The sequence below is a fragment of the Occultella gossypii genome, from assembly GCF_019947135.1.
In the GTDB taxonomy this organism is placed as follows: domain Bacteria; phylum Actinomycetota; class Actinomycetes; order Actinomycetales; family Beutenbergiaceae; genus Occultella; species Occultella gossypii.
In genome coordinates this window covers 1-57671 of record NZ_JAGSHT010000007.1, presented here as the reverse complement: position 1 = coordinate 57671, position 57671 = coordinate 1, and the positions used below count along the sequence as shown (strand labels likewise).

At 71.1% G+C, this 57671-nt stretch carries 47 protein-coding genes (1 of these 47 running past the window's edge); 25 read left to right on the top strand and 22 right to left on the bottom strand.

Going from position 1 to position 57671, the window contains the following annotated elements:
• From KCQ71_RS06930 to KCQ71_RS06920, 3 genes are all read left to right on the top strand, one after another.
• Positions 1-727: the 3' end of an arylsulfatase gene (locus KCQ71_RS06930; RefSeq protein WP_223404238.1), read on the top strand. It extends 1598 nt beyond the left edge of the window; only the last 727 of its 2325 coding nucleotides appear in the window; its start codon lies beyond the left edge, outside the window; the stop codon is at positions 725-727.
• Between the two features lie 119 nt (positions 728-846).
• The gene (locus tag KCQ71_RS06925) at positions 847-1887 is read left to right on the top strand and encodes a TIGR00341 family protein (RefSeq protein WP_223404236.1); all 1041 of its coding nucleotides are present in this window, start codon (positions 847-849) and stop codon (positions 1885-1887) included.
• The gene (locus KCQ71_RS06920; RefSeq protein WP_223404234.1) at positions 1884-9344 is read left to right on the top strand and encodes a DUF5979 domain-containing protein; all 7461 of its coding nucleotides are present in this window, start codon (positions 1884-1886) and stop codon (positions 9342-9344) included. Before KCQ71_RS06925 ends, KCQ71_RS06920 begins: the two co-directional genes overlap by 4 nt.
• Before the next feature lie 90 nt (positions 9345-9434).
• On the opposite strand, the gene KCQ71_RS27550 is transcribed toward KCQ71_RS06920, so the two are convergent.
• Complete coding sequence (locus KCQ71_RS27550) at positions 9435-12038, bottom strand: winged helix-turn-helix domain-containing protein (RefSeq protein WP_223404232.1); 2604 nt, start codon at positions 12036-12038, stop codon at positions 9435-9437.
• A gap of 188 nt (positions 12039-12226) precedes the next feature.
• On the opposite strand from KCQ71_RS27550, the gene KCQ71_RS06910 reads away from it, so the two are divergent.
• Complete coding sequence (locus tag KCQ71_RS06910; protein ID WP_223404230.1) at positions 12227-12427, top strand: DUF8691 family protein; 201 nt, start codon at positions 12227-12229, stop codon at positions 12425-12427.
• Positions 12428-12542: 115 nt separating this feature from the next.
• Here the strand turns inward: KCQ71_RS06910 and KCQ71_RS06905 are convergent, their stop codons facing one another.
• Complete coding sequence (locus KCQ71_RS06905; RefSeq protein WP_223404228.1) at positions 12543-13319, bottom strand: CYTH domain-containing protein; 777 nt, start codon at positions 13317-13319, stop codon at positions 12543-12545.
• A 234-nt stretch (positions 13320-13553) separates the two neighbouring features.
• On the opposite strand from KCQ71_RS06905, the gene KCQ71_RS06900 reads away from it, so the two are divergent.
• Positions 13554-14849, top strand: a complete 1296-nt coding sequence (locus tag KCQ71_RS06900; protein WP_223404226.1) for a cation:proton antiporter — start codon at positions 13554-13556, stop codon at positions 14847-14849.
• A 21-nt stretch (positions 14850-14870) separates the two neighbouring features.
• Here the strand turns inward: KCQ71_RS06900 and KCQ71_RS06895 are convergent, their stop codons facing one another.
• From KCQ71_RS06895 to KCQ71_RS06880, 4 genes are all read right to left on the bottom strand, one after another.
• On the bottom strand, positions 14871-15074 hold the full coding sequence (locus KCQ71_RS06895; protein ID WP_223404224.1) for a DUF8691 family protein: 204 nt from the start codon (positions 15072-15074) through the stop codon (positions 14871-14873).
• 117 nt (positions 15075-15191) lie between these two features.
• A complete protein-coding gene (locus KCQ71_RS06890; protein WP_223404222.1) occupies positions 15192-16550 on the bottom strand; it encodes a chloride channel protein in 1359 nt (452 codons plus the stop codon).
• A 73-nt stretch (positions 16551-16623) separates the two neighbouring features.
• Positions 16624-17904: a DUF2254 family protein gene (locus tag KCQ71_RS06885; RefSeq protein WP_223404220.1), complete on the bottom strand. Its 1281-nt coding sequence runs from the start codon at positions 17902-17904 to the stop codon at positions 16624-16626.
• A gap of 89 nt (positions 17905-17993) precedes the next feature.
• The gene (locus tag KCQ71_RS06880; RefSeq protein ID WP_223404218.1) at positions 17994-18386 is read right to left on the bottom strand and encodes a VOC family protein; all 393 of its coding nucleotides are present in this window, start codon (positions 18384-18386) and stop codon (positions 17994-17996) included.
• Between the two features lie 89 nt (positions 18387-18475).
• Between KCQ71_RS06880 and KCQ71_RS06875 the strand changes: the two genes are divergently transcribed.
• The 6 genes from KCQ71_RS06875 (at position 18476) to KCQ71_RS06850 (ending at position 22520) form a co-directional block, all read left to right on the top strand.
• Positions 18476-19243 (top strand): TetR/AcrR family transcriptional regulator C-terminal domain-containing protein, encoded by a 768-nt coding sequence (locus tag KCQ71_RS06875; protein WP_223404216.1) that lies wholly within the window; start codon positions 18476-18478, stop codon positions 19241-19243.
• 163 nt (positions 19244-19406) lie between these two features.
• Positions 19407-19850, top strand: a complete 444-nt coding sequence (locus KCQ71_RS06870) for a DUF6325 family protein (RefSeq protein WP_223404214.1) — start codon at positions 19407-19409, stop codon at positions 19848-19850.
• Positions 19851-19898: 48 nt separating this feature from the next.
• A complete protein-coding gene (locus KCQ71_RS06865) occupies positions 19899-20198 on the top strand; it encodes an SHOCT domain-containing protein (RefSeq protein ID WP_223404212.1) in 300 nt (99 codons plus the stop codon).
• An 81-nt stretch (positions 20199-20279) separates the two neighbouring features.
• Positions 20280-21011, top strand: a complete 732-nt coding sequence (locus tag KCQ71_RS06860; protein WP_223404210.1) for a LamB/YcsF family protein — start codon at positions 20280-20282, stop codon at positions 21009-21011.
• A 10-nt stretch (positions 21012-21021) separates the two neighbouring features.
• A complete protein-coding gene (pxpB, locus tag KCQ71_RS06855) occupies positions 21022-21633 on the top strand; it encodes a 5-oxoprolinase subunit PxpB (RefSeq protein WP_223404208.1) in 612 nt (203 codons plus the stop codon).
• Complete coding sequence (locus tag KCQ71_RS06850) at positions 21630-22520, top strand: 5-oxoprolinase subunit C family protein (RefSeq protein WP_223404206.1); 891 nt, start codon at positions 21630-21632, stop codon at positions 22518-22520. The genes pxpB and KCQ71_RS06850 overlap by 4 nt, the downstream gene beginning before the upstream one ends.
• A gap of 40 nt (positions 22521-22560) precedes the next feature.
• On the opposite strand, the gene KCQ71_RS06845 is transcribed toward KCQ71_RS06850, so the two are convergent.
• The 5 genes from KCQ71_RS06845 to KCQ71_RS06825 all read right to left on the bottom strand — a co-directional run bounded on the left by KCQ71_RS06845 (position 22561) and on the right by KCQ71_RS06825 (position 26656).
• Entirely contained in the window at positions 22561-23409 is an 849-nt protein-coding gene (locus tag KCQ71_RS06845) for a mechanosensitive ion channel family protein (protein WP_223404204.1), read from the bottom strand.
• Entirely contained in the window at positions 23406-25139 is a 1734-nt protein-coding gene (locus KCQ71_RS06840; RefSeq protein WP_223404202.1) for a SulP family inorganic anion transporter, read from the bottom strand. Before KCQ71_RS06840 ends, KCQ71_RS06845 begins: the two co-directional genes overlap by 4 nt.
• Positions 25140-25141: 2 nt before the next feature.
• Complete coding sequence (locus KCQ71_RS06835; RefSeq protein ID WP_223404200.1) at positions 25142-25858, bottom strand: hypothetical protein; 717 nt, start codon at positions 25856-25858, stop codon at positions 25142-25144.
• Positions 25855-26253, bottom strand: a complete 399-nt coding sequence (locus KCQ71_RS06830; RefSeq protein ID WP_223404198.1) for a DUF7144 family membrane protein — start codon at positions 26251-26253, stop codon at positions 25855-25857. The genes KCQ71_RS06835 and KCQ71_RS06830 overlap by 4 nt, the downstream gene beginning before the upstream one ends.
• A gap of 106 nt (positions 26254-26359) precedes the next feature.
• Positions 26360-26656: a hypothetical protein gene (locus KCQ71_RS06825; RefSeq protein WP_223404196.1), complete on the bottom strand. Its 297-nt coding sequence runs from the start codon at positions 26654-26656 to the stop codon at positions 26360-26362.
• A gap of 123 nt (positions 26657-26779) precedes the next feature.
• Between KCQ71_RS06825 and KCQ71_RS06820 the strand changes: the two genes are divergently transcribed.
• From KCQ71_RS06820 to KCQ71_RS06805, 4 genes are all read left to right on the top strand, one after another.
• Entirely contained in the window at positions 26780-27454 is a 675-nt protein-coding gene (locus KCQ71_RS06820; RefSeq protein ID WP_223404194.1) for a GAP family protein, read from the top strand.
• A gap of 144 nt (positions 27455-27598) precedes the next feature.
• On the top strand, positions 27599-30346 hold the full coding sequence (locus tag KCQ71_RS06815; RefSeq protein ID WP_223404192.1) for a LuxR C-terminal-related transcriptional regulator: 2748 nt from the start codon (positions 27599-27601) through the stop codon (positions 30344-30346).
• Positions 30347-30412: 66 nt separating this feature from the next.
• Positions 30413-31513, top strand: coding sequence for an AI-2E family transporter (locus KCQ71_RS06810; protein ID WP_223404190.1), 1101 nt, complete (start codon positions 30413-30415; stop codon positions 31511-31513).
• Positions 31510-33261, top strand: a complete 1752-nt coding sequence (locus tag KCQ71_RS06805; RefSeq protein ID WP_223404188.1) for a SulP family inorganic anion transporter — start codon at positions 31510-31512, stop codon at positions 33259-33261. Before KCQ71_RS06810 ends, KCQ71_RS06805 begins: the two co-directional genes overlap by 4 nt.
• A 5-nt stretch (positions 33262-33266) precedes the next feature.
• Here the strand turns inward: KCQ71_RS06805 and KCQ71_RS06800 are convergent, their stop codons facing one another.
• Positions 33267-33473 carry a DUF8691 family protein gene (locus KCQ71_RS06800; protein ID WP_223404186.1) on the bottom strand — a complete coding sequence of 69 codons (207 nt, stop codon included), beginning with the start codon at positions 33471-33473 and terminating at the stop codon, positions 33267-33269.
• A 206-nt stretch (positions 33474-33679) separates the two neighbouring features.
• On the opposite strand from KCQ71_RS06800, the gene KCQ71_RS06795 reads away from it, so the two are divergent.
• The 5 genes from KCQ71_RS06795 (at position 33680) to KCQ71_RS06775 (ending at position 39278) form a co-directional block, all read left to right on the top strand.
• The gene (locus KCQ71_RS06795; RefSeq protein ID WP_223404184.1) at positions 33680-34177 is read left to right on the top strand and encodes a DUF1269 domain-containing protein; all 498 of its coding nucleotides are present in this window, start codon (positions 33680-33682) and stop codon (positions 34175-34177) included.
• Between the two features lie 6 nt (positions 34178-34183).
• On the top strand, positions 34184-34648 hold the full coding sequence (locus KCQ71_RS06790) for a hypothetical protein (protein WP_223404182.1): 465 nt from the start codon (positions 34184-34186) through the stop codon (positions 34646-34648).
• Positions 34649-34726: 78 nt separating this feature from the next.
• On the top strand, positions 34727-36028 hold the full coding sequence (locus tag KCQ71_RS06785) for an MFS transporter (RefSeq protein ID WP_223404180.1): 1302 nt from the start codon (positions 34727-34729) through the stop codon (positions 36026-36028).
• Positions 36025-38811: a DUF2804 family protein gene (locus KCQ71_RS06780; RefSeq protein WP_223404178.1), complete on the top strand. Its 2787-nt coding sequence runs from the start codon at positions 36025-36027 to the stop codon at positions 38809-38811. The genes KCQ71_RS06785 and KCQ71_RS06780 overlap by 4 nt, the downstream gene beginning before the upstream one ends.
• Positions 38812-38897: 86 nt before the next feature.
• Positions 38898-39278: a VOC family protein gene (locus tag KCQ71_RS06775; protein ID WP_223404176.1), complete on the top strand. Its 381-nt coding sequence runs from the start codon at positions 38898-38900 to the stop codon at positions 39276-39278.
• Between the two features lie 34 nt (positions 39279-39312).
• On the opposite strand, the gene KCQ71_RS06770 is transcribed toward KCQ71_RS06775, so the two are convergent.
• The 6 genes from KCQ71_RS06770 to KCQ71_RS06745 form a co-directional block, all read right to left on the bottom strand.
• Positions 39313-41013 (bottom strand): alpha-galactosidase, encoded by a 1701-nt coding sequence (locus tag KCQ71_RS06770; protein ID WP_223404174.1) that lies wholly within the window; start codon positions 41011-41013, stop codon positions 39313-39315.
• A gap of 382 nt (positions 41014-41395) precedes the next feature.
• The gene (locus KCQ71_RS06765; protein ID WP_223404173.1) at positions 41396-42289 is read right to left on the bottom strand and encodes a carbohydrate ABC transporter permease; all 894 of its coding nucleotides are present in this window, start codon (positions 42287-42289) and stop codon (positions 41396-41398) included.
• A gap of 1 nt (position 42290) precedes the next feature.
• A complete protein-coding gene (locus tag KCQ71_RS06760) occupies positions 42291-43244 on the bottom strand; it encodes a carbohydrate ABC transporter permease (RefSeq protein ID WP_223404171.1) in 954 nt (317 codons plus the stop codon).
• The gene (locus tag KCQ71_RS06755; protein ID WP_223404170.1) at positions 43241-44557 is read right to left on the bottom strand and encodes an ABC transporter substrate-binding protein; all 1317 of its coding nucleotides are present in this window, start codon (positions 44555-44557) and stop codon (positions 43241-43243) included. Before KCQ71_RS06755 ends, KCQ71_RS06760 begins: the two co-directional genes overlap by 4 nt.
• 133 nt (positions 44558-44690) lie before the next feature.
• On the bottom strand, positions 44691-45974 hold the full coding sequence (locus KCQ71_RS06750; RefSeq protein ID WP_223404168.1) for a cellulase-like family protein: 1284 nt from the start codon (positions 45972-45974) through the stop codon (positions 44691-44693).
• On the bottom strand, positions 45971-49447 hold the full coding sequence (locus KCQ71_RS06745) for a DUF5107 domain-containing protein (RefSeq protein WP_223404166.1): 3477 nt from the start codon (positions 49445-49447) through the stop codon (positions 45971-45973). The genes KCQ71_RS06750 and KCQ71_RS06745 overlap by 4 nt, the downstream gene beginning before the upstream one ends.
• Before the next feature lie 84 nt (positions 49448-49531).
• Between KCQ71_RS06745 and KCQ71_RS06740 the strand changes: the two genes are divergently transcribed.
• Complete coding sequence (locus KCQ71_RS06740) at positions 49532-50419, top strand: AraC family transcriptional regulator (protein ID WP_223404164.1); 888 nt, start codon at positions 49532-49534, stop codon at positions 50417-50419.
• A gap of 13 nt (positions 50420-50432) precedes the next feature.
• Here the strand turns inward: KCQ71_RS06740 and KCQ71_RS06735 are convergent, their stop codons facing one another.
• Both KCQ71_RS06735 and KCQ71_RS06730 read right to left on the bottom strand, forming a co-directional pair.
• Positions 50433-50798: a VOC family protein gene (locus KCQ71_RS06735; protein WP_223404162.1), complete on the bottom strand. Its 366-nt coding sequence runs from the start codon at positions 50796-50798 to the stop codon at positions 50433-50435.
• Between the two features lie 83 nt (positions 50799-50881).
• Complete coding sequence (locus KCQ71_RS06730; RefSeq protein WP_223404160.1) at positions 50882-51313, bottom strand: hypothetical protein; 432 nt, start codon at positions 51311-51313, stop codon at positions 50882-50884.
• Positions 51314-51377: 64 nt separating this feature from the next.
• Here KCQ71_RS06730 and KCQ71_RS06725 point away from each other — a divergent pair, with 64 nt between their 5' ends.
• On the top strand, positions 51378-51836 hold the full coding sequence (locus KCQ71_RS06725; RefSeq protein WP_223404158.1) for a MarR family winged helix-turn-helix transcriptional regulator: 459 nt from the start codon (positions 51378-51380) through the stop codon (positions 51834-51836).
• A gap of 31 nt (positions 51837-51867) precedes the next feature.
• Here KCQ71_RS06725 and KCQ71_RS06720 read toward each other — a convergent pair whose 3' ends face one another.
• Together KCQ71_RS06720 and KCQ71_RS27545 are read right to left on the bottom strand one after the other, a co-directional pair.
• Positions 51868-53049 (bottom strand): DUF1444 domain-containing protein, encoded by a 1182-nt coding sequence (locus KCQ71_RS06720; RefSeq protein ID WP_223404156.1) that lies wholly within the window; start codon positions 53047-53049, stop codon positions 51868-51870.
• Between the two features lie 10 nt (positions 53050-53059).
• Positions 53060-54082 (bottom strand): DinB family protein, encoded by a 1023-nt coding sequence (locus tag KCQ71_RS27545; protein WP_308116616.1) that lies wholly within the window; start codon positions 54080-54082, stop codon positions 53060-53062.
• 200 nt (positions 54083-54282) lie between these two features.
• Here KCQ71_RS27545 and gatC point away from each other — a divergent pair, with 200 nt between their 5' ends.
• From gatC to gatB, 3 genes are read left to right on the top strand one after another with little or no spacing between them, the layout of a single operon-like run.
• On the top strand, positions 54283-54582 hold the full coding sequence (gene gatC, locus KCQ71_RS06710; protein WP_223404155.1) for an Asp-tRNA(Asn)/Glu-tRNA(Gln) amidotransferase subunit GatC: 300 nt from the start codon (positions 54283-54285) through the stop codon (positions 54580-54582).
• On the top strand, positions 54579-56093 hold the full coding sequence (gatA, locus tag KCQ71_RS06705; protein ID WP_223404153.1) for an Asp-tRNA(Asn)/Glu-tRNA(Gln) amidotransferase subunit GatA: 1515 nt from the start codon (positions 54579-54581) through the stop codon (positions 56091-56093). Before gatC ends, gatA begins: the two co-directional genes overlap by 4 nt.
• Complete coding sequence (gatB, locus tag KCQ71_RS06700; protein WP_223404151.1) at positions 56090-57592, top strand: Asp-tRNA(Asn)/Glu-tRNA(Gln) amidotransferase subunit GatB; 1503 nt, start codon at positions 56090-56092, stop codon at positions 57590-57592. The genes gatA and gatB overlap by 4 nt, the downstream gene beginning before the upstream one ends.
• Positions 57593-57671 lie beyond the last annotated feature (79 nt).

Here is a 57671-nt window from a genome sequence, read left to right as displayed (position 1 = left end):
CGAGGACCGGTCGGAGTCGACGAACCTGGCCCACGAGTATCCGGCGAAGGTCGAGGAGCTCGTCGCGTCCTGGTTCGCCGAGGCAGAGGCGAACAACGCGCTCCCGCTGGACGACCGCACCGCGATGGATCAACTTACTCTCGACCGCCCCACCTCCGAACCGCCGCGGACCAGGTTCGTCTACTACGCGGGCACCAGCGCGGTCCCGGAGGGCGTGGCCGTGAACGTGCGCGGTCGGTCCTACAAGATCATCGCGGACGTCGACATCAGTGCGGACGCCGAGGGCATCATGTTCGCGCACGGTTCCCGCTTCGGTGGGCACGCCCTGTTCATCACGGACCGGAAGTTGCACTACGTCTACAACTTCCTCGGGATCCCACCGGAGCAGACCTTCGTCTCGGACGTGCTCACTCCCGGACCACACGCGCTCGGGATGGAGTTCGTCCGCGAAGGAGCTGGACCGAACAAGGAGTCGGTCGGCAGCACGAGGCTCTACGTCGACGATCAGGTCGTCGCGGAGGGACCGATGCGGGCCCAGGTCGGAAAGTTCACGCTCTGCGGCGACGGGCTCTGCGTCGGCTTCGACAGTGCCGACTCCGTCAGCCGCTCGTACCAGGCTCCGTTCGCCTTCACGGGCGGCAAGATCCTCGGCGTTGCGATCGACGTCAGCGACGAGAGCTATCTCGACCTCGAGACCGAGGCCATGGCGGCGCTGGCCCGCGACTGACCTCGCCGAGCGCTCACCCAGGGCGGGTGATGTCGGCCCAGAACGTGGCTCCTACGTTGAAAATCTCACCGACAGAATCCGTGCGCCCGCGCGTGGACCGAGTCCGGAAGGGGCAGACGATGAAGGCACCGGTCGTCGACACGGGTGAGCGCCGCCCGCGCCGCCTCGTCGACGCGCTGGTGCCGCACTCGCAACGCCGCGACCCGGCGACCGTCGCCGACAGGCTCGACCTCGACGGCGGAGACACCCGTGCGAAGCGCTCCGCATTCTGGGTGATGCTGGTCCTGGCCGGTGTGATCGCGGTGTGCGGCGTGGTGACGGACTCCACCGCGACGGTGATCGGCGCGATGATCATCGCACCGCTGTCCACACCGATCCTCGGGATCGGGCTCGGCATCGTCGTGGGGGATCGCTCGGCGATCCTGCGGTCGGTCGGCTACGTCCTGGGTGGCATTGTCGTCGTGGTCGCGCTCGGCCTGCTGGTGACGCTGGTCCTGCCCGCAACGACCGGGGTTGCCGGCAACTCGCAGGTCACCGGGCGGACGGCGCCCGGCGTCGGTGACCTCGTCGCCGCGTTCGCCACCGGGTTCGCGGGGGCCATCGCGCTCACCCGGCGCGACCTCGGAGACATCCTGCCGGGCATCGCGATCGCGATCTCGCTCGTCCCACCGCTCGGCGTGGTCGGCGTCTGCCTCGGCGTCGGCCAGCCCGCTCTGGCCGCCGGCGCGCTGCTCCTCTTCGGATCGAACGCCGTCGCGCTCGTCGTCGCGGCCACGGTGGTCTTCTCCGCCGTCGGGTACGGCGCGCGGGCGCGTGCCGTGCGGGGCACGGCCGGAGCCCGACGGCGTCGCTCGACGACACTGGTCGCTCTCGTTGCGGTCCTGGTCGTCGCGGTCCCGATGGTGGCGAACTCTGTGCAGGCACTGCTCGCCGACCTGTGGCTGCGCCAGGCCGGGGCGGCCGCGCAGGAGTGGGTGGAGGGGGTCGACGACGCCGTCGTCGAGGACGTGTCCTGGCTCGGCCAGGACCTCGTCGTCGAGGTGCGCAGTCCCGGCGAGTTGCCCGACATCGCACCGCTTGTTGACCAGGTGGACAGTCTGGTTCCTTGGGAGCCGCGGGTCATCGTCGTCCACACCGTGGGGGAGAGGGTCGAGCCATGACCGACCGGACACTGCAATCACGACCGGGGACGGACCTGCGCCGGCGTCGGCTCACCTGGGCCGGGCTGGTCACAGCCCTTCTGGTGCTGCCGTTCTCGCTCGTGCCGGCGCTGCCGGCCTTCGCGGCGACCTGGGGCATCCAGAAGGTCGAGACGAGCACTGGGCCGTACGAGCCCGGTGACGAGGTGCTGTGGTTCGTCACGGTGTCCTGCTCCGACCCGAACGCCGAGCCGTGTACCCCGACCACGCTGACCGACCCGCTGCCCGACGGACTGGAGCTCGTCAGTGCCTCGATCCAGAGCCAGGCGGGCGCGACCAACGGTGAGCTGGTCGCGGACACCGATACGGACACGGTGACCTACACGGCTGACAGCGTCACGAACGGTGGCCAGGTGCAGATCCTCGTGACCGCGCAGGTCGACCCGGACCTGCCGTTCAGCGCGGACGGCGTGCCGATCACGAACACCGCGACGGTGGTCTCGGACAACGCGACCGAGCAGTCGGCCTCCGACGACATCGTGCCGGTGGTGCCGCTCGTCCTCGACTCCGAGACGACGAAGTCCATCGAGCCCGAGGGCGCCCTCGCCGAGCCTGGCACGGCCGCGACGATGAACCTGGGTGCCACGAACACCTCGAACGACCCGGTGGACACCCTCGTCATCCAGGACCCGGTCGACCCGACGGCCACGCCCAACCCGTTCACCTACCTCGAGTACACGGGCACCGGTGACATCGCCATGCCGCCGAACGCGGACACGGTCACGCAGGAGTACTGGGACGGGACCCAGTGGCTACCCATCGACGACACGGTCGACCCGGCGGACGTGCAGGGCGTGCGGTACACCTTCAGCGGTGACATCCAGCCCGGCGCGACGGCCACGATCCCGGTCGGGGTGCAGCAGAACGATGCCGTGACCGAACTCACCGAGGCGACGACGGTCACGAACGACACCTCCTCCTATGTCATCCACGGTGACGGCGAGTCGACACCGACGACCGCCTCCGACACCTACGTCATCACGCCACCGAACAACTCGGTCGAGGCGAGCAAGAGCTTCGACCCGGCCACGGTGAGCGCCGGCGACCCGACGACGGTGACCCTCGGCGCGACCAACACGGGCACCGCGGTGACGTCGATGACCATCACCGAGCCGGACCCGGGGACTGCGAGTCCGTTCGAGGGGGACGACCCGCTCACGTTCACCGGCTTCGGCCCCGCCGGTGACGGGACCGGGGTCACGTGGCCGACCGGTGCGACGGCGGCGACCGTCACGTTCACCTGCGCGGACGGGACCACGCCCAGCCAGGAGACCACCACCGTCAACACCCTGCCGAACCCGCCGCCCGACTGCGTCGTCGAGGGCTTCTCGGTCGAGTTCACCGGAGACCTCGTCAACGGTGCCTCCGCCACGATCCCGTTCACCGCCGACACCGACCCCGACCAGACACCCGACGACGTCACCCACCCCAACACCATCGCGGCCGACGTCCCGAACGCAGGCACCACCGCATCGGCCGACCTCGTCACCCTGGTCGACCGCCTGGCGACCGACACGACCAAGGTGATCTCGCCGTCGACCATCCCGGCTGTCCCAGGCCAGAGCGTCATCGTCCAGCTGCCGACGCAACTGCTGCCGTTCGGACCGGACGGGTCGACCACGAACGCCGACCAGGTCGTGATCTCCGACCCGACGGACCCGGCGAACCCGACCGACTTCTGGGACCACTTCCTCCCTACCTCCGTGCGCAGCACGGACGTGCCGGCTGGCGCGATCCTGACCATCAACTACTGGAACGGGACCGCGTGGGTCCCGGCGCCGACGCCGGAGTGTGGTCCGTTCACCGGGGCGGCCACCGTCAGTTGTGACCTGCCCCCTGACGCCCAGGGCGTGCAGTTCGTCTTCGACTCGACCGGCGACGGGTTCCCGCCCGGCACCCAGTTCCAACCGAACTTCGTCGCCGAGTTCACCGGCCCGACGACGCAGGACGACCCGCTCACGAACTGCGGCGCCTCAAGCGCCTCCTCCGGGACGGTCGATCCGACCGAGCCCGCGCAAGGGTGCGCGACCGTCGACCCGTTCCCCGTTGACGGTGAGGGCGACATCGACTCGATCGACAAGACGTTCCTCGGTGACGCGCCGGTGTCCGTGCTCGCCCGTTCGGACGACCGGGTGACCGCGCAGCTGACCTGGTCCACCAGCGGCTTCTCCGGCGTCGACCCGATGGTGCTGTCCGACATCGCCGACCCGGAGACCACCGCGATCGAGGACTCCTTCTACGACGCGTTCGACCTCGTCCGTGTCGAGGGGATCGATGCGTCGGTCGACCCGCTCATGCAGTACGACCGGGTCGTGGGAGTCGAGCTGTTCATCGACGGCGCCTGGGTCCCGGCGATCAACGATCCGTGCCCGTGTGACGGCTCGATGCCCGGCTTCGACCTCGAGCCCGAGGAGCAGGAGGATGCCACCTCGGTGCGGGTCACCTACACCGAGTCCGAGAACCGTGGCACCGACGACCCGCTCGCACCGCAGCCGGGTGACGGCGTGGCGCGCTCCACCCAGGCCGACGGGCGGCACCTGAACCTCACCTTCGAGGTGCGGGACTACCGGCGCGGCGCCCCGACGGAGCCGGTACTCGGATCCACGAACGGCACGATCTACAACACCGCCGACCCGGGTCTTGTCAACGACACGGCCCGTGCCACCGGCACCTTCGAGGGCAACGACTACACCGACACCGACGGCGACGACGTGCTGATCCTGGACCAGCCGCTGAACGTGACCGTCGCCAAGGACTGGACCGGTGGCCCGATCTCGGTGCCACCGCCGGATACCCCCGTCGAGGCCTACCCCTCGACCGTCGTCACGATCACCGGCACGAACGCGTCCGCGGCGAAGGTCGACCAGCTGCGCCTGGTGGAGCCCGGCGCGCCGGACTCCGGTGACGTCCAGACCGGCGAGGGCACGTCCCCGTTCGACGTGTTCACCCTCACCGGGCTCGATCTGACGCCGCCCGCCGGGGCGACGTCCACGACCGTCACGCTCACCGCCGTCGACGGCTCGACGGCGCAGTTCGACGAGGCCGGAGCCGAGGCGCTCACCGCGGCGGACCTGGTGGACGTGGTCGGCGTCGAGGCCTCCTACGACGGGCTCGTCATGCCGGCCGCAACGGGGAGCATGGATCTGACGCTGCAGCTGCGGGCCGCGGACCGCTACACCGAGGTCCCGATCTATGGCGACGCCGGCACGATCGTCGTCGATGAGAACCCGGTGCCGAACGGCGCGGTCGCGACGATCGACGACCCGGGCGGTACCCCCGAGGACGTGCGGCTTGCGTACGACGACGCGGCGATGCCGCTGCAGGTCGCCGGGATCGATGTCGTGGTCGGGAAGTCGTTCGACCCGGCGCAGATCGTCGAGCCGGGCACCGGCCCGGTGACGATGACCCTGACCGGTCAGCCCGTCGGGCCCTCGCGAGCCGTGGAGATGGTGCTCGAGGACAGCGATCCGCAGTTCTGGAACTCCTACGACTTCGTTGCCTTCGACGGCGCCACGCTGACTGCGCCCATCGAGCAGGTCCTGGTGGAGGCCTACACCGGGGGTACCTTCACCGAGGGTCCCGACGGCGTGGTCGTCGGCGGGGGCCAGTGGGTCGGCGGCGACGGTGAGCCGTCCGCGACCTTCGCCCTGCCCGACGGCGTCGCCCCCGAGGATGTCCAGGGCCTGCGCTTCACCTTCAGTCGTACCGACGGTTCGATCTGGGAGAACCCAGCCACGCCGGTCCAGTCGGTGCCGATCTCGGTGGAGCGCCGCGAGGACATGCGCACCGGTGGTCCGGTGCTCACCGACCTCGAGGGCAACGAGCCCGCACCCGGGGAGACCGCCCCCGGGGTGACGAGCAACACCGTGGACGGCGTCGTCACCGGGGCGGACCTGGTCGTCGACCCCGACACGGGTGACCTCGTGCCGGTCTCGGCCAACGCCGATGCGGCCGCACAGATCGTCTACGCGCACGCGACCAACGCCGTCGAGATCGTCAAGGACTTCGACGGCACGATCACCGGCGGCACTCAGCCGCCTGCCGCCGTCTTCCCGATGAACATCACGGTCACGAACACCGGTAGCCGGCCGATCTTCGATCTGGTGGTCACGGACCCGATGCCGACGGACGCCGGCGGGGGGCAGCTGGTGCTGGCCGACGTCGAGGAGCCCTTCTCGTACGCGCTCGCCGGCGACCCGCCGGACCCGGCCAGCGGCGACCCGCTGCCGACCGATCCGGCCGACGTGACGGTCGATCAGGTCGGTGATCTCGAGTCGCTCACGTTCTCGTTCCCCGACGGGACGGCGTTCGAGGTGGGGCAGACGTACACGATCACCGTCCAGGTCCAGTTCCGGCTCGGGCTCGAGGCCGGCGCCCTGGTCGAGAACACGGCCGGCGTCACGGGCGACCGGCCGTGGGATGCCTGCGTGAGCCGGCTCAACCCGGCCACCGGCGTCTGCGAGGCCGACTCCGACGTGACCACGGTGCCGGCCGCCGTGCTCGCTCAGTCCAAGTATGTGCGCGCCACCGCCGACGACGAGCTCGACGTCATGATCGACCCCGCCGCACCGGACCAGGACGTGGAGTGCATCCCGGACGCCGACGGGTTCTATGCCTACCCGTGCACGCCGGTGATCATCCCCGGTCACGACGAGACGTGGCGGATCGAGGTGGACAACGTCGGCAACCTGCCGATGAACAGGGTGGTCCTCTACGACCGGCTTCCCACCCCGGGCGACACCGGCTCGTTCGCGGACTCGCCTCGCGGTTCGCAGTGGGAGACGCTGCTCTCCTCGGCATCGGTGCCGACGCTCGCCGTCGGGCCGGCCGGGGCGGCGTTGAGCCTCTACTACACGACCGTCGACGACTACTGCATGGACGACCTGACCGACCCGATCAACCGGCCCTGCCCGGTGGACCCGACCACCGGCTGGGCCGAGCTGGGTGAGGACGTCGACCAGGCCACTCTGGATGCGATCACTGCCGTACAGATAGTCATCGACTTCCCAGAAGGGGCCCTCTTCGTCCCCGGCGAGTTCATCGCTCTGGACTTCGAGACGACCACGCCGCCCGAAGTCCAAGAGGCCGGTGGCCGTTCGATCGCCTGGAACTCCACCGCCGCCGCCGCCGTCGTGGTGACCGCGGACGGCACGGAACTCCCGCTGCTGCCCACCGAGGGCACGAAGGTCGGCGTCGCGACGGCCTCCGGCCCGCTCTCGGTGCTCAAATTCGTGATCGGGCCCGCCGCAGGGGACGCGCCGGAGACGCTGCTGCTGTTCGTCCAGTGCACCTCCGCGATCGGCACCCCCGTCGAGACAGTGCTCGACCCGATCCCCATCACGGTGACCGCGGGCGTTCCGGTGACCGTGCCGAATCTCCCGTACGGGGCCGAGTGCACCATCACCGAGGACGGTACGAACGGGCAGACCGAGCTCATCGTCGGCACCGTGACGATCGACAGTGAGGATCCGGACGACCCGACCACCATCGTGGCGGTCAACAGGTACGAGGTCGCCGGAATCGACGTCTCGAAGGATGTCGTCACCGACGCCGTGGACGCGGACGGCGAGCCGGTGCCGTTCGGGCCGTTCGAGGTCACCGTCGAGTGCACGTTCCTCGGCGACCCGGTCTACGCCGAGGGCTATGGTCCGGACGACCCGATGGTCCTCCCGATCGAGGACGACGAGACCGTCCATCTGGACGGGTTCCCCGTCGGCAGCGAGTGCACGGTGACGGAGACCGGGACCGGCAACGCATCCGCGGTCACCATCCTCGTCACGCAGGGTGACGCCGAGCCGGTCCCGACGGACGGTCCGTCGACCGAGATCACGCTCGTGACCGACGCCGACGACGGCACGACGGGCAACGACGTGGTTCTGACCAACATCTACGACGTCGGCCAGCTCGACCTCGTCAAGGTCGTCGCCGGCGACGGTGCGCAGGCCTACGGGACCGGACCGTTCGTGCTCGCGGTGCAGTGCACCTTCGACGATGACGGCGACGGCTCGGGCGAGCCCCGAGTCGTCTACGACGCCACGGTGGTGCTCGGCGCGGCCGGCCCGCTGGAGGCGCAGATCGCGAACCTGCCCACCGGAGCCGTGTGCGCGGTGACCGAGACCGACGACGGCGGAGCGACCTCCAGCGTGGTCGAGCCGAGTTCGGTGACGATCGGGTCCGCGGACACCGTCACCGTCACGGCCACGAACACCTTCGACGTGGGCTCGATCGTGCTGGACAAGGTCGTCGACGGCGACGGCGCCGACCTCTACGGCGACGGGCCATTCACGGTCACGCTCGAGTGCACCTACGAGGATGAGCCCGTTGCGATCCCGGGCGGCGCGGAACGGGAGATCACCCCGGGCGCGCCGGTGGGCGTCGACGGCCTGCCGGTGGGTGCCGAGTGCACGGTCACCGAGACCGACGACGGCGACGCGACCGGTACCTCGATGACCGTCACCGTGGCCGGCGAGGAGCCGGTGCAGACGGGCGGCACGAGCGCCGAGGTCATCGTGCCGCCGGTCGACCCCGGTGGCGAACCCACCGCCGTCGGCATCGTCGCGACGAACACATTCCAGCTGGGTTCGATCCAGGTCGACAAGCTCACCGAGGGGGACGGTGCCGATCTCTACGGCGCGGGTCCGTTCGGGGTCACGCTCGAGTGCAGCTTCGACGGCGAGTCCGTCGAGATCCCGGGCGGCGCGGAGCGGGAGATCATGCCGGGCACGCCAGTGCTCTACGAGGAACTCCCGGTCGGCGCCGAGTGCGCCGTCACCGAGACCGGGACCGCGGGGGCGACGAGCACGGTGATCGCACCCGAGGGCGGCGCGGTCACGGTCCCGGCACCGGCGGAGGGCGACGAGGAGCCCGCGGTCGCGACCGTAACCGTCACGAACGTCTTCGACCTCACCTCGCTCGAAGTCGTCAAGGAGATCGACGGCGACTGGGCCGCGAGCGGTTCGGACGGCCGGTTCGAAGTGACGCTGACCTGCACGTGGATGGTCGACGGCGTCGCGACGGACCTTGAGATCCCCGGCGGTCCGGCGCGGGTTCTGCAAGCCCCCGATGACGTGGTCGCCACCTACGCGGATCTGCCGGTCGGTGCGGACTGTGAACTCACTGAGACCGTGACCGGCGAGGCGGACGACACGTCGATCGTCGTAGAGATCGACGGCACCGAGCCGGTCACCACGACCGGCACCACCGTGGTGGTCCCGTTGACCGGCACGACGGCGCCGGGCCAGGCCCAGGTGACAGTGACGAACGCGTTCGACCCGGTACCGCCGCCGGCGCCCGGCCCTGCGGACCCGCAGATCCCGGCGACCGGTTCGGACGCCGGCTGGCTGGCCGGTGCAGCGCTCCTGCTGATCGGTGCGGGCGTGTTCCTGGTGATTGCGCGGCGTCGCCGGAGCACGGTCTGACGGACGCGGCCCGCACCGGGGCCTGACCCTGGTCCACCCGGACATCACCGGGCGAGGTCCGTGCCTCCGCGAGCAGCCCGCGGTCCCGGTTCAGAGCAGGCCGGACTGCCGGGCGGCGTCGACGGCCTCTCGCCTGGTCGCGACGCCGAACTTCCGGTACACGGCCCGTACGTGCGTCTTCACGGTGTTGATGCTCACCACGTGCGCGTCGGCGATCTCCCGCAGGGACAGCATCGAGGGCAGGTCACGCAGCACGGCTAGTTCCTTGCCCGTGAGGGCCAGCCCGGTGCCACCCTCGGGGTAGGGCCGGGTGCTCGCGAAGTTCAGGATCTCGGCGACGAAGCCCTCGTGCCGCCCGAACCGTCCGCGACCGCGCAGGAGGAGGTTCCGGACCGACGGGGCGGCGTCCAGCAGGCACCGCATCAGGTGGCCCTGTTCGGCGACCCGGAGCGCGTCGAGGAGCGCCTCGTGGCTGTGCGCCGGCCGGCCCGCCTCGTCAGCGAGGTGTGCCGTGATCGCCGAGGCGACCACCGCCGTCCGGGATGTCAGGAACGTCCGGTTCCCAACCCGATCGAGATCCTCACGAGCGGCGGCCCCGTGCCCGGAGTAGACGTGCCGCATCGCCTTGAACACCTCGACATCCGGAGCTTGGGGGATGACGTCCGCGGCGCGGCGGACGACCGAGCCGGCCAGATCCACCTCATGGCAACGCAGTGTCACCATCAACTCGAAGCATGCGAACGCCGCTACGGCGGCCGGCGGGAGCGACGTCCAGAGGGCGTTGAACGCTTGGATGTCAGCGATGGTGCCCAGGTCCAGGCCGGCCTCCGCCGCACCGACGGTCAGGTCGTAGATGCACGCGGCCGCCGCGGCGCTGAGCGGGTCCGCGTCCGGGTCGGCCATCTCGACCGCCATGCGAGCGTGGTGCGCAGCGCTCACGTCGTCGCCGCGCTGCCATTCGGCGAGGGCGAGTTCACCGTGCAACTGCGCCAGTCGAGGGGAGCGGTACCAACCCCGGCGGTCCGCGAGCTCGATCGCTTCGGACGCGTGGGCCCGGACGCTGCCCAGGTCGGAGCGGAACGTGGCGACCGCGCATTTCGCACCGAGCGTTCGGAACAGCAGGAAGTCCAGCCCACGGGCGCGACTGATCCGGGCGATGGAACTCGCCGTCGTCGCTGCGGCGTCCAGGTCGCCGAGCATCGCCAGCGCCATGCTGGCCAGAGATCGGCCCAGCAGGACCAGGTCCGGGTCCCGACCGGCTTCCGTCTCCAGGGCCGCGAGCGCGCCGGTCACCTCGTCCGGCCCGAGCGGCCGGTTCCGTGCCGAGGCGAGCAGGGCGATGGCTCGGTAGGCCGCTCGCCGGGTGGGTTCGTCCGTGGTCGTGTCCAGGACGGCGAGATCCAGTTCCGCTGCCGCGAGATTATCGTCGAGCACGGCCGTCAGAGCCGCGGCTCCGGCGACGGCAGGACGGGTCTGCAGCCAGGCGGGCAGGGACCGGAGGATCTCCCGCATGGCCTCAGGTCCGTCGGTGACGGCGATGCGCACGCACGACTCCGCGGTCAGCGACTCCGCTCGCGACCAGTCGGCGGCGGTGATGGCGTGACGGATGGCGCCCCGGATATCGCCCGCCGTCTCGAACCAGTCGATCGTCGCCACCTGGTGACGGCGGTGCCGGCTCTCGTCACGGCGTTGGGACTCGGCACGGAGATAACTGCGCAGCAGGGGATGGAGTTCGTACCAGTCCGGCTCGTCGCGCACCGTGCGGACCAGGGCGTTGCTCACCACCAGTTCCTCGAGCAGACCGCCGGCATCGCAGCGTCCGGTCAGGACCCGGGCGAGATCGAGGTTGATCCGTTCGGCCACTGACACGTCGAGCAGGAGTTCGATGCGGTCCTGCGGGAGGCTGGAGAGCACCTCGGTGACCAGGTAGTCGGCCACGGTCCGATCCGTGCCCGCGAAGTTCCGTACGAAGGTCGATCGATCGCGCCGGCTGCCCATGGCCAGCGCGGCGAGCCGCAGGCCTGCGACCCAGCCGTCGGTACGGGCCAGCAACGTGCCGAGATCGCCCTCGCCGAGGCCGATGCCATCGGCCACCATGAGCATGCGCGCCTCGTCGCGGTCGAATGCGAGGTCGGCGGACCGGTACTCGTGGGCAGAACCGTTCAGCAGCGAGGTCGAGAGGAGCCCGTGGGGGGTGTGCCGGGCGCCGATGGCGAAGCGCAGCAACGGCTGGGCGAGCGACAGGAGGCCGGCGAGGTGACGGCGGGCCCCGGCCCCGGACCACTCGTGAGCGTCGTCGACGCACACCCATACCGGCGTGGGCAGGTCCAGCTGGGTCGGACCGGGACTGCCCGACCCGTGCAACGCGTCTCCGAGCACGCTCGCCAGTTCGCTCGACATCCCGGTAGGGAGCGATGCCGCTTGGATCGCGGCGAGGAGGTTCGGCCAGAGGCCGCCGGCTCCGCACGTGTGGGGTGCGGGCAGGCTGAGCACGTTGTCGCCCTGCGCCCGTCGGGCATCGAGCAACTGGTCGAGCACCGTCGTCTTGCCCGACCCGGCGGGTGCGATCAGCGCGACGATGTTCGATGCGCCCGCCAGGTCGGCCGCGATGCGCGCGAGCAACCGGGTCCGTTCGACCCGAGTCGGAGCCGTGTGCGCAGTGGTGGTCGTCGATGTCGTGTTGATCGTGGTCACAGCGTTCCCCTCCGTGCGACATTGCGTTTCCCACGACACATCAAATCGGTGTGCGGGATGGGGTCGCCAGCGTTCTCGACCGCGCTCGGGCTCTTTCACCCCCGAGGGGTGAGGGAACGGTCGCGTCGGCGCGGCACCGTGGGAAGTCGACGGGCTCATGGGGAATCGGGCACTGATGGAGGTGGCACGTGAGATACGAGTTCATGGTCGCGGGCAGCGTCTCCGAGACGGTCGAGGCCGCCTTCCCGGAGCTGACCGTGACGAAGTCGGCGGCAGGAGGCACGTCGATGTACGGCCCGGTCGACGACGACGCCCGCGTCCGTGAGTTGCTGGAGCGTTTTGACGACCTCGGCATCTCCGTGGTGGAGATGCGGCGGCTACCTGACTGAGCCCGCGCGGCTCAGCTGAACGACGGCCGCGCGGTGGCACCGCCGGACCCATGCCTGCGCGCACGAGACCCGTACCGCGTGCTTGCGGCCGTTCAGCAGCCCGGCCGAACGCGGTTCATTCGGGGCCGGTGCCGAGCAGTTCGGCAGAGAAGAACTCCAGCGCCGTCTTGGTCTTGGTCTGCTGGGCGCCGCTGAGGGGAATGCCCTTGCTCTCCAGGAACTGCCGGGCCTCGAGCCCTACCATCACTCCTTCGCCCGGCAGGCACTTCGTCGAGAGCTCGAAGACGCGCGAGCCGTCCGGATACAGCCAGACCTCGACCACCAGACGGCGCGAGAACGCGTCCGGACGCACCTTGAGCTTGAGCACGAAGATCGGGCCGAGGACGGACAGGTCGTCGATCGCCAGACCATCCGGGGCGTGCGCGGCGAGGAAGGCCCGTTGCTCCTTGGAGAACAACTTGTGTAGCGGCAGTTCGCCCACCACGGCCTGCCGCACCCGGGGCGCCGTGAGCACGTGCTTCATCGAGGCGGAGCACACATAGCCGCCAGGCATCACGTCCACCTCGACGCCGAGGTTCTCGGACGTGCGCACGTCGTCGGGCAGTTCCGAGGGCACCACCGGACGGAGCTTGATCACGGAGTCGTCGCCGCGTCCCTGGACCCGCCGCGCCCGCGCGACCACCCCCGCCTGGTTCAGCCTGAGATCGGGGGTGTCGAAGAAGAAGACCTGGCGGATCTGTGCCTCGAGCGGATCCACACCGAGGGCAGCCGCCGACTGTCGGTACGACGAGCCCGGCACCGTCAGCTTCAACTCGATGCTGTCGGCATCCTTCACCAGATCGAGAACGTGGATCAGGTCCTCGCTCAGCAGCCGTGGGCTCTCGGTCTTCATCTCGTCAACCCTGACCTTCCGCGCGCCGACGGTCGGGCGTGGCAACCCATCACGTCTGGCGCGGGCGGCGTGACAATGTCATCCAACGCCGTCGGTGGCGGCTGGGCTTCACCCAGGCTGCATGATCTGGATCCGGGTGCGGCCGCCCTCACACGGACTGGGTGACGCACTCTCGTGACGGTGGGCCTACGGTGCGAGGATCCCGGACCAACACCGGGCGCGCACGGAGGAGTGATGGGCTCGAGTGACGAGGTCGCGGGCATCGCGGTCCCGCTCCTGATCGTGGCGTCGGTGCTGGCCTACGCGATCACGGCGCGGCGGCTCGAGCGAGTGGGCATCACGGCGGCGATGGTGTTCGTGGCGATCGGTGTGGTGCTCGGCGAGTCCGGCACCGCGATCGTGCCCGTGGACCCGGACGCGCCGTGGTTGCTCTCCGTCGCCGAGATCACCCTGGCGCTGCTGCTCTTCTCGGATGCGGCTCGGCTACGACTGCGGGAGGTCGGCGGTGATCCGCGACCGGTGGGCCGCCTGCTGTTCATCGGACTTCCGCTCACCGTCGTCGCCGGGACGCTGCTGGCGTTCGCGGTGTTCCCCTCGTCGGGCTGGGCCGTCGCGGCCCTGATCGCGGCGCTGCTGGCGCCCACCGATGCGGCACTGGGTGCCGCCGTCGTCAGCGATGTCCGGGTGCCGGCCCGGGTACGCCGCCTGCTGAACGTGGAGAGCGGGCTCAACGACGGCCTGGCGACGCCGGTGGTCACGGTCCTGATCGCGGTGGTCGCCGCTCAGGCCGGCCTGCTCGGGGACGAGAGCTGGGAGGTACGCGCGCTGTGGTCGCTGACGATCGGTGTCCTGGTCGGCGTGGTGGTCGGCGGTGGGGGAGGCGTGGTCCTGCGCTCGTGCCGGCGCCGCGGTTGGACGTCGCCGCTGTCCGAGCAGGTGGCAGCCCTCGCGCTGGCGTTGCTGAGCTATCTGGGGGCGACGGCGGTGGTTGCGAACGGCTTCGTCGCCGCCTTCGTCGGTGGGATGGTGATGGCCGCGGCGTTGGGATCCGAGGAGGCCGGCGCGGACCTGGAATACACGGAGACGTCTGGCCTGCTGGCCTCGTACGTGGTCTGGCTCGCGTTCGGTGCCGCGATGGTCGGTCCCGCACTGTCCAGGGCCACGATCGGCACCGTGCTCATCGCGGTGGGCGCGCTGACCGTGGTCCGGATGGTCCCGGTCGCGATCGCCATGGTGGGCCGCGGATGGTCGATCCCGACCATCGCGTTCGTCGGCTGGTTCGGTCCGCGCGGGCTCGCGACGGTCATCTTCGCCCTCATCGCCCTGGAGTCACTGGGGGCCTCGGCGCTCTCGGACCATCTGCTCGACATCGCGGCCGTCACGGTGCTGGCATCGATCCTCGTGCACGGGTTCAGTGCCGGGCCGCTCGCCGCTCGCTACGGGAGGTGGGCGGCTGGGCGGTCGGCCACCTCTCCCGAACTCGTCGAGGTGGCTCCGGCCCCGCGGCGGCGCCTGGACCTGCACTCCTGAGCCGCCGGCCCTGCACGACCCTCACGAGCCGGGATCGACCTTCCGCAACTCGCGGATCAGCAGGCCGGCCTGCGCCAGGGCACGAAGGAGTCCGGCGAGGGCGGCGACGTCAGGGACGCGGCACCGCAGGATCGTGTCCGCGCCCGATTCGACGGCGGTCACGTCACCGAGTCCGGCCACAACATCGGCCCGGATGCTCCCGCGCACCCGGATGTCGTAGAGCATGGCTCCTCCTCGGCGCTGATCGATGCTGCCCGCCCCAGGTTCCGCCGTCGGGGAGCCGACCACCTCATACGAATCGGACGATCGCGAGCCCTCCGGGGGTGGCCCATCCTCGACGTTTCACGAAGGCTGAACCTGCGTTCGCCCGACGGCGCCGGGTGCGGCGGGACCGGCCGCCGTCCCCGCCCGGGCCAGGTACGCCGTCAGGACGTGGGCCACGACGACGGCGACGATGACGAGCGGCATCAGGGCGAGACCCTGCGACAGCAGCAGAGTGGCCAGCAGGACCGAGACCAGTGGCATCCGCAGCATCACCACGCACATCGCGGCGATCCCCATCGCCGCACCGGCCACCGTGGGCAGGCCGGGCAGATGCGAGAGCGCCACCCCACCTGCCGCGCCGAGGAACATCCCGGGGAAGACCGGACCGCCCCGGAACGCACCCAGCGAGAGGGCGTACGCCAGGCCCTTGAACACCATGAGCAGGACCAGTGTCAGGACCGAGTAGTCCGCGGCCTGCAACAGGAGCGGACCGAGCGCCAGTTCGCCGGAGAACAGCACGGCGGTGGGAGCCTCACCGGTCAGCGCCGCGTACGCGATCGCCAGGCCCGCGATTGCCAGCCCTACCACCGAGGTACCGAGCACCGGCCGGGAACCCACCCGATCCCGCACCACCCGGGCCAGTCGTTGGATCGCCAGCCCGAGGAAGGGCGCCATCAACCCGATGCCGACGGCCCAACCGAACTGGACGACGTCCGGGCGGACGTACTCGGGCAGACCGGGGATGGCCAGTGAGGCGGTGCCGAGGCCGGTCAGGGAGCCGAGTCCGATGATCACCAGCGCCCCGATCCCGGCGGCGAGCAGGCCGGGCAGCATCATCAGGCCGAGCACGGTGCCACCCACCGCGGCCGCCTCCATCACCAGGAACGCGCCCAACAGCGGGGAACCGAGCAGCAGGCTGATCGCGGCGAAGCTCCCCGCGGCCCCCACCACGGCAACGGCCTGGACGTCGTGTCCACGCCGGAACGCCTCAGGCGCGCGCGCGGCCAGGCCCGCGCCCAGCGCGATCAGCGGCGCCTCCGGGCCCACCACCGCGCCGAGTCCGAGGCTCGCCACCGTGGCCAGGACGATTCCGGGAAGCTCCCGCAATGGGGGCGGGGGACCCGCATGGAAGCCATCCGCCGGCGAGTCTCCACCGCGGCCCGGCAGGTATCGCACGGTCAGGCCCACGAGCAGTCCGGCCAGCACCATCGGCGCCACGGGCCACCAGATCGGTGTCTGCCCGAACCCGACGGCGGCCGGTAGGTCCTCGTAGACCCAGTGCTGCAGCCGATGCACCAGTTGCATGTATCCCCAGGCCACAGCGGAGATCGGCACACCTACGGCCGCGGCCATCAGGAGGATCTCGAGGTAGCGGCGTGAATGGAGGGATGGAAGGGTCGGGGCGCTCGGCCCGTCCTGGGCGTTGGGTGCGTGCATCCGAACTCCCTTGGCCAGTCCCCAGGATCCCGACCGGTCGGCCCTGCGTCATCGTCCAGGCTGGGTGAGCAGTTCAGCGGTCGGCGTGCTCGGTGGTGGCGCCGAGTCCCTGACGGTCGCTGCGGCCTGCTCGGGCGCGGTCCGTGGGCGAGGGGAAGGACCTCTCGACGGCGGCCCTCAGTTCGGCTCGGTGGCTCTCCACGGCCGGCCGCCGTTCGGGCCCGACGGTGGTCTGCAAGTGGTCCAGCAGCGCGGCCAGGCGTCGGCAGACCTGCAGGTCGGTGGCTCCGTAATGCAGGATCTCAGCGAGGCCGAGGTCGAGATACTCCTCCCAGGGCCGTCCTGGGATGACGACACGGGCGACGCCGGCGTCGTCGGCCAGCACATGCCTGGCGGGCAGTTCCTGCTGCCCCGCCGCGATCAGGAACGACTCGATGTAGTCCATGACCTGGACGGCGGTCGTCGGATCGTTGAATGCCGAGGAGAGCGCCCGGGCCGCGATGTCCACGAGCACCCGCAGGGCGAACGCCGGGTCCTGTTCGATGGTCCGCTCCAGCCCGAGGACCACGCAGCGCTCCAGGTCCACGGCCCGTGGGACGCCAGGTCCGTACACCTCGAAGATCGTCGAGCCGGCCGGGACGAAGGTGCCCACCGCCGGAACGAGCATCACGGTGCATCCGGCTCGCCCTGCCAGCGCCAGCAGTCCGCGAGCATCGAGACCTTGGAGCACGCCATCCGCCGGGGTGCGCACGACCAGGACCGGATCCCCTTTCATGGTGGCGTCCAGGTGCGGCCGGGTCACTGGCAGGGCGGTGTCCGCCTCGCGTCTTCCGGCTGTCAGCACGAGGGCCGCCACCGCCACCGGGCGCAGGTGCTGCGTGAACCTGTCCAGGTACACCAGGAGCAGCACGAGACTGGTGAGGCAGAGGATCCCGGCCAAGGTGACGCCCAGATCGGGTACCGACCCGTCGTCAACCCGGCGCAGGTTGGTGAACGCGAACGTGAACGTCCCGGTGAACGTCCCCAGGACCACTTTCTGCAGCCGCTGCCGGTACCACAGCCGCATGAACCGCGGCGAGAGCACAGTGGTGGCTTGCTGCACCACGACCACGCCGATGGTGACCACCAGGCCGAGCAGGCCCACCATGGCCCCGGCGATGGTGGTGAGCACGGTCGTCGCGGTACCCGGGTCGTACTGCAGGCCGACGGGTGTCGTCACGATGGCGTCGATACGGGCCGTGCCCATCCCGAGGAGTGCACCCAGCAGCGCGCACGCCAGGGGCAGGACCCACAAACTGTCCTTCAGGTAGGACCTCGTGCGGAACCGGGCCCGCCAGGACCGGGGTGCAGCCATGATCCGACACGCTAGGGAGGTCCGGTTCCCGGGACCTCATCCCGGGCGGATGAGATTTCTGGGACCGTGTGCGCCGCAAGCGCCGGACCTCACTGCTGGTCAGGCGCCGCGACCCACTGCACGAGCTGGTAGATGACGCCGTTCGGGTCCCTCATCTGGAAGTACCGCTCTCCCCACGGTTCTGTCTCGATCTCGGTGACGATCTCGACGCCCTCGCCGCGCAGCCGCTCGTACTCGGCGTCGATCCCGTCCACCGTGAAGACGACGAGAAGGCCGTCGGCTGGCCCGGCGGCCGAGGCCGGTTTGAACGTCGGCAGCCCTACCCGCAGATAGATGAGGGTGATGCTCGCCTCGGGATGTGTCAACGCGACGAATCCGTCCGCCGCCATGACCTGTGCGAAGCCCAGGTGATCGCGGACCCAGGCGGCCGAGGCCTCGACGTCGGGCACGTTGAGCGACAGGGATGACTCGGTGATGCGCATGGGGTCTCCTTCTAACAAGTAATGGCGTACGGCGTACAAGGTAATTACACCGTACGCTGCACAACGATCGGGATGCAAGAATCATTCCCATGGGCGACGACGAATCCGAGGTGGGCAGTAGCGACCGGACCCTCGCCCTGCTCTGGCGCGGTCAGGGACCGCAGGTCCCGCGCCGTCGCGGACCTACGCCCGCACACACGCTCGACGAGGTGATCGCGGCCGCGATCGCGCTCGCGGACGCCGATGGACCGGCGGCGCTGAGCGTGCGAGCCGTGGCTGCCGCAGTCGGCATGGCACCGATGTCCCTGTACACCCATGTGCCCGGGATGTCGGAGCTGACCGACCTCATGGTCGATCAGCTGTATCTGGCGATGCCGCGCCCGGCGTGGGGGCGCCGGCGCTGGCGCGGCAGGGTCCGGGCCGTGGCCGAGGCGAACCGGGACCTGCTCCGGGCGCACCCATGGCTGGTGGAGGTCGTGGCGCTGTCCCGGCCGCCCCTCGGCCCCGGCCAGACGGCCAAGTACGAGCATGAGCTGGCCGCGTTCGACGGTACCGGTCTGTCCGACGTCGACGTCGATGCCGCCCTGACCTTCGTGCTCGGCTTCACCCAGCAGCAGGCACTCGCCGAACGCGCGGTCGAAACGGCGCGCCGCGACTCCGGTGCCACGGATGCACAGTGGTGGGCCGTGAACGGGCCCCTGCTCGCGAGCGTGCTCGACCCCGCCCGCTATCCGCGGGCCGTCCGGATCGGTGCGGCGGCCGGTGTTGCCCAGGGCGCCGCGTACCACCCGGACGCGGCGTTCGGGTTCGGCCTGGACCGGGTCCTGGCAGGTCTCGCGGACCTCATCGAGTCCTGAGTCGGCCACCGGTCAGGTGCTTTCATCCTGGTTGGGTGAGGCGCCCCCGCGGGCTCGGCGAGCATGCTGGTCCGTGGGCGGAGGGCCCCGGTGTCGCGCCACGCTGCTGTTGCCACAGATCGCGCGGCGGGCACCACCACCGATCGGATCCGGAGGATGCACCATGACCGAAACTCTCGACGAGATCGGCCCCATCGACTACCTCGTTCTGGAGTTCCCGGGCAACCAGTTCCGCGGTGATGTCTTTCCGCGACTGCTCGATCTCGTGGACGGCGGGCTGATCAGGATCATCGACCTGCTGTTCGTCCGCAAGGAAGTCGACGGTGAGGTCGTGATGCTGACCGTCTCTGACCTGGACGGCGATGGCGAGCTCGACCTCGGGGTCTTCGAAGGTGCCTCGACCGGGCTGATCGGGGAGGACGACCTCGACGATGTCGGCGGGGTCATCGAGCCGGGCAGTTCCGCCGCAGTGCTGATCTACGAGAACGTGTGGGCGGTTCCGTTCGCGGCAGCCGTCCGGGCCTCCGGCGGGCAGTTGGTCTCCACCGGCAGGATCCCGCTCGAGGAGTTCCTGGCGTCCCTCGACGAGACCGAAGCGGACGCCTGAGCCCGACCGATCCGACCATCCACCCGGACCCATTGGAAGGGACCCACCATGCCACGACTGCTTCGCACCATGGCTCGTACCGCCGCGATCGCCGGCACCGCCACCGCCGTCTCCGGCCGCGTCGCCCACCGCCAGGCCGGTAGATGGCAGGAACAACAGGCGGCGCAGGCACCTCCGCCGCAGCAACCCGCCTCCGCCGCGCCGCCCCCTGCGCCCGCCGCTCCGGCACCGAGCGCCAGCATGGATGAGAAGCTCGCGCAGCTGAAGGATCTCGGCGCGCTGAAGGAGCAGGGCATCCTCTCCGACGCCGAGTTCGAGGCCCAGAAGGCCCGCATCCTGGCCGGCTGAGGCGGCGCTGCCACACCGGGCGATCTGATCGTCCCGGGTGGGCGCGGCGCAGTCCCACCCCGTGCGTGGGATCATCGGTGCATGCTGGACCTGAACGCCGACCTCGGTGAAGGCATGGGCGACGACACGGCCATGCTTGCGGTGGTCACCAGCGCCAACGTGGCCTGCGGCGGACATGCAGGCGACCGGGCCACGATGCGCGCGGTGTGCGAGGCGGCCGCCGCGCGCGGCGTCCGGGTGGGGGCCCATGTCGCCTACCCGGACAGGGAGAATTTCGGCCGCAGGTTCGTGGACCTCACCGAGGCGGACCTACTCGCACACATCACCGAGCAGTTCGGCGAACTCACCGACATGGCGGCGGCAGCCGGCACCCGGGTGAGCTACGTGAAACCGCACGGTGCGCTCTACCACGCGGCCGGCTCCCACCCAACGCACGCACGAGCGGTGGTGACGCTCGCACGCGGGGCGGGACTCGCCGTCGTCGGTGCCCCCGGCAGCCTGGACCTGGACCTGGCCCGCGACGCCGGCCTGACCGCGATCGCGGAAGGCTTCGCGGACCGCGCCTACACCCCACTCGGGACCCTCGTGCCGCGCACCGAACCCGGAGCGGTGCTGCACGACGCGGCAGCCATCGCGGTCCGGGTGGCCGGCCTGATCCGCACCGGCGCGCTCACCGCCGTCGACGGCAGCCAGGTCCGCCTGGACGTGCGGACCATCTGCGTGCACGGCGACAACCCGGACGCCGTCGCGATCGCGACCCGGGTCCGCGCCGAGCTCGAGCGCGCCGGCATGACACCGGTGCCGTTCAGCTGAGGTGGGACCGATGCAGATCTGGCCCAGCGGCGAGCGCGCCGTCCTAGTCGAGGTGGCGACCCTCGCCCAGGTGCATGCGCTCGCCGCGGCCCTGGCCGCCGCGTCCGATCCCCGGATCGTGGATGTCGTTCCCGCGGCCCGTACCGTACTCGTGGTCGCGGACTCCGCCGCGCACCTGCCGGGCGTCGCCGCACGGGTACGGGACCTGGACAACGACGTGCCGACTGCCCGTCCGGTGGGAGGCCTGGTCCGGATCGCGGTGCATTACGACGGCGCGGATCTCACGGACGTGGCGGGCGCCACCGGTCTGACCGAGGCCGAGGTGGTCGCCCGGCACACCGCACCCGAGTACATCGTGGACTTCATCGGATTCGCCCCGGGCTTCGGCTACCTCTCCGGGCTCGACCCGGCGCTGAACCTGCCGCGGCTGATCACACCCAGGCTGAGGGTGCCCGCCGGTTCGGTCGCGATCGCCGCCGACCGCACCGCTGTCTACCCGCGCGCCTCCCCGGGCGGCTGGCGCCTGCTCGGGCGGACCGACGCGCCCCTGTTCGACGTGACCGCGGACCCGCCGGCGCTGCTGCGGGCAGGAATGCGGGTCCGGTTCGAGGTGGCCGGGTGAGCGACCGAATTCTGACCGTACTCGCGGTAGGTGGTGGGCTCACCCTGATCGAGGACCTCGGCCGTCCTGGGTTCGCCGCGCTCGGTGTGTCCCCCTCCGGCGCTGCCGACCGGGGCGCGCTGATCGCCGCGAACCGCCTGCTGGGCAACGACGACGGCGCGGCCGCCCTGGAGGTCACCATGGGTGGCCTGACGGTGCGGGCCGAGTCCGATCTGCTCCTCGCCCTGACGGGAGCGTCCGCCCCGGCCACCGTCGACGGCGCCGCGGTGCCATCCCACCAGGTGCTTGCGGTGGCGGCGGGATCCGTCGTGCGGCTCGGGATACCGCGGTGGGGCCTGCGCACCTACCTCGCGGTCGTCGGTGGGCTCGCCGTGCCAGAGGTCCTCGGATCCCGTTCGACAGATGTCCTGTCCGGGCTCGGTCCCGAGCCATTGCGCAGCGGCGACGTGCTGCCCGTCGGGTGGGCGCGCTCCGCCCTGGCGACGATCGACGCCGGCCAGGCCCCGCCGACGGGCCCCGCGTTCATGCTCGACGCCATGCCCGGGCCGCGCCGGGACTGGTTCACGCAGGACGCCTGGCGGACGCTGTTCGCCGGCCGGTATCGGGTCACGGACGTCGGCGACCGGGTCGGGGTGCGACTGCGCGGCGCCCCGCTGAGTCGCGCCCGCGACGACGAGCTTCCTTCGGAGCCGGTGGTGGCGGGCGCGGTGCAGGTGCCCCCCGACGGACAGCCGCTGATCTTCGGGCCGGACCATCCCGTGACCGGCGGATACCCGGTGATCGCGGTGCTCACCGAGTCCGCACGGGACGCCGCCGGTCAGCTCCGGCCCGGGCAGGACGTACGGTTCCGGCATCACGTCTCGCCGGTGGCCCGGACCGACGTCTGATCGCGCCGGGGCCGTGCGCCCACCCGCGTGGCGGATAGCGTCAGAGCGACGGCGCCGGACTCAGCGGCGGTGCCGGCGGAGGCGAGGTGAGGCTCACCGTGAGGCCGGCTTCGGCGAGGCCCTCGGAGACGACGCGAACCACGTTCGAGCCCACCTTGGTGTTCGCACCGGCCTCGTGCCAGACCCGGATCCGCCCGGTGGTCCGCTCCGGAGTGCTCGCCACCCAGACCAGGTCGGGGGCCGGCTCGGCGAGGACCCCGTCCACGGCGGCGGCCAGCGTGACGGCGGTCGTGGCGACCGCCGTCAGCCTGCTTACGTCCGTGGTCCGGACCTCGATCTCGGAACGTACGGACCCCTTGACGGGTTGGATCACCAGGGGGTCGGAGAGGAGCTGGGCGTTCGGGACGTGGATCACCTTCCCGTCGGAGGTCCGCAGCACGACGGATCGGGCGTTCATGTCGGTGACGGTGCCCCAGCGGTCGTCCGTCTCGACCCAGTCGCCGACGCGCAGGGGTTTACGCATCTGCAGGATCAGGCTCGCGCCGAAGTTGTCGGCCACGCCCCGCAGGGCGAAGTAGGCCACCACCGCAATGAGGATCACTGCGGCGAGCACCGGTTGGATCTGCGCGCCGAGGACCGACAGCGCGATCCCGACCCCGAGCAGGACGATGAAGTAGCCCACCGCGCGCGAGCAGGTGTAGGCCACTTCGTAGGGGACCGCATCGGTCTTGGTGAGCAGCCGCATCACCGTGCGCCGGCCCGTACGTGACCCGACCCAGGTGAGGATCACCACGATCACGACCACGAGGAGGTCCCAGCCGTTCAGGCTCGCGGAGTCCACCAGTTCGGTCAGCTGGTCCGTCGGGTTCTGTCCCTCGGCGCCGATCACGGCTCGGCCGGTCTCGGATCGTCCCAGCTGGCTTCCGAGCCGGAGCCTGCCCCGAGCACGCCGATCGCCTCGGCGACCGTGGCGAACGGTCGGGGACCGCCGGCGCGATCGGCGCGCAGGACATCCCGGACCTGACCGATGTTCCCTGCGATCGCGAACGCGACATGGTCCCGAGCCAGGTCGTCGGTCAGTTCCGCCAGCGCGGTCGCGCCGCTGACGTCGACGAACGGCGTGGTCTGGGCATCCAGGACCACCAGTCGGGTCTGTGGTGTGCGCCGACGGAGGATCTCGTCCTTGACATGGTCGGCGTTCGCGAAGAACAGTCCCGACTCCACCCGGACCACCAGCACCGCCGGGTCCACCGGATGGTCGGCATGCGCCTGTGCGTCCACCCAGTTGCCGTCCACGTCGGTGAGGCGGCGCACGCTCGGGCGCGATGCGCGGTACAGCAGGAGCAGGATCGAGGTCACGATGCCGATGATGAGACCGGGCAGGGTGTCGAAGACGAGGACCCCGAGCAGTGCGGCGACCGCCCCGATGAAGTCGGCGCGCGCGGCGGAGCCATAGGTGCCGCCCAGGCGCGGGGTCCAGACCCGGTAGAGCCGCACGATCGCCTTCGTGTCGACCATCTCGATGACCGCACAGATGACCACGGCAGCCAGCACCGCCTCCGGCAACTCCTCGAACAGCGCGGTCAGGAACAGCAGCGTGATCAGGCTCAGTGCGGCCACGACGAGGCCGCTCACCTGCGAGCGGGCACCGGCCGAGCCGTTCACCGCGGTCTTGGACAGGCTTCCGTTGACCACCATGCCGGAGGCCAGCCCGGAGCCGAGGTTCGCGGCGCCGAGGCCGATGAGTTCCCGGTTCGCGTCCACCTCGTAGCCGTTCCTCGCGGCGTACGTCTTCGCCGCTCCCAACCCCTCGGCGAACGCGATCAGCATGACGCCGACGGCGGGACCGGCCAGCTGGGCGTAGTCGTTCCAAGTCGTGGACGGCAGGCCAAGAGTCGGCAGGCCCGGGTCGATCTCGCCGACCACGTCGAGGCGATCGCTCAGACCGAATACGTGGACCGTGACGATCCCGACCAGCACCACGGCCAAGGACGCCGGCACCACCGGGAGCCATCGCTTCAAGGCCAGCACGATCACCAGGGACAGCACGCCGATGACGGTCGTCAGAACCGAGAGCTGGCCAAGCTCCCCGAGCACCTGGACGAATTTGCCGATCGCGCCCTCTCCGCCGCCCTCGACCCCGAACAGCTTCGGGAGCTGCCCGATGATGATCGTCAGCGCCAGGCCCACGATGAAGCCCTTGAGGACCGGCTCCGAGATGAACGTCGCCACGAAGCCGAGCCGGGCCAGTCCGGCCAGGATCGCGAGCACACCGGTGACGACCGCGAGCACGGTCGTCAGGACGATGAAGGCGTCGGAGTTCCCGGGTGCGAACTCGGCGATCGTCGCCGCGGAGAGGGCCGCCGTGGCGGACATCGGACCGACCACCAGGTGTCGCGAGGAGCCGAATGCGGCATACGCGATCAGTGCTGGTACTGCCGCGTAGAGGCCGACCACCGGCGGCACGCCGGCGATCGTCGCGTATGCGAACGCCTCCGGCACCATCACCGCCCAGACCGTGAGCCCGGCGACCAGGTCGCGGCGGAGCCACTGGCCCTGGTAGCCGCGCAGCGAGCCGAAGAGCACTGGCACGCGCCCGGCCCCGGATGCGGGGGACATGGTCAGGCGACCTCCAACTGACCGGTGGCCCGCCGGAACAAGATGACGGCAGAGGCTGCGGCTACCCACACCGGGACCACGAGGACGACGGCGCGCACGGACGTCAGCGACAGCAGCAGCACCGCGACTGCCAGGTAGCTCAGGGCCGCGAACCAGAGCGGGAACAGTTTCGCCCGCAAGCCACGGGTCGTGCTGGCCAGGATGAACACACCGGCCGTGCGGAATGCGTAGATCAACAGCAGGGTCTGCGCGTAGGACGTCATCGTCGAGGCCTGCTCGAGCGTGACGAGATCGGCGGCGGCGTTCGAGCCGTTGAGACGGACCGCGGAGACGCCCGTCACCGCTGCGGCGGCCGCGACGAAGATCATCGCGACGAACAGCACACCGGACGTGATCTGCACCGTGTCGAGCAACGGGTCCTCCCGGCGCGCGAGGGAACGCAGCCGGTGCCGGGATGCGGCGATGAACCACAGGAAGGCCAGGCCCGAGAACGGCACGAGATAGAACCCGGCCACGATCACGGCGCTGCCGCCGGCACCCTCGTAGTAGGCGGTGAGCTCATCGTGGGTCGCCGAGTCCGGCACCTGGTCGAGGACCACGAAACCGACGACGAACAGGACCGCGAAGAGCAGGCCGGCGAGGCCGGCGCCGGAACCCTGGAACAGCCGCGCCCGCACCGGTGGAGCAGTCCCGCCGTCGGGCTCCTGCGGTGCGGTCACGACGCCTGTTCGGCTTCCTCGCCGTGTACGACGAGCGCCCACAGGACGACCATGTCGAGGGCGATCACGACGATCGACCACCACGGTGTCAGTGGTAGGTAGAGGAACTGGGTCATCATGTTCAGGCCGACCACGACCACGGCGCCGATCCGGGCCCAGCCCTGCCCGGCGAGCAGGCAGATGCCGACCACGATCAGCAGGACACCGATCGCGATGTGGATCCAGCCCCAGGAGTTGACGTCCAGGAGCAGGATCTGGGTGCCGACCTCGACGATGCCGATGTCTCGTGCACCCACCGCGTAGATCCCGCTGAGCAGATTGAACACCCCGGAACTGAGCATGATCAGGCCGGCGAACCAGATCCAGCCGACCCAGGCGGTCACCTTCCTCGCCATCGTCCACACCTGCCTTTCATCGGTCCGGCACCCACCGCGGGACCCGGTCGTCTCCAGCCTGGAACGTGGCCGGAACGACTGCCTCACCCCAACGTGATGAGACAGCTCAGAACGGCCGGACGTCGAGGATCCGGCAGAGCCGCTCGAACCGCAGACCGTGGTCGGTCAGCACGCTGACTAGTTCGGCCACACCCTCCGGATCTGGCACCGCGCAGGCCAGCAGCGTTTGATCAGCGATCGGTGTGACGCTGACGAAGTCGATGCCGATGAGCCGATCGGGGCGCACGGCACCGTCCACGAGGACCTGGTAGAGCACGCTGACCTCCTTCGGCATCGTCGTGACCGAGGACGGTCCGGGGAACGGGCGGGGCGCCGACGGTGCGGACCAGGTTCCGAGTCTCACCCGCGTCGACAGAACTGCGAACCACCCGTTCGGGATGAGTGCGCCGCCGGCGGACCGGGCGAGGATGACAGGGGTCGGGATCCGGCCATGGCGGTCGGTGTGGCGAGGACGAGGAGGCCCGGGATGGGCGAGGCGATCGGTCAGTCGTTGCCGATAGCGGTCGGTGTGATGGTCTCCCCGATGCCGATCGTGGCGGTCGTGTTGATGCTGGTCTCCGCGCGGGCCAGGTCGAACGGCATCGCGTTCGTGCTCGGATGGGTCGCGGGCATCGCCGTGGTCGGATCGGTCGTGCTGCTCCTCGTCGGCGACACGGCCGGCGGGGACGACGGCGCCACGCCCGTCTGGGTGGGCCTGTTGAAGCTGGCACTCGGCCTGGGGCTGCTGTTCCTCGCGGTGAAGCAGTGGCATGGCCGGCCCGGCAGCGACGTTGAGCCGGTGGCGCCGAAGTGGATGGCCGCGATCGAGACGTTCACCCCCGTCAAAGCGTTCGGTCTCGCGTTCCTGCTGGGCGGCATCAACCCGAAGAACCTGCTCCTGGTCGTCGCGGGGGCGACCGCGATCGCGCACGCCACAGGTGCCCGCGGCGATCAGTTCGTGGCCCTGGCGGTGTTCACCGTGGTGGCCAGCATCGGTGTCATCCTCCCGGTGGTCCTCTACCTCGTGATGGGCGAGCGGGCGGCGCGGCTGCTCGAGGGCATGCGGGCCTGGATGTTGGCGAACAACGCCGTCATCATGTCCGTCCTGCTACTGGTCCTGGGAACCAAGGTGATCGGGGATGCGATCGCCATCCTCGTCTGACGTGTCGTCGTGCCGCGCTCACGCGTGACCCGCGAGGGCGGGCCTGTTGACAGGGATGTGACGCGCTCGCTTGGATGGCTGCAGGGGGACGGGCACGAGGCGGTGTGCGTCAGTCATGGCTGGGGACTCGGGCAGGACGACCGGATGATCTCGGATGGGCTCAGGGGGGCACGCGAGGACGCCGAACGCGTCATGGCGGACTCGGGTGCAACGGGCGTTCGGCACCCGCTCTTCGACCTGGCTGCCCGCGAGGAGACATCTCCGGAGCCCGACGGCGACATGGCCTGGGCGACGACGACACCGTCCGCGAAGATCGAGGTCCCGAACGTCGGGGCGCACCTGCTTGAGCGCCGCGGGCTCCTGGACCGGCTGACCGAGTGCGTGGCCGACCACCCGCTCACGCTCGTGACCGCACCCGCGGGCTACGGCAAGTCCACCCTGCTGACGATGTGGTGTTCGAGGACGGACGCAACCGTCGCCTGGTTGACCATCGACGAGTTCGACAACGACCCACGCAGGTTGTTCCGTGGCCTGGTCAACGCACTCCGGACCGCGGTGCGCCGGTCCGGACGATCCGACGGGGCTCGCCTGTTGGCGCTGGTGCCACGGTACCGGGTGGATCCCGAACAATACGACGCGCTACTGACGGCGCTGGAGGAACTCCGGACGCCGATCGTGCTGATCATCGACGACCTGCACGCCGTGGATGACGTGGCTTCCCGGGAGGTGGTCGGCCGGCTGATGCGGTTCGCGCCCCCGAACCTGCGGCTCATCCTGTCCGGCCGGTCCGACCCGAACCTGCCCGTGCACAAGCGCCGTCTGGACGGCGAACTCGGAGAACTTCGGGAGGCCGACCTGTGCTTCGACCGGGCGGAGGTAGCCGCCCTGGCAGTGCAGTCCGGGCTCGAGCTGGACGAACCGGACACCGACCTCCTGCTCGAGTCGACCGGTGGTTGGCCCGTCGCGACCCGGATGGCGATCGTGGCGCTCGGCGCCTCGACGGACCGGCACGGTCGGCTGCAGGCCATGGGCGGGGCGGAACTGCCGTTGACCGGGTACCTCACGGACGAGATCCTCGGCACACTGCGCCCGGAGCTGGCCGAGTTCATCCTGCACGCCACCATCGGTGACCGGATCAGAGGCGACCTGGCCGAGGTGCTCCATCCGCACGGGGCAGCACTCCTGGAGGAGTGCGTTCGGCTCGGCGTCTTCCTGACCGCGCTCGGGGGTGACGAGCAGGAGTTCCGCTGGCACGCGTTGTTCGCGTCGCAGTGCCGGGCGATCCTGCAGCGCAACGATCCGGAGGCGGCGCTGAGCCTGCGTCGCCGGGCCGCCCGGTACTGGGCTCCGGTCGATGTGCCGCTCGCGGTCTCGCTCGCCGTGGCGGGCGGGGATGGCACCTTCGCGCTCGAGTTGGTGCTCGCGCAATGGCCGGATCGGCTGCTCCGCGGCGAGACGGAGCTCCTCCGGCGCCTGTGCGCACAACTACCGTCGGCCGAGGCCGATGACGCCGAGATCCTGCTGGTGCTCGCGCTCTGCGAGTTCCTCGACCAGCGCAGCACGAGCAGCGCGACGAGGGCGCGCGCACAGGCCCGGGCCGCGACGTTGCCGACGGAACGCGCACGCCACGTCGAACTCGTGGACGCCCTGCTCCAGTTGTTCGTGGCAGGCCGGGATACGGAGGTGGTCACAGCACGCGACCGGGTCCGCGAACTCCTTCCGTCCGACGACACCGGGGACCGTGCGGTCGAGGCTTTCGCGCATTTCCTGCTCGGTGAAACGGCAGTTCGGCTGGACGACGATCCCGCCGGTGCCCTGGCGGACCTCCAGCGGGCCGAGGACCTCGCCTCCGGCTGCGATCTGCACGAGCTCGCAGCGGCGAGCACCGCCATGGCGCCGGTCCCACTGTGGATCCTCGGTCGCTTCGACGAGGCCGCACGGCTGGCGCGTGCCGCGGTCGACGACGGCCGACGCGCCGGGCGGGCCGGTTCCAGTTCGCTCGTCCCGGCTCATCTCGTCCTGGGTGTGGCCGAGTACTGGCGCGATCACACCGAGCAGGCTCGCGGGCATCTGGAGGAGGCCATCCGGCGGGCCCAGCCCCGGCAGGGAAACCTCCGCAGGCGGGCGGCGTTGGTCCTGATGATCGTCGGGCTGTCCACGGACGACGCCGCGCTCGTCGAGGTCGCTCGGGTGACGGCGCAGCCTGATCCGGACGACGGGGGTGGCAGGCTCACCGAGCCGATCGCGGAGATAGTGGAGGCGATACGCGAAGACGTCCTGGGTGACCCGGTCGCCGCGTTGGCCAGGGTCACCGTGATGGACCCCGGCCAACTCGAGTCCAGCATCCTCGTCTGGATCGCGGACCTGCACCGGCGCGCCGGCTCGTACGCGGACGCACGTGCCGTGCTGGCCGGCATCCCCGCCTCGCGGCGGACCGCGCACATCGCGATGTACGCGAATCTGACCGAGGCATTGATGTCCGCCGAGGAGGGGGCGGTGGAAGAGGCCCATGTGCTGCTCGAGCGGACGCTCCGGATATCGTTCGAGTCGGATCTGACGCGCCCGCTCGTGCTTCACGGGAACGCCATCGCTCCGTTGCTGTCCGAGCACCTGGCCTGGGGAACCCAGTACGGCACGACCGTCGGCGAGCTCGTCACGCGAATGCGAGATCGGGTCCCGCTCCGCCGGTCGCCCTCGTTCTGGGAACTCACGGACCGGGAGATGACGGTCCTGACCTACCTCCGCTCGCCCATGACGGCCGCCGAGATCGGACGGTCCCTGTTCGTCTCGGCGAACACGGTCAAGACGCACATGCGTGCCGTCTACCGCAAACTGGGCGCGTCCGGGCGGCGGGAGGCGGTCCGGATCGCTGTGGAGCGCGACCTCCTCTGAGGGGCCACCGGCCTTCATGCGGATGGGGTGAGTCCGGCGGACGGTCCCCGGCGTACCGTCCACGACGTGAGCGCGTCCCTACCCGTCGTGGACCGGCGACCACCGCCATGGCTGCCCCGCGCGCTCGTCCAGGTGGTCATCGCCGCCATCGTGGGGGTGATCGCGTTCGGGATCCTCGGCTCCCTCCGGGGAATCGTCTCCACCGTTCTGATCGCGTTCGTGCTCGCTCTGGCGATGGAGCCGGCGGTCAACGCACTGGTCCGGCACCGGTGGCGGCGGGCCGTGGCGACGGCAGCCGTGATGGTGGGCGGGCTCGTCGCCGTCGTCGCGCTCATCACCGTCTTCGGGAACCTGTTCGTGACCCAGCTGGTGCAGCTCGTGGCCGCCCTGGACGAGGCGCTGGTCGCCGTCCGGGCGGGCCTGGACCCGGCGCTCGCGGGCCAGATCCCGGACCGGCAGGCGCTCGTGACCGAGGCCCTGGAGCGGTACGGCGCCGATCTCGCCAGCGGGATCCTGGGCATCGGCGGGGTGCTCGCCTCAGGCTTCATCACCGCGACGGGCGTCCTGCTGATCGCGTTCTACATGCTTGCCGCGGGACCCCGGCTGCGGATCGCGATCTGCCGGCCGCTGGAGCCGATGCGGCAGGCTCGCGTGCTCGCGATGTGGGGGATCGCCCAGGACAAGCTCTCCGGCTTCATCGCTTCCCGCGTCGTGCTGGCGCTCGTCTCAGCCACCTGCACCACGCTCTTCCTCGCGGTGATCGGCCTCGACTACGCCGTGCCGCTCGGCCTGTTCGTCGGCGTCGTGTCCCAGTTCGTGCCGACCGTGGGCACCTACATCGCGGGCGCACTGCCGATCGCGGTGGCCGGCGTGCAGTCGATCGGGCTGGGCCTTGTGGTGCTGGCGTGGATCATCGCCTATCAACAGTTCGAGAACCTGATCCTCTCGCCCCGGGTCTCGTCCAAGGCGCTCGAGATCAACCCGGCCGTCTCCTTCGTGGCGGTGATCGCGTTCGGCGCGGTGCTCGGACCGATGGGCGCCTTCATCGGCCTGCCCCTCGCGGCGACCGCGCAGGCGGTGATCTCGACCTACCTGCAGCGGCACGAGTTGATCGACTCGGCACTGCTGCGTGACGACCCGGTCACCCGCGGGCAGGAACCGACGTGACCGAGGAGTCCGCTCGCGCGCGCCGTCGCCCGCGCCTGCCGCGGTGGAAGGACCTGCGGACCGACATCGTCGCGGGACTGCCGGGCGCGATCTCGTCGGTGCCGGACGGCATGGCCTCCGGGGTGCTCGCCGGGGTGAACCCCGTGCACGGCCTCTACGCGAGCTTCGCGGGTCCGCTGGTGGGCGGGATGACCGCGAGTACCCGGATGATGGTCATCACCACCACCAGCGCGGCTGCGCTCGCGGCAGGTTCGGCCATCTCGACTGTGCCGCAGGGGCAGCGGTCCGACGCGATCATCTGGCTGACGCTGATCGCCGGAGGGCTCATGGTGGCGGCTGGGTTGGCGCGCCTGGGCCGGTACACGAGGTTCGTCTCCCATTCGGTGATGACGGGCTTCCTCACCGGGGTCTCGGTGAACATCATCTTCGGGCAGCTGCCGGACCTGACCGGTGCGGATGCTTCCGGAGCCGTGGCGCTCCTCAAGGCCTGGGACGTGATCAGCCATCCCGGGCGTATCGATCCCGCGTCGCTGCTGATCGGGCTGTCGGCCCTGGCGCTGCTCATCGTCCTCGGCAAAGGGCGTCTGGCGATGGTGAGTTCGCTGATCGCGCTGGTCATCCCGACGGCCGCGGTCGCGATCCTCGGGCTCACGGTGGCCGATGTGTCCGACGTCGGCACCATCCCCACGGGCCTACCCCTGCCGCAGATTCCCGATCCCGGGGCGTTCTCCCTCGGTCTGGTCGGTGGTGCTTTCGCCGTCGCTGCCATCGTGCTCGTGCAGGGCGCGGGTGTCGCCGAGTCCGCGCCGAACCCGTCCGGACGGCGTTCGGACGCCAATCGCGATTTCGGTGCCCAGGGCTGGGGGAATGTGGCATCCGGGGTCTTCGGGGGGATGCCGGTGGGCGGTTCCGTCGGGCAGACCGCGATCAACGTCGCCGCCGGCGCCCGGACGCACTGGGCTGCGGTCTTCTCCGGCGTCTGGATGCTCCTCATCCTGGTGGTCTTCGCGGGCCTGGTCGGCCGAGTGGCGATGCCGACGCTGGCCGCGATCTTGATCTACGCGGCCGTCGGGTCCCTGAATCCTGCGCGGATCCGCACGATCTGGAGCGCCGGCGCCAGTTCCCAGATCGCGCTCACCACCACCTTCGTGGCGACACTCGCCCTGCCGGTTGTCGTCGCCGTCGGGATCGGGGTGGCCCTCTCACTTCTCGTCCAGCTCAACCAGGAGGCCGTGGACCTGAAGGTGGTGCGACTGCAGCGCGACGACGAGGGTCACCTGGTCGAGGGCCCGGCGCCGGCGGCCCTCGCCGCGGGTGACGTCGTCGTCCTGGACGTCTACGGCAGCCTGTTCTACGCGGGTGCGCGCACCCTGCAGGCCCGGCTGCCCGATCCCGGGATGGCGACCGACGCGGCCGTCGTGCTGCGTCTGCGGGGCCGGACCACCCTCGGGGTCACCTTCTTCACGGTGGTCTCCGAGTACGCCCGGCGCCTGGAGGTCAACGGCGGGCGGCTCTACCTGAGCGGCCTCGGGACGGACATGGTGAAGTACTGGGACGAGGAGCGGCTCAGCGGGGTGGGGGCAGCCCTTGAGGTGTTCCCGGCCACGGAGGTCGTCGGCGAGTCGACGACGCACGCCATGGAGGCGGCGAGCAGCCGGCGGGTTCGACACCGGCCGGCAACGGGCGACGGACCCGCTGCGCGTGGCGGAACCGACGGGGACGCGGCACCCGACCCAGGTTCCGGCTGAGGCGCTCAGGGGGACTCGACATCCGCCGTCCGGACCTCCTTCACGGTCAGGCCGTGCGCCGTGACGGCGTGCAGGATCCCGACCAGCGCGGCGACGTCGGGAACCTGGCAGTGCAGGATCGTGTCGCGCTCCGCTGCCGTGATCGTGATGTCGCCCAGCGCGGTCACCAGCGCCCGGTCGAAGCGCCCGCGTACCCGGATGTCGTAGCGCATCGCACCTCCGTCCGCCCGTTCGGTCGGGGGCCAAGCCTCGTTGGTGTGCGCCGTCCACGCCTCACGCGTTCCGGACGAGGCTCGGCAACGTCGGGCTCACCCGCCATGGATGAGGCGTCCGGCCGGCGGGCTTCGGACGATGGTGGGGTACAGACCGGCTTCGGTGCTCGTCCGGGCCGGTTCACCCACCATGAGGAGACTGAAGCATGGCAACGCTGAGTGTTTGGAAGTTCGAGACAGCCGAAGGGGCGGATGACGCGGCCGTGGCCCTCGGGGAGCTGTCGAAGCAGGGCTTGATCACGGTCGACGATTCGGCGACCGTCTCCTGGGAGTCCGGAAAGAAGAAGCCGAAGACGCGCCAGGGCCTCAATACCGCGGGCGTCGGTGCCCTTGGTGGCTCGTTCTGGGGGCTGCTTTTCGGGCTGATCTTCTTCGTGCCGTTCCTCGGTGCGGCCATCGGCGCCGGGATCGGGGCGCTCACGGGGGCGCTGACCGACGTCGGTATCGATGACGAGTTCATCGGCTCCGTCCGCGACCAGGTGGTCCCCGGCACGTCCGCGCTGTTCCTGATGTCCGAGAACGCCGTCGTGGACAAGGTGCGGGACAGCCTCCGGGCCCGGGGCATCCAGGGCACCCTGATCCAGTCGAACCTCAGCAATGAGCAGGAGGCGCAGCTGCGCGAGGCGTTCTCCGAGGAGGCCTGACCCACCATGCAGGAAGCCGCCGGGGCCGGGCCGATCGTGACCTGGGTCGTCGTGGCCCTGGCGCTTGCGGCCCTGGCGGGGATCGCGATCGGCACCGCGTCCCGCCGGTCCGGCCGTGCGGTGCGCTGGCATGACGAGGCGAACGGTCTGGCCGACCAGGGCGGCGAGGTCGTGGACGCGGTGCGGATCTGGGCCGGGCACACCGGTGCCGCCGGCGCCGGTGTGTGGTCCGACCTGCAACGCCGCAGCGCCGACGTGGCCCGGTCCGTTGAAGAGTTGAGCCAGCGGACCAAGGCTGCCCGTCCGCGGGAACTGGCCGAGCGGGCCGCCGCCACCGCAGGCGCGCTCGGCGGCCGGGTTGCGGAGTACGCGGGCGCTGAGCCTGGCGCCGATCAGGGCGCCCGGTCCGAGCTCCTCGCCGCAGCCGACGAGCTGGACCGGGCCCTGGCAGCTCTGCGCACGGCGGTGTAGCCGGACCATCCCGCTCCATTCGGCGCTCTCCGGCGCAACCGAATCCGGAGGCCCGGGCATCCTGGCTAGAGTGCGCTGATGACTCCGAACCCCGCCGGCGTCTCCGGTCGCCTGTGGCTGTGGATCGTCCTGCTCGGCCTCACCGGCCAGCTCGCCTGGACGATCGAGAACATGTACCTCAACGTGTTCGTCCACGAGACGATCACGGACGATCCGACGGTGCTCGCCGTGCTGGTCGCGGCCAGCGCGATCGCGGCCACGTTCGCGACGCTGCTCGTCGGCGCCTGGTCGGACCGGGTCGGGCGGCGGCGGGAGTTCATCGCGTCCGGGTACGTCCTGTGGGGGCTGACCACGGCCGGCTTCGGGCTGGTCGGCGTGGACTCGGCGATCCCGAACGGGGTCGCCATCGCCGTGATCACGATCGTGCTGCTCGACTGTGTGATGAGCTTCCTAGGCTCCGGGGCCAACGACGCCGCCTTCCAGGCCTGGGTCACTGACTCCACCAACCCGGGCAACCGGACCAGGATCGACGGCGTGCTCCAGACCCTGCCACTGCTGAGCATGCTGATCGTGTTCGGGGCGCTCGACCCGATCACCCGCGCCGGCAACTGGCAGCTCTTCTTCGCGATCATCGGCGGCCTCACCACCGTCGTCGGCCTGGTCGCATGGTTCGGGATCCGCAGCGCACCCAGCCCGCAGCCGAGCGGGACCTACCTGTCCTCGGTGGTGCATGGGCTCCGGCCGTCCACCGTGCGCGCGAACCCTCGTCTGTACACCGTGCTGGCTGCGTGGGCCGTCCTCGGCATCAGCTTCCAGGTGTACCTGCCGTACCTGATCATCTACGTCCAGAAGTACCTCGTCATCGACGCCTATGCGGTGGTCCTGGCCTGCGTGTTGGTCGGCGCGTCGGTGATCAGCATCGTCGGCGGGCGGTTGCTCGGTCGCAGCCGGTCCCCGGGCGTGCTGCTGCCGGTGGTCGGTGTGTACGTCCTCGCGTTGCTGGCCATGTTCGCCGCCCGCGGCATGGTTCCCGTCATCGTGGCCGGCACCCTGACCATCGGCACGTTCCTGCTGGCCGGGGCGATGCTCTCCGCGACGATCCGCAACCTCACGCCGGCCGACCGCGCCGGGCAGATCCAGGGCTTGCGGATGATCGCCGTGGTCCTGCTGCCCAGCGTGATCGGCCCGTTCATCGGCGCCGCGGTGATCTCCGGCGCCGACGAGACCTACGTCGATCTCGGCGTCGCCAAGACCGTCCCGACGCCGTGGATCTTCGTGGCGGCCGCCGTCGTCGCGGTTGCCGTGATCGTGCCCGTGCGTGCGCTGCGCCGGATGCCGGGTGGCGTGAGCGAACCCGAACAGGAGACGGTGGCACCATGACGATGCTGACCGAATGGGGTGAGCGGCTCGACCCCGCCGCAGTGCTCCAGGAGTACCCGCGGCCGCAGCTGGTCCGGGACTCCTACCTGAACCTCAACGGGATCTGGGCACACGCCTTCACGGACGCGCTCCACACGCGCGTCCCGGACCACTGGGACGGTGACATCCTGGTGCCGTTCTCGCCGGAGGCGCCGCTGTCCGGGGTGGGCCGGACCCTGCAGCCGCACGAGGCCCTGTGGTACAGGCGCGAGTTCGAGCTGCCCGCCGGCTTCGCCGGCGACCGGGTGCTGCTCCATTTCGGCGCGGTCGACCAGGACGCGGAGGTGTTCGTCGACGGCACGCTGGTGGGCGAGCACCACGGTGGATTCCTGCCCTTCGCGCTCGACATCACCGACGCGCTGGCCGGGTCCGGCACCCACGAACTCGTGGTCCGGGTCCGTGACGTCACCGACTCCTCCTACCGGAGCCGGGGTAAGCAGCGGCTGCGGCCGGGCGGCATCTGGTATTCGCCGCAGTCCGGTATCTGGCAGACCGTCTGGCTGGAGTCGGTGCCGAGAGCCCATGTCGAGCGCCTCGAGATCACCCCTCACCTCGACGAGGGCGTGCTGGCGGTCCGCGTGGTCGCCGCGGGTGAATCGCCGGCACAGGTGAGTCTGAGTGCGTCCGGCACCCCGATCGAGACGATCGAGGTGGCCGCGGGCGGGACCGCCCGGTTCCATGTCGACCGGCCGCGCCTGTGGTCGCCGGAGGACCCGTACCTGTACGACCTCGAGGTGGTCCTGGGCGAGGACCGCATCACCTCCTACGCGGCGATGCGCTCGGTCGGGATCGGCTCCGACGCGGCCGGCCGCACCCGGCTGCTGCTCAACGGTGCGCCCTACCTGCACTCCGGCCTGCTCGATCAGGGGTACTGGCCGGACGGACTGCTCACCGCACCCTCCGATGAGGCGATCGTTGGCGACATCACGACCGCGAAGCGGCTCGGGTTCACGATGCTGCGCAAGCACATCAAGATCGAGCCACAGCGCTGGTACCACCACTGCGACCGGCTCGGGATGCTGGTCTGGCAGGACTTCGTCAACGGCGGCCGGTCGTACAACCCGGCTGTCATCACCGCGCCCGTGCTCACCCCGCTCACGCTTGACGACACACGGCACCGCCTGTTCGGCCGCCAGGACGAGGTGGGCCGCACGGAGTTCCTGGCCGAGTCCGAGGCATGCGTCGAACTCCTCCGGAACACCCCGAGCGTGGTCGCCTGGGTGCCGTTCAACGAGGGCTGGGGACAGTTCGACTCGGCCGCGTTCACCGACCGGCTCCGCTCGCTCGACCCGACCCGGATCATCGACTCGGTCAGCGGTTGGCACGACCAGGGCGCCGGAGACGTGGCCAGCCGGCACGTCTACTTCGTGCCCTACACGCTCAGTGACGCCGACGAGCGCGACCCACGGGCCGCCGTCGTCAGCGAGTACGGCGGGTACAGCCACCGGGTAGGTGGCCACGTCTGGAGCGAGAGCGAGTTCGGGTACCGCCGGATCGCCGACCGGGGCGCGTTCGGCCGGGCCTACCTCCGCCTCCAACAGGCCCAGATCCGGCCCGCGATCGCCCGCGGGCTGTCCGGCTTCGTCTACACCCAGCTCGCCGACGTCGAGCAGGAGACGAACGGGCTCCTCACCTACGACCGCAAGCACCTCAAGGTGGACGCCGGCGCCGTCCGGGCCTCCAACGACGGGCTGCGCAGCGAGTTCGGAGCCGCCGTCGGTACCGGGGCGATGCCGGTCGGTGTCGCCGAGCGGGAACTGACCGCGCCCGTGGCGCTGACCCGCCCCGACGGCCGTCTCAACCCTGACGCCATCGGCTGGTGCCGCACCCCGCTGGTCCGCACCGACGGCGTCGGGCGGGGCCGGTACGGCAAGGGCCGCAACAAGCGCTGGGAGTACTGGGCCGTGACCACGCCCACCCACGTGGTCGCCATGACCACCTCGCACATCGACTACGCGGGTGTGCACGGGCTGTGGCTGTGGGACCGGCGCACCGGCGCCATCCGCGGGCAGGACGTGACGGCCCCGTTGGGCGTCGGGGTCTCACTGCCCGGCACCCTCGAGGACGGGTCGACGACCCTGCGGATCCTTGGCCTTGCCGTCCGCATCGAGGAGGTCGACGGCGGTACTCGCCTTCGCGCGATCGGCGACCGGGTCCGCGTGGACGTCCTGGCGCACCGGCCCGCCGGGCACGAGTCCCTCGGCGTCGTGGTGCCCTGGAGCGAGCGGCTGTTCCAGTACACCGTCAAGGACGTCGCGCGCCCGGCGACCGGGCGGATCTGGATGGACGGGGTCGAGCACCGGCTCGCCGAGGGGCAGTCGTGGGCCACGCTCGACCACGGCCGGGGCCGTTGGCCGCACCGGATGCACTGGAACTGGGGCGCCGGTTCCGGACGGACGGACGGCCGGGTGCTCGGCATCCAGCTCGGTGGGAAATGGACCGACGGCACCGGGTCGACCGAGAACGCGATCTTCGTGGACGGCCGGCTGCACAAGATCAGCGAGGAGCTGGTCTGGGACTACGACACCGAGGATTGGCTGCGGCCCTGGCGGGTCTCCGGGACCGACGTCGACCTGACCCTGACCCCGGAGCATGACAAGGTCAGCGGTATCGACCTCAAGGTGATCTCCTCCTTCACCCACCAGTGCTTCGGCACCTGGTCGGGCCGGGTCCGGGTCGAGGGGCAGTGGCTCCGGGTCGCGGACGTGTTCGGGTGGGCCGAGGACGTGCACCAGCGCTGGTGACGCCGGCCCGCTCGGCTGGGCCGACCTTGACCGCATGACGACGTGGCGCAAGGCTGGTTACGCCACTGCGATCAAAGGAGAGTCCCATGAGCGAACCGACGCCCGCGCCCCTGAACACCGTGACCTGGTGGGAACTGCCGGTCGCGGACCTGGACCAGGCGAAGTCCTTCTACGGCGCCGTGTTCGGGTGGAGCTTCACCCCGTTCGGCGAGGGATACGAAGGCATCCTGAACGGGACCGACATGATCGGCGGGCTCTGGCAGGCGCCCGAACTCGCCCCCTCGGACGGCATCCGGGTCTACGTCAACGTCGCCGACCTCGAGGCGACCCTCGCCGCGGTCGAGGCCGCCGGCGGCACCGTTCGCAACACCCGTGAGGAGGTCGGTGGGGATATGGGCTGGTGGGCGCAGATCGTCGACCCCGGTGGCCGGCTGGTCGGGCTGTGCACCGACAACGCGGCCACCTGAGTCGGGCGACCCCGCCGGCGCACCCACGCCCGGTTCACCCGACCCGGTCGAGCACCACCAGGTCCGCATCCGGGGCGACCCGATAGCCGATCTCGATCCCAGCGCCGGCCGCGTCCGCCGCTGACACGATCGCGTCGCTGCCTCGGACGCGGTAGCTGCCGTCGAGCCCGGCGAGCCGGACGTGCTCGCGGACGCCACCCCGCGAGAAGGCGAGCAGCACGACCGTGTCCGCTCCGCCGTCGGGCTCGGTTCTGCGGTACTGCACCACGTACTGCCCGACGGCGGGACTTCCGTGCCGGGTCACGTCACCGTCGAGGATGACCGGCCGGAGCCCCCGGTAGGCCCCGACGAGGTCGCGGGCGGTGGCGAGGTCGGCCGGTGACCAGGCGCCCAGATCCCCGCCGACGCCAAGCACACCGCACATCGCGACCAGGAACCGGAACGCGAGGCTGGTCGGCTCGGTGTCCAGCCGGTCGGGTTCGTCCGTGGCCCAGGAGGCCATCCAGGACGCGCTGTACGCAGACAGGAAGCCGTGCTGGATCGCGAGCCGGTCCCGCGGCCCGGTCTCGTCGCTGGCCCAGACCACGTCGCTGCGGGCGAGCACCTCGGTGTCCACCCGGCCGCCGCCGGACGCGCATGCCTCCAGGGTCACGGCGGGGAACTCCGAGCGGACCAGGTCCAGCAGCCGGTAGTAGGCGCGGGCGTGCTGGATCGACCATTCGAGACCGTGCGGTTCGCCGGGTCGTCCGCCGTCGCCGACGGGGCGGTTCATGTCCCACTTGAGGTAGGTGATGTCGCGGCCGGTGAGCAGCCGGCGCAGCATGTCCGCCACGAACGCCTCCACCTCGGGCCGGCCCAGGTCCAGCACGTGCTGGTTGCGGACCGTGACCAGTGGGCGCTCGCCCGCGCGATAGACCCAGTCGGGGTGCGCCCGGAACAGGTCCGAGTCGGGGTTCACGCACTCGGGCTCCACCCAGATCCCGAACCGCATGCCGAGGTCGCGGACGCCGTCGATGAGCGGGCCGAGCCCGTCCGGGAACTTCGCCGGGTCCACGTCCCAGTCGCCGAGCCCGGCGGCGTCCGAGGTCCGGCCGCGGAACCAGCCGTCGTCCACCACAAACACCTCGGCGCCGAGGTCTGCGGCCCGCCGGGCCAGGGCGAGCTGGTGGTCGGCGCGGACGTCGAACGTGGTGGCGTACCAGGAGTTGTAGACGACCGGGTGGTGGTGGGCGGCGGCGTCCCGGCGCAGGACGGTGCGCTGGAAGCCGTGCCATGCGCCGGGCAGGTCGGCCGGTTCCGCGGCCCGGATCGCATAGGTGCGTGGCGTCGTGAACGAGGCGCCCGGCTCGAGTTCGACCACGCCGGTCTCGTCGTCGACGCCGGCGCCCACCCGGACCCGGTCACGGAACGGGACCGCGTCGACCGTCATCGACCACGACCCGCTCCAGGCGAGGGCCACGGAGAAGGTGGCGTGGATGATGCCGCCGTCGGGCGCGTCCGGCTCTCGGGGACGGACGCTGACGACCGGCGCGTACAGGTGCGAGGTGAGCCCGGTGCGCGAGCCGATCGCGAACGTCCCGGCGGGCAGGTCGACGGTGACCGGCGTGAACTCCCGGCTCCAGGCGCCCGCCAGGACGCCGACCCGCGCGCCGGGTCCGACGGGCAGTTCCCAGGAGCCGCCGAACGCGCGGTGAGCCGGATCGGAGCGGTGGAGGTGTTGACGATCTGCGCCCACTGGGCGACGGCGCCGTGCCGCGTGTCGGATTCCACGAAGAGCGTGGCCTGCACGCCGCCGTCGGGATCGGAGTGCTCCGCGGCGAGCCGGGTGCGGGTGCCCGTGCGGGTGAGCCGCACCGGCCCGAGCCGCAGGCGCGCGCCGGTGCGCCCGTCCGGCCGTTCGGCCAGCAGGTCCGCCCGCTGGACCTGGCGGGTCCCGGCGGCGGTGAGGGCCAGCGGCGTCACGTCCGCCTGCGTCTCGACCGCGACCCGGGCCGGCGGCGCCCACCCTGCCCCCGGACCCCAGCGGTCCAGCAACAGCCCCTCGCCGCCGGGGGATGGGACGTAGGCCAACTCGGCGTCCGCAGTGGGCAGCAGCCACGGCCCCTGGGTCTCGTCACTCACTTGCTGGCCCCCACCATCAGCCCGGACACGAACTGCTTCTGGAAGATGAAGAACACGATCGCCGTCGGCACGGCGGCCATGATGGAGCCGGCCGCGACCACGTTCCACTGGCTCACGAAGCCGCCCTGCAGGTTCAGCAGCGCGGCAGTGATCGGGAAGTTCGTCTCCGTGCGCAGCACCGTCATCGCCCAGATCAGGTCGTTGAAGATCCACGTCGTGGCCAGGGCCGTCAGCGCGGCTAGGGAGGGTCGGCACAGCGGCAGCACGATCTGGGCGTAGATGCGGATCGGGCCGGCGCCGTCGATCCGGGCCGCCTCGAACACCTCGTCCGGTAGCGAGCGCATGAACCCGTGCAGCACGAACGTGTAGAAGCCCAGGCCGAAGCCCACCTGCACGACGACCAGCGCGAGCAGGGTGTCATAGATGCCGAGGCCCTCGGCGATCTTGGCGACCGGGATGAGCAGGATCTGCGGCGGGAGCAGGTTCCCCGCGAGCATGACCAGCAGGATCGCGTTCCGGAACGGGATCCGGTAGCGGCTCAGCGCATAGGCGGCCATGGACGCCAGGAACAGCGAGATGATCACCGCGCACACGGTCACGATCACGCTGTTGCGCAGCGCGCCTGCGATCCCGCCCGCGGACAGTGCCGTGGCGAACCCCTCCCAGCTCAGGGAGGTGGGCAGCGCGGACAGCCCCCGGGCGACGATGTCGTCGAACGAGCGGAACGCGACCACCAGCACGAACACCATCGGCGTGATCCAGGCGAGGGTGAACGGGATCATGAACACGTGGAACCACGGCGACCGGGACCCGATCACCCGGCGGTGGTGACGCTTGCGGCCAGGAGGCGTGGCGCCGGTGGCGCCGAGGGTGGGATTCGTGGCACTCATGTCAGTCCTCCTGCCGGATCGAGCGGACCAGGTACGAGATGATGAACACGATCGCGAGGGCGAAGATGACCACCGCGATCGCCGATCCGTAGCCCAGGTTCACGAGCGTGAAGCCCTGCTCGAACATGTAGGTGCTGAGCAGTTGGGTGCTGTTGTACGGCCCACCGCGGGTCATCGCCCAGACGATGTCGAAGGTGCGCAGCGAGTCGATCACGGTGACCGCGAACACCACCGCGTTCACGCCCTTCAGCTGCGGCATCACGATGGAGAAGAACCGCTGGCGCCGGTTCGCGCCATCCATCGCCGCGGCCTCCTCGAGGGCAGGGTCGACGCCCTTGAGTCCGGCCAGGTAGAGCACCATGATGTAGCCGACCTGCCGCCAGACGGCCGCGATCAGCACCGCGTACAGGGCGACGTCCGGGTCGGCGAGCCACTGCCGCTCCCAGGACTCGAGGCCGAGCGCGCCCAGGGTCGTGTTCACCAGGCCCGCGGGGGAGTACATGACCCGCCAGAACAGCCCGGTGACGGCGAGGGAGAACACCATCGGCAGGTAGATGGCGCTGCGGTAGATGCCGATGCCCCGGCCGGGCCGGTTCAGCAGCACGGCCAGGATCAGGCCGCCGAGCACGGAGAGCCCACCGAAGCCGATCACCCAGATCACGTTGTTGCGTAGGGCGGTACGGAACACCGGGTCGTTCCACAGGTCGACGTAGTTGCCGAAGCCCACCGGCTCGGCCGCACCGATGCCGTTCCATCGGGTGAACGACAGCGAGAACGAGTTCAGCGCAGGCCAGAACACCCAGAACACCTCGGCCGCGAGCGGCACCAGCAGGAACAGCCAGACCACCCACGGCACCCGCCGCAGCACCGAGCGCCGGCGTGGGTCCGGTGGGGTCGACCGTGCCGAGGCCGCCGACCTGCCAGGACCCACGGCCGTGGCGCTCGGGCTGCTCACTGGGCCCAGACCCGTTCGGCTGCTGCCTGCCAGCCGGCGAGGATGCCCGGGATGTCGGACGGGTCCGCGAGGAACCGGGTCAGCGCGTCATCGGCGGTGCTCTGCAGGGCGTCGGAGGAGTCCCGGTTGAAGAACTGCGTGATCTCCTCGGTGTTCTCCAGCAGTTCGATGCCCTTCTGGACCAGCGGGCTGAACCCGGAACTGTCCACGTCCGGGCTTGTGGGCAGGTTCGAGGAGGCGGACTCGGAGATGAACTGCTGCTGCGCCTCGGCGGAGGCGAGGTAGCTCAGCAGGGCCTTCGTGCCCTCGACGTTCGCGGTGTTCGCGCTCGCGAAGTAGCCATCGGTCGGCGCCTCCTCGGCGCTGGGCACGTCGGGGTTGATCGGCGGCACCGAGAAGAAGTCGATGTCGTCCTGCTGGTCCTCCGGGAAGAACTGGGTGACGAACGCCCCGACCAGGTACATGGCCGCGGAGTTCTGGATCATCGGCGTCACCGCCTCCTGGTGGGAGTAGGAGGCCATGTTCGGGTCGAAGTAGGGGATGAGCTTGGCGTACTCGGTGAGCACGGCCTCCACCTCGGGGTCGGTGAAGGCGTGCTCGCCCGCGAGGAGCTCGCGGTGGTAGGCCGCGCCGTTGATGCGAAGGTTGAGGTAGTCGAACCAGCCGGAGGCCATCCAGGGGGTCGAGCCGATCCCGTTCGCGAGCGGGTTCACGCCGAGGCCCTTGAGGGTCTCGCAGAGGGCGAGGAAGTCGTCCCAGGTCTCCGGGATGGTCACGCCCCACTCGGCGAAGGCGCTCTTCTTGTAGAAGATCGACCACCAGTAGTAGTTCGTCGGCACGAAGATCTGCGAGCCGTCCTCGGCGGTGGACAGCGACTTCAGCGCCTCGGAGAACCCGGCGCAGGCGCCGTCGCCGGTCCACAGGTCGGAGACGTCCAGGAGCAACCCCTCGGCGGCGTAGTCACGGGCCACCGACCCGGCGTACCAGGTGAGCACGTCCGGCGGGGTGTTGGACGTCAGGTACGTCGACAGCTGCGCCCGGAACTGCTCGATCGCCACCGTGTTGAGGGTGACGTCGCCGTCGTAGTCGGCGATCACCAGTTCCAGGGCCGCCTTCGGTGCGGGGTCGGACAGCGAGGACTGCAGCGTCACCGGCCCGGCCGCATCGCCGGACGCGTCGCCGCCACCGGAGCCGCTCGTCTCGCCGCCGGAACCGCCGCCGGACCCGACGCAGGCGGACAGCAGGCCGCCGGTGCCCAGCGCAGTGGCGCCGAGCAGGAATCCTCGGCGGGTGTAGTCGGATGTGGTGCTCATCGGGGACCTCCGGTGCGCCGTCGTTGGCGCTGGTTGGGGTGCGGCCGACCGGTTGGCCGGAACCTGGGGTTTGTGTTCGGGGTGCTGCTCTCTGCGGTCGTCTGGTGTGCTGTTGTCTGCTGTGGTGGGTGGATCAGCCGGTGAAGAGGGCGTTGGCCTCCTTCTGCAGAGCGACGTCGGCCCACATCGGGTGCTGCGGCGCGGCGTTCGAGCAGACGATCGAGCCCCAGGCGCCGACCCTGGCTGATTCCGACATCGCGAACCGGCAGAGCTGGGCTCCGACCGGACCTTCCTCGAACTGCCCGTGCAGCGGGGTGTAGCCGACCCAGCCCTCCCCGAACACGAGCGGTAGGCCGCGGCGCTCGGCGTGGTCGGCGGCCACCTCGAGCCACAGCGTCAGCTTCTGGGCCATCGCGAGCCGGTGCTCGCCGTAGTGGTCGTAGAGCCAGCGGTCGATGGTGGCGGCGTCGGCCCAGTCGTGCACGTAGATCTCCGGCTTGGCGACGATCATCGCGTCCAGGCGCCACTCGTGCTCGGGCGGCAGACCCCAGTCGCCGATGTCCGGGGCGCCGGGGCGGAGAAGGTCGCGGCGGGCGGCCTCCTGCGGGAAGTCCTCGATGGGCCCGCGCATGCCGTAGGTCTCGATCAGCGCGTCGAGCACCCCGTAGATGTACGGGTGCACCACGAGCACGTCCAGGTTCGCCGGGATGGCCCGCATCACCGCGACCGGCACGTGGGCGTAGTTCACGGTCACCGGGACGTCCGGCTGGAGCTCGTGGAAGGCGGCCAGACCGCGCTCGAGCCGGGGTGTGAGGGCCACGATCGCGTCGTCGCCGCGGGCGTCGAGCCCGGCGGTGAGGTGCCCGATCTGAACCTCGTTGTGCAGTTCGACGAACGCGACCCGGTCGGCCAGGTCGTGGGAGGCGAGGAGGTCGATCAGGGCGGCGTGAGCACGGGCGAGCTCGACGGCCCGGTCCTCCGGGTCGATGGCGTGCAGCGCCCGGTACCAGTCGGGTTCCGCGGCGAACGCGGGGCTCTGCTGATACTCCCAGGAGGACACGATGACGTAGCAGTCGTGGCGCTTCGCGGCCCGGAACAGCTCGAGCAGGTGCTCGCGGGCGTCGATCGTGGTCTCGGCCGCGACGTCGTACCAGCGCACCTGTTGGGCGTACCCACCGCCGAGCGGCCCGAGCCGCAGCGCGCTGGTGTCCAGGCCGGACCCGAACAGCAGGTAGGGCATCGCGCAGATGCGGATCGTGTTGTACCCGCGCTCGACGGCCCCGGCGAACGCGGCGTCCAGATCCTCGAACGGCTCTCCGGGCCCGGTGCGCACGAACCAGGAGAAGTCCCAGAGCGTGATGGTGAGGTGCTCCGGCAGGTGGGCGGCCGTCGGCACGGGGCGGTACGGCTCGGTCATGGGCGGGCTCCTTCGGTGACGGCGGTGAGCAGGTCGTGGGCGTCGGTGTGATCGGGCACCTCGTGCAGCAGGTGCTGCAACCGCCCGACGGCGGAGGTCTCGTCGCGCGAGAGCACGTCCAGCTGGGCGCGTAGGAACTCCAGGCGCTGCGCCCGGACCTGGTCCAGGTCCGGGGTGAACAACAGGAGCTGCGGCAGGGACGTCGCGAAGTAGTCGATCCGCGCGGGGGTGCCGGCCTGTTCGTCGACGTAGTCGGCGAGGTCGGCGGCGAGGGTGTCGGCGTCCGCGGCGCGGCCGAGTCGGCGCAGCGCGAGCACGGAGTGGTACGTCGCCTCGCTGTGCCGGGACGCGCTCATCGTGCGGAAGTCACCGACCTGCTCGGCCGCGATCGCCCAGGCGTGGCGGGCTGCGTCGGCCTGTCCCGCAGCGGCCGCGGTGTCGCCGGCCAGCAGCTGGAGCCCGGCCGTGGTGGCGAGCGGGTGCCGGGCCTCGCCGAGGGACGCGGGCGAGTCCAGCGCCTGCGCCACCAGGACCTTGGCCGCCTCGGCGTCACCGGTGGCCAGAGCATGCCGGGCCAGGACCACGCAGCTGCGTTCCCAGGCCCGCAGCACCTCACCCTCGCCGCCCTCCCAGGGCTGGAACGCCCGGCCGGCGAGCAGGCCGTGCGCGTCCTCGGCGCGGCCGGCGGTGATCAGAAGGTGCGCGAGCACCACGGTCAGGTCGTCGCGTTCGGCGACCAGGTCGCGGGCGCCCTCCAGGACGGCCAGGCGCGTGGCCGGGTCGACGGCCCGGCGGGTGTCGAGCTGATCGCTCTCGAAGAGCAGCCGGGCGTGGCCGGGCGCGAGGGAGCGGGATCGGTCGTAGGCGTCGCGGGCACCGTCCAGGTCACCGCGGATGTTCACCAGGGCCAGGCCGATATTGCGGTGCACCACGGGGTCCCCGGGATCCGCGGCGGCCGACGCCTGCCACGACTCCAGAGCGTCGGTGGTGCGGCCCATCGCGTACAGCCAGTGCCCCAGGAGCGCGAGGGCGGTGGCCTGGGCCGGGTGGCGGGTGAGCGTCTGCGTGAGCATGACGGCGTCCGCGAGCCGTCCGGGGAAACACCACGCGCGGGACGCGGCGTCCGCTGCGTCGAGCTCGCGCCGTTCGGCTCCGGTGTCACCGCGGGCCGCGTGGATGGCCGCCCGGTGCAGGCGCAGCAGCGGCTCCGCGGCCGGCTGCCCGGGCACCCGCTCGCGCTCGCGGTCGAGCGCGACGCCCAGGACTCGCAGCGCGTCGTCGTGGGCACCGATGCCCGCGTACTCGAGGGCGACGTCGAGGCAGGTCTGCGCGTCGCAGCCGAGTTCGGCGCCGGCCGCGTCGCGGCTCCACCAGTGCAGTCGGTCGAGGTCCGTGACGCGGGCGAGCTGCGCGTTGAGTCCCGTGACGCCTGCCGGTCCCGCGTCGGTGCCGCCATCGCGGGCGAGTTCTGCGTTGCCGGCATCGACACCTCGGTCGGCGCGGCCGCGCAGGATCGCAGCCAGGGTGTGCGCCTGCAGGTGCTCGGGCTCGGCGCGCAGAACGTCCGTGAGGCGGTGCAGCGCGGTGGCTGTGCGACCCGCCGCGGCGTCGATCCGGGCCATCTCGTAGCCGGCCGGCGCCCGCCATGGGCGGTTCCACGAGGCCCTGCCGAACGCGTCGTACGCCTCGCTCGGACGCCCGCCCATGGCCAGCACCAGACCGAGGTGGTAGAGCGCGGTGGCGTCCGGGGCGGTGGGATGGAAGGTGGTCAGACGGGCGACGGCGGCGCGCAGGTGTGTCTCGGCCTCCGCCAGGCGGGCCTGACGCAGGCGGCGGATGCCCACGGCCGTGTGGGCGTCCGCGTTGCCCGGATCGCGGCGCAGCGCCTCGGCCCAGTACGGCTCGGGGGAGCGGGTGGCGTGCCGGTACTGCTCCAGGTGGCCGGCGATGTCGAGGAGTTCCGCCACGCTCACCACCTGGTCCGGGGTGGCCGGCTCCCGGGCGGCCACCGCCGCGTGCTCGTCCGTCGGCGCGGCGTCCCGCCCGTGCTCCGCGGCCGCGGGGCGGGTGTACTCCACGAGCACGACGTCACCACACACCACCCGGACAGTCAGATGACCGGCCGCGACGGCGTCGGGCAGGTTGGCCTGCCACAGCGCCGGCGAGCCGGGGTCGATGTCGGTGACCGTCTCGGCCACCAGGCGACCTGCGCCGTCGAGCAGTTCGATCCGGCACCCGGGACGGCGGGCCGTGGTGACGACGCCGACGCGCGCACCGTCCGCGGTGACCCGGACGCGGACCGCGGCCTCGGCCGTCGCCCGGTTCGCCGGGCCGACCGCGGGCAGGGGGTACCAGCACTGTTCGAAGACCTTGGTCTCGCCGGGGGCGAGGAAGGCGAAGTCGGGCTGGTTGTCGGTGAACACGCCGGCCATCAGTTCGACGTAGGCGGAGTCGTCGTCGGCGAGGTTGCGGCCCCACGCGCGCCCGAATGCGGAGTTGCCCCAGGTCCACTGCTTCTTCCCGACGGCGATCTGCCGGTCGGCCACGTGCGCGAAACCCATGCCCCGGGCGTGGTCGTAGCCGCCGAAGAAGTCCTCGGCACTGTGCGTGACCATGTAGGAGGTCGGGACCGGGATGTTCTCCCACCAGTCGATGCGGTCACCGGTGACGACCTCGCCGTCACCGGTGGTGAAGGTCAGCTCGCGGCGGGCCGGGTAGTCGATGTCGTAGTAGGGGCGGTCCGCGGCGGGGAAGGCGGTCACGGCGCGCTTGGCGTGGTCGGCGACGACGTCCACGTCTTCGGGGAAGAACGACTGGTAGTCGGAGTCGGCGCGGGCCGCGACGTTCGCCCACCAGAGGAACGTCTGGGTGAGCGGGGTGCGGTTGTACAGGCGGACCCGCAGCTCGATCGCGGAGCGGCCCGGTCGAAGCCGGACTCCGTGCATGCCCTTCATCCGCTCGAACGGGTCGTGGTCGGAGCACCACACGGTCACGGACCCGTCGTCCTCGTGCTCGATCTCGACGTCGGTGGGCAGGAACGTCGCGGGCCGGTGGTGCTGGGGCCAGTTCAGTTCGATGCCGCCGGCGATCCACGGGCCGGCCAGGCCGACGAGGGCCGGCTTGATCACTGGGTTCCCGTAGAACAGGTCATGCCCGGTGGTGCGGTCGATCGCGAGGTGGATGCGCCCGCCGAGCTCCGGGAGGACCAGGAGCCGGATCCACTCGTTCTCCAGGTGCACGGCGTCCCAGTCGTGCTCGCGCGGCTCGGAGTCGATCCGGTCGTGGAACGGCAGCGGGTACACCCGCCCGGACGAGCCCTGGTACACGCGGGCGTCGAGGTAGGAGGGCAGGTCGGACGGCGGTGCCGGCAGGTAGGTGCGCATGGTCAGCGGCGCGCGCCAAACGGCGACGTCGGCGCCGGCCTGGTCGGCGGGGCGGTCCGGGAGATCGAGCAGAGGCTCGGCTGTGAGCATGGTTCGACAGTAGGCAGGCCAGGGTGGGTCGGGGAATGTCCGATCGGCCGGACTTCCTGGACGATTCGATGGCAGGCTACTGCCATGGTGACGTACACGAGGGACGGCTTCCCGGGGCAGCGGATGCGGGTGCTGCCGCGTCCGCTGGTCAGCGAGGCGCTGACGGTCGGGGTCACCGAGCGGTTGCTGGCAACCGACGCCGGGTACTTCCCGCACGCCGCGAACCATGGCCGCTCCCGGCCGAAAGGGGCACGTGAAGCCGTGGTCCTGGTGTGTACCGAGGGCCGCGGTTGGTGCGATGTCGGCGATTCGACCGAGGCGATCGGGGTCGGCCAGGCCCTGGTGCTGGCGCCCGGCACCCCGCACCTGTACCGGGCCGACCGCGATGACCCCTGGACGCTCTGGTGGTGCCACGCCGCCGGGTCCGACGTGCCGACGCTGCTCGCACCGATCGTCGGCGGGGCCGGGCACGCGGTGGTGGACCTGCACGATCCCGCGCGCGCGGTGCACACGATGGAGCAGGTGGTGCAGGCGCTCGAACGGGACGAGACCCGCCCGGTCCTGATGGCTGCGGCCGGGGCGGCCTGGAACGTCCTCGCCCAGATCGGCGCGGACCGGCTGGCCGGCCCGCGCAACGATGCCGGCCCGGTCCAGCGGGCCCGCGATTACCTGCTCGAGCACCTCGACGCCCCGGTCCGGGTCCCGGAGCTGGCCGCGCATGTGGGCCTGAGCGCCTCACACTTCGCGGCGCTGTTCCGGCACGCCACCGGGGGCGGGGTACTCGAGTACGTCAAGAGCATCCGGATGGCCAGGGCTCGGGTGATGCTGATGACCACGAGCCGGACCGTGGCCGAGGTCGCCCGGGAGGTCGGCTACCCGGATGCGTTCTATTTCTCCCGGCAGTTCCGGGCGGTGAGCGGCTCGAGCCCGTCCCAGTTCCGGCAGGCGTCGCGGGCCGACCACGTGTCGTGAGGTGGTCCGGGCGTCACGGGTAGCGGCCGGCGGACAGGTCGAGGAGCACGAGGTCGTTGCCGAACGGGTCGGTGACCACGGCGAGCCGGCCGACCGGGATCGCCTCGACCGGCCGGTGTACGGTGGCGCCGGCTGCGACCAGGGCGTCCACCGCCGTCGGGACCGCGTCGACGAGCCACGCCGGCGCATAGGGCGCCGTCGTCGTCAGGACGAGCTCGGTCTCGGTGCCCGGCAGGCGCAGGCCGGCCTGCCCGGTGGTCTCGTCGCGCCAGAGGAGTTCGTGTCCGAGTGCGCCGGCGTAGAACGCGAGGCCGGTGTCGAGGTCGGGGACCGGGATCGTCACGCAGTCGACGGCGCGGAGCACGGGGTCGGTGGTCATACCCCAGTGTCCGGCTACGCACCGACATCGGCTGTCGGTGCGGTCCGGGGCACGGTGCCCGGGTGGGTGGCTCGGGGTCGGCGTCAGGCCCGATTCGGGTGTGGTTGTGCCATGGCCGGCCGCGGACCGCCGAGCCAGGTCCAGGCCGCGAACGCGATGGCCAGCGTGATGGTGAGTACGCCGAGCGGCACGTGCAGGGCGGTCAGGGAGCGGAATCCGGCGAACGCTTGTAGCGACATCAGTATCAACATGCCGACGGCCGCCGCGATCGGCCACCTCGGGTCGCGCCGGAGACGCACGCAGAGGATCGCGGCGACGACGCCGACCAGGATCGCGATCGCCGCCGCGTTGGCCACTTCCCGGTGGATGGGGAACGCGGCCCGCACCTGAGTCATGAACAGCCCCGCGGTGATGGATTGAGCGAAGAGCAGCACGGCGGCGAGAGTCAGCGAGACTCGCAGCAACCAGCGCGGCCATTGCGGTGCGGGTGGGGCGGGCGCGTCGTGTGTGGACATGGCAGGACCCTAGCCGTATGGTTCCAGTTGCACCAGTTCCAAATGGATCTAATAAGCGAGTCCGATGAATTCTGCCGATGCCGTGACACCACTCCAGGTGGGCCTGCTGCTCCACCGCGCGTACGCAGTCGCGACTCAGGACCTCAACTCGGCGTTGCGGCCGATGGACCTGAGTGCTCGGCACGTCGCGACGATGTTCCTCATCCGCGATGGCACTCGAACCCACCGCGACCTCGTGCAGCAGCTGCACACGGACAAGACCGGCATGGTCCGCGTGATCGATGACCTCGAAGAACTCGGATTCGTGTCTCGGACCCGCTCGGTCGAGGATCGCCGCGTCTGGCTGCTGTCCCTCACGGCGGCGGGCACGCTGGGGCTGCAGCGCGCGCAGGAACAGACGCGCGGCGTTGCCGAGAGCCTGTTCGGAAGCCTGAGCCGCGCCGAGCTCACTGCCCTCCACGACAGTCTCGCGCACGTTCTGCGGGAGGTTCCGGACAACCAGTCCGGACGACGCCGGGACTGAGAGCAACGGGACCCGGGGAACGTTTCGTGGGTCAGGTGCCGGCGCGGGCCGCCGCGGCACGCAGCGCGGCGAGTACCTGGGGGCTCGGCCAGCCGCGAACGCGCCAGCGCTGCGGCAGGTGGCCCGGCTCGTGCACGAGCAGAGCGCCGACGATCCGTTGGGCCTCCTGCCACGGCACCATGATGACGCCGTCCGGGCCGGCGAAGCCGATCAGGTCCGCGCCGGGCAGCAGGGCGTCCGTGACCCCTTCGGCCCAGGTGGTCACGGTCGTGACGCGCCCATCGCGTGAGAATCCGGTCAGTTTCGCGACGTGGGCGTCGCGGCCCTCGGCGGCGAATCGCCGGGTCAGGTTCCCGGTCTGTTGGTCGTACTCGGAGATCGCGTGGCGCACCCGAGCGAGGTGCACGCCCCGGCCGGCGGGATGACCCGGCGGCGGATTCCAGGCCGCGAAGCCCTGTGGCTGGACCAGGTACGGCACGGGCGAGAGCGGGTGCGGGCGGGAGTCGAAGAGGTCCAGCGCGCCCGCCATGGCGGCCAGCGGCCCGGCATCCGCGGTGCCCGCGAGCAGGAGGGTGTCACGGGTCGGCGCGAACGCGAGCAGGTCGCCGCGGACCCGTCCCGCGTGAGCGAGCAGAAGGTCGGGGGTGAGCAGCCACGAGGACCCGTAGCCGTCCGGTGCCCCGATCCCGAAGGCGCCGGTGAGGTCCCCATCGAGCGGGACGACCTCCAGCGGGTGGCGGCGCAGGTTCCCGACCGCGATGCCGATGAGGTCCGCCGCCGGGCGTCGCCACCGGTGGAACGTCTCGGGGTCGACGAAGCGGATCCGGTCGACGTCGTCGACCGCGACGGCGACGTGCAGCAGTGGTGCGGCCGGCCGGCTGACCGGGACGATCTGCGGCGGGTGTGAGCCCAGCCAGGCGTCGCCGCGGATCGCGGGCAGCAGTCGCGCGGCCGTGGTCTCGAACGTGCCGATCGGCTCCGGCGGGCGCAGGGTCGACTCCACGAACCGCTCGACGAACCGGTCCCGCTCCCGCGGGGGGAGTGTCCGGGCGTGCGCGAACGGTGCGTCCAGCCGGACCCGGAGCCGGTTCCCCTGCGCGACGGTGACGATCAGCTCGCGGGGATCGTCGGGGCTCGGCGCCGTGGACGATGCCGCGGGGTGACGGCCGAACGCGCGAGCAGCCTCCGCTGCGAACTCCTCGAACGTCTCCATACGCCCGGGCTCAGCCGGCCCGGAAGAACAGGTAGCAGGCGTAGCACGCGATCCCGAGCCAGGCGAGGCCGTTCGTGGTGGTGCGTTTGGCTCGCAGCGCCCAGGACACCGCGACACCGGAGACCAGGAGCCAGCACAGTGAGCTGGCCCACCGGGTGACGAACCCCGAGAATCCGCCCGCGTCCGAGTCGGGCGTGGCGACGGCGAACAGCACCGCGAGCGCCAGAGCGAGGACGCCGAGCGTCAAGCCGACGGCCAGCCGGTGCTCGTGTGCGAAGCGCTGGATCGGCGGCAGGTCCTTCTGCGGGGCGGCCTCTGCGGACGGCTCGCCGTCCACGGCCGGGCCGGCCTCGGCCGTGGTCCCGTCGACGGAACCGTCCTCGACGACGCTTGGGCCGCCGTCGGCCAGGTCGTTCGCGGACGGCACCACCCCGGCGGCGGACGCGGCCCCGGGATCGGTCCGGGCGGGCGAGGCCGCGACGTCGCCGCCCTCGTGTCCGGCCCGGCCCTGGGTGACGTCCCAGGCGTGGTGGACCAGGTCATGGATCAGGTACTGGGCGAGCGTCAGCACGGTGAACACCGAGCCGTTGCTGCGTAGCCCGGACCGGGTCGCCTGCTCGCCGGTGACGGCGTCGAAGTCGGACGCGAGCGAGGCCCCGCGGCGCTGGAGCTCCAAGGAGACGTCGTGCGGCTCGAGCTCGCCGTAGCGGCCGGCCACGGCGGCGGCGTCCTGGTCCCAGTTCGGGAAGAGCGGGTCATCCTCGGTGAGCATCAGGTTCAGGCGGCCGGCGAACACCTCGAAGACGTCGCGCACGTGGGCGGCGTACTCCAGGGTGGACCAGGTGCCCGGGTCCGGCCGCTCGCGCACATCCGGGCGATGCAGCACCTCGGGCCAGAGCGGGATCTGCGCCCGGATCGCGCCCGGGACGTCCGCCAGCGTGATCGCGCCGGCGTCGAGGCCGCAGTCCGGGCACCGGCGGTCGAGGACCCAGGTCCAGTCCTTGTCGTCTCCAGCGATGCCGTTCTCACTCACGGCACCACCGTAGACGCCGCACGCCCCTGGTCGCCGCACGCCCTGGTCGCCGATCGCCGCCGGGCGCCGACCGTGCGGTTCCCACGTTGGTCCGGTTCGCGCCACCGTGGGAAACCGTACGTTCGGCCGGTCGGGGTAGGGCCGGGTGGCCGTGCCGGGCGGCGTCGGGCGGGTGCCGGCCGCTGGGTAGACTCGCGGCCATGTCCACCATCAATTCCGATGAGGTCGCGCGCCTTGCCGCGCTCGCCCGAATCGACCTCGCTCCCGACGAGATCACCCGCCTCGCCGGTGAGCTCGACGTCATCGTCCAGGCAGTCGCGACCGTGAGTGAGGTGGCCGGCGACGACGTGCCCGCCACCAGTCACCCGATCCCGCTCACCAACGTGCTGCGCGAGGACACCGTCGGCCAGACGCTGCCCGTGGCGGACGTGCTCGCCCAGGCGCCGGCTGCGGAGGGCGGCATGTTCCTGGTGCCGCAGATCCTGGGGGAGGAGCAGTGAGCGACCTCACCCGCGCGACCGCGGCGGAACTCGCCACCAGGCTCGCCGCCTGCGAGGTCTCCAGCGTCGAGGTCACCCAGGCGCACCTGGACCGGATCGGCGCCGTCGACGGCGCCGTGCACGCCTTCCTGCACACGAACACCGACGAGGCGCTCGCCGCCGCAGCCGCGGTGGACACCGCCCGCGCCGCCGGCGAGGACCTGCCCGCCCTGGCCGGGGTGCCGATCGCCGTCAAGGACGTCGTGGTCACCAAGGGCCAGGTCACCACGGCCGGCTCGAAGATCCTCGAGAACTGGATCCCGCCGTACGACGCGACCCTGGTCGAGCGGCTGCGCGCGGCCGGGATGCCGATCCTCGGCAAGACGAACATGGACGAGTTCGCGATGGGTTCCTCCACCGAGCACTCCGCGTACGGACCCACCCGCAACCCGTGGGACCTGGAGCGCATCCCGGGCGGCTCGGGCGGTGGCTCGGCCGCCGCGGTCGCCGCGTTCGAGGCGCCGCTCGCGATCGGCACCGACACCGGCGGCTCGATCCGCCAGCCGGCCGCCGTCACCGGCACCGTGGGCGTCAAGCCCACCTACGGCAGCGTCTCCCGCTACGGGCTGATCGCGCTCGCCTCCAGCCTGGACCAGGCGGGCCCGTGCACCCGCACCGTGCTCGACTCGGCGCTCCTGCACGACGTCATCGGCGGCCACGACCCGCGTGACTCGACCTCGCTGAGCGAGCGGCCGCCGTCGTACACCGAGGCCGCGAAGGCGGGCGCCACCGCCGACCTGACCGGTCTCAAGGTCGGCGTCGTCACCGAGCTCGGCGGCGAGGGCTACCAGAGCGGCGTCCGCGCCAGCTTCGAGGCGAGCCTGGAGCTGCTCACGAGCGCCGGCGCGGAGATCGTCGAGGTCTCCTGCCCGAGCTTCACCGCCGCGCTCGCCGCGTACTACCTGATCCTGCCCTCGGAGGCGTCCTCGAACCTGGCCAAGTTCGACGGCATGCGGTTCGGGCTGCGGGTCGAGCCCACCGAGGGCCCGATCACCGCCGAGCGCGTGATGGCCGCGACCCGCGGCGCCGGCTTCGGGGACGAGGTCAAGCGCCGCATCATCCTGGGCACCTATGCCCTGTCCGCGGGCTACTACGACGCCTACTACGGCAGCGCCCAGAAGGTCCGCACACTGATCCAGCGGGACTTCGCGGCCGCGTTCGCCCAGGTGGACGTGCTCGTCTCGCCGACGGCGCCGACCACGGCGTTCAGGTTCGGGGACAAGGTCGACGACCCGATGGCGATGTACCTCAACGACGTCGCCACCATCCCGGCGAACCTGGCTGGCGTGCCGGGCCTGTCCCTGCCGAGCGGGCTGTCCGACGACGGTCTGCCGGTCGGGTTCCAGATCCTCGCCCCGGCCCGCGCCGACGAGCGGTTGTACCGCGTCGGTGCCGCCCTGGAATCCCTGCTGCTCGCCCAGTGGGGCGCCCCGCTGCTGTCCCGCGCCCCGGAACTCGAGGTCAACGCATGAGTGTCACCGACGAACTCGTCGACTACGACGAGGCGATCGCCCGCTACGACGCCGTCCTCGGCATCGAGGTGCACGTCGAGCTCGGTACCGCCACGAAGATGTTCGACGACGCGCCCGCCTCCTTCGGCGAGGTCCCGAACACCTCGGTCACCCCGGTCTCGCTGGGGCTGCCCGGCGCTCTGCCGGTCGTGAACGGCCGGGCTGTGGAGTTCGCGATCAAGATCGGCCTGGCGCTGAACTGCCAGATCGCCGAGACCTGCCGGTTCGCCCGGAAGAACTACTTCTACCCGGACGTGCCGAAGAACTTCCAGACCTCGCAGTACGACGAGCCGATCGCGTTCGACGGCTACCTCGACATCGAGCTCGAGGACGGCGAGGTGTTCCGCGTCGAGATCGAGCGGGCGCACATGGAGGAGGACGCCGGCAAGAACACGCACGTGGGCGGCGCCACCGGCCGGATCCAGGGCGCCGAGTACTCCCTCGTGGACTACAACCGGGCCGGCATCCCGCTCGTGGAGATCGTCACCCGCCCGATCACCGGCGTCGGCACCCGCGGGCCGGAGATCGCCCGGGTGTACGTGCAGACCCTGCGGGACATCTTCCGCTCCCTCGGGGTCTCCGAGGCGCGGATGGAGCGCGGCAACGTGCGCGCGGACGTGAACCTGTCCCTGCGCGAGTCCGCGGATGCGCCGCTCGGCACGCGTACCGAGACCAAGAACGTGAACTCGTTCCGCTCCATCGAGCGGTCGGTCCGGTACGAGGTGTCGCGGCAGGCCGCGGTGCTCGACGGCGGAGGTTCCGTTCTGCAGGAGACGCGTCACTTCCACGAGGACACAGGGTCGACGTCCTCGGGTCGGGTCAAGTCCGACGCCGACGACTACCGGTACTTCCCCGAGCCCGACCTGGTGCCGCTCGCGCCGCCGCGGGAGTGGGTCGAGGAGATCCGGGCGACCCTGCCCGAGGCCCCGGTGGCGCGCCGGCGTCGCCTGCGCCAGGAGTGGGGCTATGCCGACGCAGAGATGCGCGACGTGGTCAACGCCGGCGCCGTGGACATCATCGAGACCACCATCGCCGCCGGGGCCTCCCCGGCCGCCGCGCGCAAGTGGTGGATGGGGGAACTGGCCCGCACGGCCAAGACCCAGGGCGTCGCGCTGGAGGACCTCCCGGTCACGCCGGAGCAGATCGGGCAGCTGCAGGCGCTCGTGGACTCCGGGAGGATCAACGACAAGCTGGCCCGGCAGGTCCTCGAGGGTGTGCTCGCCGGCGAGGGGTCCCCGGAGGACATCGTCACCGCCCGTGGCCTCGAGGTGGTCTCCGACGACGGCCCGCTGCTCGCGGTCATCGACGAGACCCTCGCCGCGCAGCCGGACATCGCGGAGAAGATCCGCTCCGGCAACCTCGGCCCGATCGGCGCCGTGATCGGCGCGGTCATGAAGGCCACCCGCGGCCAGGCCGACGCCGGCCGGGTGCGCGAACTGATCATGGAGCGCCTCGGCTGAGGCTGTGGCGGGGGGGGGGGGGGGGGGGCCCCCCCCCCCCCCGCGGGGGGGGGGGCCCGCGCCGCGGGGGCAGGGGGGG

What these genes read in the sequence shown, in the direction of transcription:
- KCQ71_RS06755 (WP_223404170.1), bottom strand. Translation starts at nt 44,557, where the DNA reads ATGAGCACCACATCCGACTACACCCGCCGAGGATTCCTGCTCGGCGCC.
- KCQ71_RS06775 (WP_223404176.1), top strand. Translation starts at nt 38,898, where the DNA reads ATGAGCGAACCGACGCCCGCGCCCCTGAACACCGTGACCTGGTGGGAA.
- KCQ71_RS06900 (WP_223404226.1), top strand. Translation starts at nt 13,554, where the DNA reads ATGGGCTCGAGTGACGAGGTCGCGGGCATCGCGGTCCCGCTCCTGATC.
- KCQ71_RS06890 (WP_223404222.1), bottom strand. Translation starts at nt 16,550, where the DNA reads ATGCACGCACCCAACGCCCAGGACGGGCCGAGCGCCCCGACCCTTCCA.
- KCQ71_RS06920 (WP_223404234.1), top strand. Translation starts at nt 1,884, where the DNA reads ATGACCGACCGGACACTGCAATCACGACCGGGGACGGACCTGCGCCGG.
- KCQ71_RS06860 (WP_223404210.1), top strand. Translation starts at nt 20,280, where the DNA reads ATGCTGGACCTGAACGCCGACCTCGGTGAAGGCATGGGCGACGACACG.
- KCQ71_RS06720 (WP_223404156.1), bottom strand. Translation starts at nt 53,049, where the DNA reads ATGGAGACGTTCGAGGAGTTCGCAGCGGAGGCTGCTCGCGCGTTCGGC.
- KCQ71_RS06895 (WP_223404224.1), bottom strand. Translation starts at nt 15,074, where the DNA reads ATGCTCTACGACATCCGGGTGCGCGGGAGCATCCGGGCCGATGTTGTG.
- pxpB (WP_223404208.1), top strand. Translation starts at nt 21,022, where the DNA reads ATGCAGATCTGGCCCAGCGGCGAGCGCGCCGTCCTAGTCGAGGTGGCG.
- KCQ71_RS06880 (WP_223404218.1), bottom strand. Translation starts at nt 18,386, where the DNA reads ATGCGCATCACCGAGTCATCCCTGTCGCTCAACGTGCCCGACGTCGAG.
- KCQ71_RS06780 (WP_223404178.1), top strand. Translation starts at nt 36,025, where the DNA reads ATGACGATGCTGACCGAATGGGGTGAGCGGCTCGACCCCGCCGCAGTG.
- gatB (WP_223404151.1), top strand. Translation starts at nt 56,090, where the DNA reads ATGAGTGTCACCGACGAACTCGTCGACTACGACGAGGCGATCGCCCGC.
- KCQ71_RS06750 (WP_223404168.1), bottom strand. Translation starts at nt 45,974, where the DNA reads ATGACCGAGCCGTACCGCCCCGTGCCGACGGCCGCCCACCTGCCGGAG.
- KCQ71_RS06870 (WP_223404214.1), top strand. Translation starts at nt 19,407, where the DNA reads ATGACCGAAACTCTCGACGAGATCGGCCCCATCGACTACCTCGTTCTG.
- KCQ71_RS06905 (WP_223404228.1), bottom strand. Translation starts at nt 13,319, where the DNA reads ATGAAGACCGAGAGCCCACGGCTGCTGAGCGAGGACCTGATCCACGTT.
- KCQ71_RS06840 (WP_223404202.1), bottom strand. Translation starts at nt 25,139, where the DNA reads ATGTCCCCCGCATCCGGGGCCGGGCGCGTGCCAGTGCTCTTCGGCTCG.
- KCQ71_RS06820 (WP_223404194.1), top strand. Translation starts at nt 26,780, where the DNA reads ATGGGCGAGGCGATCGGTCAGTCGTTGCCGATAGCGGTCGGTGTGATG.
- KCQ71_RS06790 (WP_223404182.1), top strand. Translation starts at nt 34,184, where the DNA reads ATGCAGGAAGCCGCCGGGGCCGGGCCGATCGTGACCTGGGTCGTCGTG.
- KCQ71_RS06830 (WP_223404198.1), bottom strand. Translation starts at nt 26,253, where the DNA reads ATGGCGAGGAAGGTGACCGCCTGGGTCGGCTGGATCTGGTTCGCCGGC.
- KCQ71_RS06875 (WP_223404216.1), top strand. Translation starts at nt 18,476, where the DNA reads ATGGGCGACGACGAATCCGAGGTGGGCAGTAGCGACCGGACCCTCGCC.
- KCQ71_RS06730 (WP_223404160.1), bottom strand. Translation starts at nt 51,313, where the DNA reads ATGTCCACACACGACGCGCCCGCCCCACCCGCACCGCAATGGCCGCGC.
- KCQ71_RS06765 (WP_223404173.1), bottom strand. Translation starts at nt 42,289, where the DNA reads ATGAGTGCCACGAATCCCACCCTCGGCGCCACCGGCGCCACGCCTCCT.
- KCQ71_RS06725 (WP_223404158.1), top strand. Translation starts at nt 51,378, where the DNA reads ATGAATTCTGCCGATGCCGTGACACCACTCCAGGTGGGCCTGCTGCTC.
- KCQ71_RS06740 (WP_223404164.1), top strand. Translation starts at nt 49,532, where the DNA reads ATGGTGACGTACACGAGGGACGGCTTCCCGGGGCAGCGGATGCGGGTG.
- KCQ71_RS06885 (WP_223404220.1), bottom strand. Translation starts at nt 17,904, where the DNA reads ATGGCTGCACCCCGGTCCTGGCGGGCCCGGTTCCGCACGAGGTCCTAC.
- KCQ71_RS06735 (WP_223404162.1), bottom strand. Translation starts at nt 50,798, where the DNA reads ATGACCACCGACCCCGTGCTCCGCGCCGTCGACTGCGTGACGATCCCG.
- KCQ71_RS06785 (WP_223404180.1), top strand. Translation starts at nt 34,727, where the DNA reads ATGACTCCGAACCCCGCCGGCGTCTCCGGTCGCCTGTGGCTGTGGATC.
- KCQ71_RS06795 (WP_223404184.1), top strand. Translation starts at nt 33,680, where the DNA reads ATGGCAACGCTGAGTGTTTGGAAGTTCGAGACAGCCGAAGGGGCGGAT.
- KCQ71_RS06815 (WP_223404192.1), top strand. Translation starts at nt 27,599, where the DNA reads ATGATCTCGGATGGGCTCAGGGGGGCACGCGAGGACGCCGAACGCGTC.
- KCQ71_RS06865 (WP_223404212.1), top strand. Translation starts at nt 19,899, where the DNA reads ATGCCACGACTGCTTCGCACCATGGCTCGTACCGCCGCGATCGCCGGC.
- KCQ71_RS06745 (WP_223404166.1), bottom strand. Translation starts at nt 49,447, where the DNA reads ATGCTCACAGCCGAGCCTCTGCTCGATCTCCCGGACCGCCCCGCCGAC.
- gatC (WP_223404155.1), top strand. Translation starts at nt 54,283, where the DNA reads ATGTCCACCATCAATTCCGATGAGGTCGCGCGCCTTGCCGCGCTCGCC.
- KCQ71_RS06800 (WP_223404186.1), bottom strand. Translation starts at nt 33,473, where the DNA reads ATGCGCTACGACATCCGGGTACGCGGGCGCTTCGACCGGGCGCTGGTG.
- KCQ71_RS06925 (WP_223404236.1), top strand. Translation starts at nt 847, where the DNA reads ATGAAGGCACCGGTCGTCGACACGGGTGAGCGCCGCCCGCGCCGCCTC.